Annotated in this window: 50 protein-coding genes and 1 riboswitch (2 of these 51 only partly in view); of the genes, 33 read left to right on the top strand and 17 right to left on the bottom strand. The window is 66.3% G+C overall.

The features are described 5' to 3' along the window. Nucleotides 1-76: the 5' end (the start) of a DNA-3-methyladenine glycosylase gene (locus AUL30_RS13560; protein WP_062228426.1), read on the bottom strand. Its footprint begins 491 nt before the window's first position; only the first 76 of its 567 coding nucleotides appear in the window; it begins with the start codon at nt 74-76; its stop codon lies off the left edge, out of view. Nucleotides 77-178: 102 nt separating this feature from the next. Here AUL30_RS13560 and aroQ point away from each other — a divergent pair, with 102 nt between their 5' ends. The 8 genes from aroQ (at nt 179) to AUL30_RS13520 (ending at nt 9,426) form a co-directional block, all read left to right on the top strand. Next, nucleotides 179-628, top strand: a complete 450-nt coding sequence (aroQ, locus tag AUL30_RS13555) for a type II 3-dehydroquinate dehydratase (protein ID WP_062228425.1) — start codon at nt 179-181, stop codon at nt 626-628. A gap of 78 nt (nt 629-706) precedes the next feature. Beyond that, nucleotides 707-1,525 carry a universal stress protein gene (locus AUL30_RS13550; RefSeq protein WP_062228424.1) on the top strand — a complete coding sequence of 273 codons (819 nt, stop codon included), beginning with the start codon at nt 707-709 and terminating at the stop codon, nt 1,523-1,525. A 97-nt stretch (nt 1,526-1,622) separates the two neighbouring features. Beyond that, entirely contained in the window at nt 1,623-3,218 is a 1,596-nt protein-coding gene (locus tag AUL30_RS13545) for an ABC transporter substrate-binding protein (protein WP_062228423.1), read from the top strand. Between the two features lie 263 nt (nt 3,219-3,481). Next, the gene (locus tag AUL30_RS13540; RefSeq protein ID WP_062228422.1) at nt 3,482-4,489 is read left to right on the top strand and encodes an ABC transporter permease subunit; all 1,008 of its coding nucleotides are present in this window, start codon (nt 3,482-3,484) and stop codon (nt 4,487-4,489) included. A 14-nt stretch (nt 4,490-4,503) separates the two neighbouring features. Continuing rightward, nucleotides 4,504-5,445, top strand: a complete 942-nt coding sequence (locus tag AUL30_RS13535; protein WP_062228421.1) for an ABC transporter permease subunit — start codon at nt 4,504-4,506, stop codon at nt 5,443-5,445. A 4-nt stretch (nt 5,446-5,449) separates the two neighbouring features. Then, a complete protein-coding gene (locus AUL30_RS13530; RefSeq protein WP_062228420.1) occupies nt 5,450-6,289 on the top strand; it encodes an ABC transporter ATP-binding protein in 840 nt (279 codons plus the stop codon). Beyond that, on the top strand, nt 6,286-7,134 hold the full coding sequence (locus tag AUL30_RS13525; RefSeq protein ID WP_062228419.1) for a dipeptide ABC transporter ATP-binding protein: 849 nt from the start codon (nt 6,286-6,288) through the stop codon (nt 7,132-7,134). The genes AUL30_RS13530 and AUL30_RS13525 overlap by 4 nt, the downstream gene beginning before the upstream one ends. Nucleotides 7,135-7,281: 147 nt before the next feature. Then, entirely contained in the window at nt 7,282-9,426 is a 2,145-nt protein-coding gene (locus AUL30_RS13520; protein WP_062228418.1) for a putative bifunctional diguanylate cyclase/phosphodiesterase, read from the top strand. A 129-nt stretch (nt 9,427-9,555) separates the two neighbouring features. On the opposite strand, the gene AUL30_RS13515 is transcribed toward AUL30_RS13520, so the two are convergent. The 7 genes from AUL30_RS13515 to AUL30_RS13485 all read right to left on the bottom strand — a co-directional run bounded on the left by AUL30_RS13515 (nt 9,556) and on the right by AUL30_RS13485 (nt 17,761). Continuing rightward, nucleotides 9,556-10,563 carry an aldo/keto reductase gene (locus AUL30_RS13515; RefSeq protein WP_062228417.1) on the bottom strand — a complete coding sequence of 336 codons (1,008 nt, stop codon included), beginning with the start codon at nt 10,561-10,563 and terminating at the stop codon, nt 9,556-9,558. Nucleotides 10,564-10,640: 77 nt separating this feature from the next. Further along, nucleotides 10,641-11,585, bottom strand: a complete 945-nt coding sequence (locus AUL30_RS13510) for an ABC transporter substrate-binding protein (RefSeq protein ID WP_062228416.1) — start codon at nt 11,583-11,585, stop codon at nt 10,641-10,643. A 32-nt stretch (nt 11,586-11,617) separates the two neighbouring features. After that, the gene (locus AUL30_RS13505) at nt 11,618-12,604 is read right to left on the bottom strand and encodes an ABC transporter permease (RefSeq protein ID WP_062228415.1); all 987 of its coding nucleotides are present in this window, start codon (nt 12,602-12,604) and stop codon (nt 11,618-11,620) included. After that, nucleotides 12,601-14,148: a sugar ABC transporter ATP-binding protein gene (locus AUL30_RS13500; RefSeq protein WP_062228414.1), complete on the bottom strand. Its 1,548-nt coding sequence runs from the start codon at nt 14,146-14,148 to the stop codon at nt 12,601-12,603. Before AUL30_RS13500 ends, AUL30_RS13505 begins: the two co-directional genes overlap by 4 nt. A 164-nt stretch (nt 14,149-14,312) precedes the next feature. After that, nucleotides 14,313-15,347 carry a polysaccharide pyruvyl transferase family protein gene (locus tag AUL30_RS13495; RefSeq protein WP_244490823.1) on the bottom strand — a complete coding sequence of 345 codons (1,035 nt, stop codon included), beginning with the start codon at nt 15,345-15,347 and terminating at the stop codon, nt 14,313-14,315. Next, the gene (locus AUL30_RS13490; protein ID WP_062228412.1) at nt 15,344-16,843 is read right to left on the bottom strand and encodes a lipopolysaccharide biosynthesis protein; all 1,500 of its coding nucleotides are present in this window, start codon (nt 16,841-16,843) and stop codon (nt 15,344-15,346) included. The genes AUL30_RS13495 and AUL30_RS13490 overlap by 4 nt, the downstream gene beginning before the upstream one ends. Before the next feature lie 6 nt (nt 16,844-16,849). Further along, the gene (locus tag AUL30_RS13485; protein WP_062228411.1) at nt 16,850-17,761 is read right to left on the bottom strand and encodes a glycosyltransferase family 2 protein; all 912 of its coding nucleotides are present in this window, start codon (nt 17,759-17,761) and stop codon (nt 16,850-16,852) included. 241 nt (nt 17,762-18,002) lie between these two features. Between AUL30_RS13485 and choX the strand changes: the two genes are divergently transcribed. The 11 genes from choX to AUL30_RS13430 all read left to right on the top strand — a co-directional run bounded on the left by choX (nt 18,003) and on the right by AUL30_RS13430 (nt 30,190). Then, the gene (gene choX, locus AUL30_RS13480) at nt 18,003-18,935 is read left to right on the top strand and encodes a choline ABC transporter substrate-binding protein (protein WP_062228410.1); all 933 of its coding nucleotides are present in this window, start codon (nt 18,003-18,005) and stop codon (nt 18,933-18,935) included. Nucleotides 18,936-19,009: 74 nt separating this feature from the next. Then, nucleotides 19,010-20,521 carry a choline-sulfatase gene (gene betC, locus AUL30_RS13475; protein ID WP_062228409.1) on the top strand — a complete coding sequence of 504 codons (1,512 nt, stop codon included), beginning with the start codon at nt 19,010-19,012 and terminating at the stop codon, nt 20,519-20,521. A 144-nt stretch (nt 20,522-20,665) separates the two neighbouring features. Continuing rightward, nucleotides 20,666-21,985 (top strand): sn-glycerol-3-phosphate ABC transporter substrate-binding protein UgpB, encoded by a 1,320-nt coding sequence (ugpB, locus tag AUL30_RS13470; RefSeq protein ID WP_062228408.1) that lies wholly within the window; start codon nt 20,666-20,668, stop codon nt 21,983-21,985. Between the two features lie 89 nt (nt 21,986-22,074). Continuing rightward, on the top strand, nt 22,075-22,959 hold the full coding sequence (ugpA, locus tag AUL30_RS13465) for a sn-glycerol-3-phosphate ABC transporter permease UgpA (protein WP_062228407.1): 885 nt from the start codon (nt 22,075-22,077) through the stop codon (nt 22,957-22,959). Nucleotides 22,960-22,984: 25 nt separating this feature from the next. Then, the gene (gene ugpE, locus AUL30_RS13460) at nt 22,985-23,833 is read left to right on the top strand and encodes a sn-glycerol-3-phosphate ABC transporter permease UgpE (RefSeq protein ID WP_062228406.1); all 849 of its coding nucleotides are present in this window, start codon (nt 22,985-22,987) and stop codon (nt 23,831-23,833) included. Nucleotides 23,834-23,837: 4 nt separating this feature from the next. Beyond that, on the top strand, nt 23,838-24,884 hold the full coding sequence (locus AUL30_RS13455; protein ID WP_062228405.1) for a sn-glycerol-3-phosphate import ATP-binding protein UgpC: 1,047 nt from the start codon (nt 23,838-23,840) through the stop codon (nt 24,882-24,884). Nucleotides 24,885-24,971: 87 nt separating this feature from the next. Then, a riboswitch (glycine riboswitch) is annotated at nt 24,972-25,063 on the top strand. A 145-nt stretch (nt 25,064-25,208) separates the two neighbouring features. Next, nucleotides 25,209-26,504, top strand: coding sequence for a D-amino acid dehydrogenase (locus tag AUL30_RS13450; protein WP_062228404.1), 1,296 nt, complete (start codon nt 25,209-25,211; stop codon nt 26,502-26,504). A gap of 63 nt (nt 26,505-26,567) precedes the next feature. Continuing rightward, nucleotides 26,568-27,305, top strand: a complete 738-nt coding sequence (gene otsB, locus AUL30_RS13445; protein ID WP_062228403.1) for a trehalose-phosphatase — start codon at nt 26,568-26,570, stop codon at nt 27,303-27,305. Continuing rightward, nucleotides 27,302-28,726, top strand: a complete 1,425-nt coding sequence (locus AUL30_RS13440; protein WP_062228402.1) for an alpha,alpha-trehalose-phosphate synthase (UDP-forming) — start codon at nt 27,302-27,304, stop codon at nt 28,724-28,726. Before otsB ends, AUL30_RS13440 begins: the two co-directional genes overlap by 4 nt. Before the next feature lie 119 nt (nt 28,727-28,845). Continuing rightward, nucleotides 28,846-29,484, top strand: a complete 639-nt coding sequence (locus AUL30_RS13435) for a 2-dehydro-3-deoxy-phosphogluconate aldolase (protein ID WP_062228535.1) — start codon at nt 28,846-28,848, stop codon at nt 29,482-29,484. 7 nt (nt 29,485-29,491) lie between these two features. Further along, on the top strand, nt 29,492-30,190 hold the full coding sequence (locus AUL30_RS13430) for a GNAT family N-acetyltransferase (RefSeq protein ID WP_062228401.1): 699 nt from the start codon (nt 29,492-29,494) through the stop codon (nt 30,188-30,190). Nucleotides 30,191-30,281: 91 nt separating this feature from the next. Here the strand turns inward: AUL30_RS13430 and AUL30_RS13425 are convergent, their stop codons facing one another. The 3 genes from AUL30_RS13425 to AUL30_RS13415 form a co-directional block, all read right to left on the bottom strand. Continuing rightward, nucleotides 30,282-30,725: a hypothetical protein gene (locus AUL30_RS13425; protein WP_062228400.1), complete on the bottom strand. Its 444-nt coding sequence runs from the start codon at nt 30,723-30,725 to the stop codon at nt 30,282-30,284. 61 nt (nt 30,726-30,786) lie between these two features. Continuing rightward, entirely contained in the window at nt 30,787-31,767 is a 981-nt protein-coding gene (locus AUL30_RS13420; RefSeq protein ID WP_062228399.1) for a 2-hydroxyacid dehydrogenase, read from the bottom strand. Nucleotides 31,768-31,787: 20 nt separating this feature from the next. After that, entirely contained in the window at nt 31,788-32,807 is a 1,020-nt protein-coding gene (locus AUL30_RS13415) for a LacI family DNA-binding transcriptional regulator (RefSeq protein WP_062228398.1), read from the bottom strand. Between the two features lie 445 nt (nt 32,808-33,252). On the opposite strand from AUL30_RS13415, the gene AUL30_RS13410 reads away from it, so the two are divergent. From AUL30_RS13410 to AUL30_RS13400, 3 genes are all read left to right on the top strand, one after another. Continuing rightward, a complete protein-coding gene (locus AUL30_RS13410; protein WP_062228397.1) occupies nt 33,253-34,059 on the top strand; it encodes a creatininase family protein in 807 nt (268 codons plus the stop codon). 75 nt (nt 34,060-34,134) lie between these two features. Continuing rightward, nucleotides 34,135-35,289: a CobW family GTP-binding protein gene (locus AUL30_RS13405; RefSeq protein WP_062228396.1), complete on the top strand. Its 1,155-nt coding sequence runs from the start codon at nt 34,135-34,137 to the stop codon at nt 35,287-35,289. Then, nucleotides 35,289-36,266, top strand: coding sequence for a WD40 repeat domain-containing protein (locus AUL30_RS13400; RefSeq protein ID WP_062228395.1), 978 nt, complete (start codon nt 35,289-35,291; stop codon nt 36,264-36,266). Before AUL30_RS13405 ends, AUL30_RS13400 begins: the two co-directional genes overlap by 1 nt. A gap of 7 nt (nt 36,267-36,273) precedes the next feature. On the opposite strand, the gene AUL30_RS13395 is transcribed toward AUL30_RS13400, so the two are convergent. Continuing rightward, nucleotides 36,274-38,652, bottom strand: a complete 2,379-nt coding sequence (locus AUL30_RS13395; RefSeq protein ID WP_062228394.1) for a PAS domain S-box protein — start codon at nt 38,650-38,652, stop codon at nt 36,274-36,276. Between the two features lie 132 nt (nt 38,653-38,784). Continuing rightward, entirely contained in the window at nt 38,785-39,726 is a 942-nt protein-coding gene (locus AUL30_RS13390) for a hydrogen peroxide-inducible genes activator (RefSeq protein WP_062228393.1), read from the bottom strand. A 114-nt stretch (nt 39,727-39,840) separates the two neighbouring features. Between AUL30_RS13390 and katA the strand changes: the two genes are divergently transcribed. The 4 genes from katA to guaA all read left to right on the top strand — a co-directional run bounded on the left by katA (nt 39,841) and on the right by guaA (nt 45,089). Beyond that, nucleotides 39,841-41,343 carry a catalase KatA gene (katA, locus tag AUL30_RS13385; RefSeq protein ID WP_062228534.1) on the top strand — a complete coding sequence of 501 codons (1,503 nt, stop codon included), beginning with the start codon at nt 39,841-39,843 and terminating at the stop codon, nt 41,341-41,343. Between the two features lie 180 nt (nt 41,344-41,523). Continuing rightward, the gene (locus AUL30_RS13380) at nt 41,524-42,828 is read left to right on the top strand and encodes an RsmB/NOP family class I SAM-dependent RNA methyltransferase (protein ID WP_062228533.1); all 1,305 of its coding nucleotides are present in this window, start codon (nt 41,524-41,526) and stop codon (nt 42,826-42,828) included. Beyond that, nucleotides 42,825-43,469 carry a 5'-methylthioadenosine/S-adenosylhomocysteine nucleosidase gene (locus AUL30_RS13375; RefSeq protein ID WP_280137395.1) on the top strand — a complete coding sequence of 215 codons (645 nt, stop codon included), beginning with the start codon at nt 42,825-42,827 and terminating at the stop codon, nt 43,467-43,469. The genes AUL30_RS13380 and AUL30_RS13375 overlap by 4 nt, the downstream gene beginning before the upstream one ends. 63 nt (nt 43,470-43,532) lie before the next feature. Further along, nucleotides 43,533-45,089, top strand: a complete 1,557-nt coding sequence (guaA, locus tag AUL30_RS13370; protein WP_062228392.1) for a glutamine-hydrolyzing GMP synthase — start codon at nt 43,533-43,535, stop codon at nt 45,087-45,089. A gap of 204 nt (nt 45,090-45,293) precedes the next feature. Here the strand turns inward: guaA and AUL30_RS19765 are convergent, their stop codons facing one another. Beyond that, complete coding sequence (locus tag AUL30_RS19765) at nt 45,294-46,655, bottom strand: hypothetical protein (RefSeq protein WP_157070145.1); 1,362 nt, start codon at nt 46,653-46,655, stop codon at nt 45,294-45,296. A gap of 145 nt (nt 46,656-46,800) precedes the next feature. On the opposite strand from AUL30_RS19765, the gene AUL30_RS13360 reads away from it, so the two are divergent. Then, nucleotides 46,801-47,331, top strand: a complete 531-nt coding sequence (locus AUL30_RS13360) for a GNAT family N-acetyltransferase (protein ID WP_062228390.1) — start codon at nt 46,801-46,803, stop codon at nt 47,329-47,331. A 176-nt stretch (nt 47,332-47,507) separates the two neighbouring features. On the opposite strand, the gene AUL30_RS13355 is transcribed toward AUL30_RS13360, so the two are convergent. Together AUL30_RS13355 and AUL30_RS13350 are read right to left on the bottom strand one after the other, a co-directional pair. Next, nucleotides 47,508-48,497 (bottom strand): Bug family tripartite tricarboxylate transporter substrate binding protein, encoded by a 990-nt coding sequence (locus AUL30_RS13355; protein ID WP_062228531.1) that lies wholly within the window; start codon nt 48,495-48,497, stop codon nt 47,508-47,510. A gap of 66 nt (nt 48,498-48,563) precedes the next feature. After that, the gene (locus AUL30_RS13350; protein ID WP_062228389.1) at nt 48,564-49,979 is read right to left on the bottom strand and encodes a hypothetical protein; all 1,416 of its coding nucleotides are present in this window, start codon (nt 49,977-49,979) and stop codon (nt 48,564-48,566) included. Between the two features lie 223 nt (nt 49,980-50,202). On the opposite strand from AUL30_RS13350, the gene AUL30_RS13345 reads away from it, so the two are divergent. Then, nucleotides 50,203-50,952, top strand: coding sequence for a GntR family transcriptional regulator (locus AUL30_RS13345; RefSeq protein WP_062228388.1), 750 nt, complete (start codon nt 50,203-50,205; stop codon nt 50,950-50,952). A gap of 8 nt (nt 50,953-50,960) precedes the next feature. Here the strand turns inward: AUL30_RS13345 and AUL30_RS13340 are convergent, their stop codons facing one another. After that, nucleotides 50,961-51,650 carry a GntR family transcriptional regulator gene (locus tag AUL30_RS13340; RefSeq protein WP_062228387.1) on the bottom strand — a complete coding sequence of 230 codons (690 nt, stop codon included), beginning with the start codon at nt 51,648-51,650 and terminating at the stop codon, nt 50,961-50,963. Between the two features lie 192 nt (nt 51,651-51,842). Here AUL30_RS13340 and AUL30_RS13335 point away from each other — a divergent pair, with 192 nt between their 5' ends. From AUL30_RS13335 to AUL30_RS13315, 5 genes are all read left to right on the top strand, one after another. Beyond that, complete coding sequence (locus AUL30_RS13335; protein ID WP_062228386.1) at nt 51,843-52,880, top strand: 4-hydroxythreonine-4-phosphate dehydrogenase PdxA; 1,038 nt, start codon at nt 51,843-51,845, stop codon at nt 52,878-52,880. 95 nt (nt 52,881-52,975) lie between these two features. Continuing rightward, complete coding sequence (locus AUL30_RS13330; RefSeq protein ID WP_062228385.1) at nt 52,976-53,947, top strand: sugar phosphate isomerase/epimerase family protein; 972 nt, start codon at nt 52,976-52,978, stop codon at nt 53,945-53,947. Beyond that, the gene (locus AUL30_RS13325; protein WP_062228384.1) at nt 53,944-55,671 is read left to right on the top strand and encodes a dihydroxyacetone kinase family protein; all 1,728 of its coding nucleotides are present in this window, start codon (nt 53,944-53,946) and stop codon (nt 55,669-55,671) included. The genes AUL30_RS13330 and AUL30_RS13325 overlap by 4 nt, the downstream gene beginning before the upstream one ends. A 63-nt stretch (nt 55,672-55,734) precedes the next feature. Next, nucleotides 55,735-56,727 carry a tripartite tricarboxylate transporter substrate binding protein gene (locus tag AUL30_RS13320; RefSeq protein ID WP_062228383.1) on the top strand — a complete coding sequence of 331 codons (993 nt, stop codon included), beginning with the start codon at nt 55,735-55,737 and terminating at the stop codon, nt 56,725-56,727. Between the two features lie 90 nt (nt 56,728-56,817). Then, nucleotides 56,818-57,298 carry the 5' portion of a tripartite tricarboxylate transporter TctB family protein gene (locus AUL30_RS13315; protein WP_062228382.1) on the top strand. The gene runs 62 nt beyond the window's last position, so 481 of the gene's 543 nt are visible here — the first part of the coding sequence; it begins with the start codon at nt 56,818-56,820; its stop codon lies beyond the right edge, outside the window.

Genomic DNA, 57,298 nt, shown 5'->3' with positions numbered 1-57,298 from the left:
CGAGGTAGGCCCCGATCAGGCCGCGCGCCACCACCGGCGCCGGTTCGCTGAAGAAATCCAGAAGGTCCTTGCGCATAGCCTTAGCTCCTGCGGCCTCGCCCGTTTGTTCCGGCAGACAAATACACTATCGAAGACAAACGGGGCTGCCGCCCCCGCCAGTCACAGGAGGAACGTGCTCATGCCCTTTCAGCGCATCGTCGTCATCAACGGCCCCAACCTCAACATGCTGGGAAAGCGTGAGCCCGGCATCTACGGCGCGCGGACGCTGGCCGATATCGAGGCGGCGCTGCGGGCCCAGGCCGCGGACCGCGTTGCGCTGACCTTCCGCCAGTCCAACAGCGAGGGCGAGCTCGTCACCTGGCTGCAGGAGGCAGGCCTGGCGGGCGATGGCGTCATCCTCAATGCCGGGGCCTACACGCATACGTCCATTGCCCTGGCCGATGCGATCAAGGCCGGCGGCGCCCGGGTGGTGGAGGTACATCTGTCCAACGTGCACGCGCGCGAGGCGTTTCGTCATCATTCCTACCTGTCGCCCGTTGCGGTCGGCGTCATCGCCGGCTTCGGCGATCGATCCTATCACCTGGCGCTCGAGGCGCTCCTGACCCTGCCGGAAAACCCGAAATCCTGACCAGACGCACCGTTCAATTCTGCTTCGCCGCTCCGCGGAGGGCGTGTATCCTGTCCGCGTAAGGTTCGGAGGGGTCTGATGCTGAAGGATATCGCGGTTCACCTGGACGGGACGGAGCGGGACGCCACCCGCCTCGATCACGCGGCCATGCTGGCCGACTGGTTCGAGGCCGAGCTGACGGTCCTCTTCACCAATCTGATCGAGATCGGCTACATCGCCGCCGATCCGGTCGGCGCTTCGGTGGAGATCGTCGCCGACGCCATCGACGAGGCGCGGAGCGCCGGCGATGCGGCCGAGGCCAGGATCCGCGAGCGCATCGAGGCCCTGAACCGACCCTGCCAGCTCATCCGCCACGACGGAACCGATGGCGAACTGCGCGAACATGCGGCCCGCCTGGCGCGGCTGACGGACCTGTTCCTGGCCGGCCGACCCCTCGGCCCGGAAGACAATGGCTGGCCGAGCCTGTTCCAGAGCACGCTCTTTTCCGGCGGGCGCAGCGTCTACATGGTCCCGCCGGACCGCGCGCCGCAGCCGCCGCGCACCATCCTCGTCGGATGGCGTGACGGGCGGGAGACGACGCGGGCGCTGACCGAAGCCCTGCCTTTCCTGCGCAAGGCCGACCGCGTGATCCTGGCTTCGGTCGGCATCGGCGCGGAGGATGCGGGTGCGCCGGAGATCGTCCGCCATCTGGAGCGGCATGGCGTGGCAGCGCAGTTTCGCAGCTTGCCGACCGGCGGCCGCGTTTCCGAAACGCTGCTGGCGGAATGCGCGGCGGAAAAGGTGGACCTCCTCGTGATCGGCGCCTTCGGCCATTCCCGCTTCTGGGAGTGGGTGCTGGGCGGAACGACGCGCAACATCCTGACCGTCTCGGCGATCCCCGTTCTCCTGGCCCACTGAACGATCGTTCGGTTTCGGGGTTGCGCGAGCATTCAACTTAGGGTGGAATATCCGGCGGATGGCGCGTGCGCCGCAATCACACGGAGACATTCCCTCTATGAAACGGATGAAGACGCTTTTGGCCGCAACCGCAATGGCGCTTGCGCTCGGCTCTGCTGCCCAGGCCAAAACCCTTGTCTACTGCTCCGAAGGCTCCCCCGAGGGCTTCGATCCGGCGCTTTACACGTCCGGCACCACCTTCGACGCATCCGGCCATCCGATCTACAATCGCCTGGCGGAGTTCAAGAAGGGCACGACCGAGACCGAGCCCGGCCTGGCGGAAAGCTGGGAGGTGTCGCCGGACGGTCTTGAATACACGTTCAAGCTGCGTCCCGGCGTGAAATTCCACTCAAATGCGGACTTCACGCCGACCCGCGATCTCAATGCCGACGACGTGATCTTCTCGTTCCAGCGGCAGGGCGATACGGCCAACCCCTATCACCAGTATGTGGGCGGCGCGTCGTGGGAGTATTACAACTCCATGTCGATGCCGGAATTCGTGAAGTCGATCGAGAAGGTCGACGACCTGACGGTCAAGTTTACGCTGACCCAGCCCTATGCGCCGTTCATCGCCAACGTCGCCATGCCCTTCGCCTCGATCCTGTCCAAGGAATATGCCGACAAGCTCGCCGAGGCCGGCAACCAGGCCCAGCTCAACCAGGCGCCGATCGGCACGGGGCCGTTCCAGTTCGTCGCCTACCAGCCCGACGCGGTCATCCGCTACCAGGCTTTTGCGGACTACTGGGGCGGCAAGCAGCCGATCGACGATCTGGTCTTTGCTATTACGACTGACGCCTCGGTGCGCCAGCAGCGCCTGCTCGCCGGCGAATGCCATGTCATGGCCTTCCCCAACCCGTCGGATATCGAAAGCCTGAAAGGCAATCCGGATCTGAAGGTGCTGGAGCAGGAAGGGCTGAACATCGGCTACTTCGCCTACAACACCCAGCAGGAGCCGTTCAACCGTCCGGAAGTGCGGCGCGCCCTGAACAAGGCGATCAACAAGCAGGCCATCATCGACGCCGTGTATCAGGGCGCCGGCGAAGTCGCCAAGAACCCGATCCCGCCGACCATGTGGTCCTATGACGAGGCGACGGTGGACGATCCCTACGATCCAGAGGCTGCCAAGGCCGAACTTGCGGCGGCGGGCGTGTCGAACCTGTCCATGAAAATCTGGGCCATGCCCGTTTCGCGGCCCTACAACCCCAATGCCCGGCGCATGGCGGAACTGATCCAGTCCGACCTGTCGGCCGTTGGCGTCAATTCGGAAATCGTCTCCTACGAATGGGGCGAGTATCTGCAGCGCACGGCTGAGGTCGACCGCGACGGCGCGATCCTGATGGGCTGGACGGGCGACAACGGCGATCCGGACAACTTCCTGGCCGTCCTGCTCGGCTGCGACGCGGTGGGCGGCGCCAACCGCGCGCAATGGTGCAATGACGAGTTCAACGCCATCGTGCAGGAGGCCAAGACCAAGTCCACGCAGGAAGAGCGCGCCGCCCTGTACAAGCAGGCGCAGGAAATCTTCAAGCGCGAGGCGCCCTGGGCGACGATTGCCCATTCGGTGGTCTACGTGCCGACCCGGGCCAATGTGCAGAACTTCGTCCAGAGCCCGCTCGGCGACATGACTTTCGACGGGGTCGACATCACCGAGTAAGGGTTGCCGATTGCGACCTTGAGGAAGGGGGGCGGCGTCTTGTCGCCCCCCTTCCGGCTTGATTGAAACCCGGCGTGGCCTCTATGCCCCGCGACCGGGCAGGCCAGAGCGGCAACGGCGCGCATCGGCGTGCATGGGGCAGTCGCCCGGGCGCGGCAGGCGCTTCTCAAGTGCTCCCATGATCGGCAGCTTCCGGCTCGACAACGAGCCTTGGAGGACACGGCCGGCCCCGAACCTTAAGACAACCTCGCAGAACGAGCCCCATGTTCCGATTTTTCATCTCACGCATCGGCGTGCTCATTCCGACATTCGTCGGGGTCGCCATCGTGGCCTTCTCCTTCATCCGGCTGCTGCCGGGCGATCCGGTGCTCTTGATGGCCGGCGAACGCGGCATGTCGCCGGAGCGCCATGCGCAGCTTTCGGCCCAGCTCGGCTTCGACCAACCGCTGCCCATCCAGTTCTGGCATTACCTGACCGGGCTGTTCCAGGGTGATTTCGGCCAATCCATCGTGACGCGCCGGCCCGTTCTGGACGAGTTTCTCAACCTCTTCCCCGCAACGGTAGAGCTGGCGACGGTCGCCATTCTCTTGGCGGTGATCATCGGGGTTCCGGCCGGTGTCTTCGCTGCGGTCAAGCGCGGATCCTGGTTCGACCAGACCATCATGGGAACGGCGCTGGTCGGCTATTCCATGCCGATCTTCTGGTGGGGCCTGCTCCTGATCATCCTGTTTTCCGGCACGCTTGGATGGACGCCGGTCTCGGGCCGCATTTCGCTCCTGTACTTCTTCCAGCCGGTCACCGGCTTCATGCTGATCGACAGCCTCCTGGTCGGGCCGGCGGGGTCCTTCAAATCGGCCATCAGCCACCTGATCCTGCCCGGCATCGTGCTGGCGACCATTCCGCTGGCGGTGATCGCCCGGCAGACGCGTTCGGCCATGCTGGAGGTGCTGAGCGAGGATTATGTCCGCACGGCCCGGGCCAAGGGCCTGTCGGGCTTCCGGGTGGTCGGGGTGCATGCGCTGCGCAACGCGCTCATTCCGGTGGTCACGACGATCGGGCTGCAGGTCGGTGTTCTCCTGGCCGGCGCCATCCTGACGGAAACCATCTTTTCCTGGCCGGGCATCGGCAAGTGGATGGTGGATTCGGTGTTCCGCCGCGACTACCCCGTCGTGCAGGGCGGACTCCTCCTGATCGCCATCGTCATCATGGTCGTGAACCTACTGGTGGATCTCACCTACGGTCTGATCAATCCGCGCGTGCGGACACGGTAAGCGGGGAACGCATCATGAGCCATATCCAAGCCCAGGAAGCGGAAGAGGGCGTCGGCAGCCTCATCCCGCAGCGTCCGCCCGAGAGCGGCATCCGCCGCCAGATGCTCCGCGAATTCTGGTACTATTTCGCCGAAAACAAAGGCGCCGTGCTCGGGCTGATCGTCTTTTCGATCGTCGTCTTCGTCGCCGTCTTCGCGCCCTTCATCGCCCCGCACGATCCGGCGGCGCAAAACCGATCCGCGCTTCTGATCCCGCCGGTCTTCATGGAGGGCGGGCAATGGGCCTTCCCCCTGGGGACCGACGCGGTCGGGCGGGACATCTTCTCGCGCCTCGTCTACGGCGCGCGCTACTCGCTCTTTATCGGGCTCTTCGTGGTCACCCTGTCGGTTTCCACCGGCATCGTCATCGGCATGATCGCTGGCTATGTGCGCGGCTTCGTCGACACGGTCATCATGCGGCTGATGGACATCATCCTGGCCTTCCCGTCGCTCCTCCTGGCCCTGGTGCTGGTGGCGGTGCTCGGCCCCGGTTTGATGAACGCCATGATCGCCATTGCGCTCGTGCTGCAACCGCATTTCGTGCGGCTGACCCGGGCCTCCGTCATGGCCGAGAAGGAGCGCGAATACGTGACCGCGGCGCGCGTGGCAGGGGCCGGCCCGCTGCGTCTGATGTTCCGCACCATCCTGCCCAACTGCCTGGGGCCGTTGATCGTGCAGGCGACACTGTCCTTCTCCAACGCCATTCTGGACGCCGCGGCGCTCGGCTTCCTGGGCATGGGCGCCCAGCCGCCGACGCCCGAATGGGGCACCATGCTGGCCGAGGCGCAGGAATTCGTCCTGCGCGCCTGGTGGGTCGTCACCTTCCCCGGCCTCGCCATCCTGATCACGGTGCTGGCCATCAACCTCATTGGCGACGGCCTGCGCGACGCCATCGATCCCAAGATGCGGAAGGGCTGACCCCATGGCGCTTCTCGAAATACGCAACCTCACGGTCGAGTTCGAAACCGTCACCGGCCTGTTCCGCGCCGTGGACGGCGTCGACATTGCCGTCGACCGCGGCGAAGTCCTGGCCATCGTGGGCGAATCCGGATCGGGCAAATCGGTCGGCATGCTCGCGGTCATGGGAATCCTGCCCCGGACGGCGCGCGTGTCGGCGGACCTCATGCAGTTCGACGGGCGGGATCTTCGGACCCTTGGCCGCCGCGAGCGGCGCACCATCGTGGGCCGGGACATGTCGATGATCTTCCAGGAACCCGGGTCGAGCCTCAACCCGTGCTTCACGGTCGGCACGCAGATCACCGAGGTCCTGAAAGTCCACACCGACCTGTCGGCCCGCCAGCGCCGCGACCGGGCCGTCGAGCTTCTGGAAGCGGTCGGCATCCGCGACGCGGCGGAGCGGCTCGGCAGCTATCCGCACCAGATGTCCGGCGGCCAGGCGCAGCGCGTCATGATTGCAATGGCGATCGCCTGCAACCCCAAGCTGCTCATTGCCGACGAGCCCACCACGGCGCTGGACGTGACCATCCAGAAGCAGATCCTGGACCTTTTGATGGGGTTGCAGGCGCAGCATGGCATGGGGCTGATCATGATTACCCACGATATGGGCGTGGTGGCCGAAACGGCCGACCGGGTCGTCGTCCAGTATAAGGGACGCAAGATGGAAGAGGCCGACGTTTTGACCCTGTTCGAAAATCCGAGCTCCCCCTATACGCGGGCGCTCCTGTCGGCCCTGCCGGAAAACGCCACGGGCGACCGGCTGCCCACCGTGGCCGACTTCATGGCAGGCGAGGGCCGGGCATGAGCGCCGCCGTCCTGGAAGCGCGCGACATCACGCGCGACTATCATGTGGCAAAGGGCATCTTCGGCCGGACGCGCACCGTCCATGCCGTGCGCGGCATCAGCTTTTCGCTGGCCAAGGGGCGCACCCTCGCCGTGGTAGGGGAATCGGGATCGGGCAAGTCCACGCTCGCCCGCATTCTGACCCTGATCGACGCGCCGACCAGCGGCACATTGAGCATCGGCGGGGAGGTGATGGACATCGCCCGCAGCGGCGTGACGCGCGATATGCGCCGCAAGGTGCAGATGGTGTTCCAGAACCCCTATGGCTCGCTCAATCCGCGCCAGAAGGTCGGCGACGTCCTGTGCGAGCCGCTCCTTCTGAACACGGACAGGAGCGCAGCCGAGCGGCGGGCGCTTGCGCAGGAAATGCTGGTGAAGGTCGGCCTCCTGCCGGAGCATTACAACCGCTATCCGCACATGTTCTCCGGCGGCCAGCGGCAGCGCATCGCCATTGCCCGTGCGCTGATGCTGTCGCCCCAGATCCTGGTTCTGGACGAGCCCGTCTCCGCGCTCGACCTGTCGGTCCAGGCGCAGATCCTGAACCTTCTGGCCGATCTGCAGGACGAGTTCGACCTGACCTACGTCTTCGTCAGCCACGATCTGTCGGTCGTGCGCTACATCGCCGACGAGGTCATGGTCATGTATCTCGGGCAGGCGGTGGAACATACCTCGCGCGATGCGATCTTTTCCGATCCGCAGCACGATTACACCCGCAAGCTCTTCGCCGCGACGCCGCGTGCCGACGTGGAGAGCATCCGCCAGCGCGTGGCCGAGCGGGCGGCCCGCGCGGTGGGCTCCGCCGCCTGACAGCGGTGCTGCGCGCGGCTCGGTCGTTCCATTGGGCCCATCCGCGCGCATGCGTTTTCGCAGCCGCAGCGAAAAAGCCGTTCGCGGAGCATTCGCATTTGTTCTAGCGTCGCAGGGCATCATGACCCGGGGAGCCCTCCAACGCGCATGAAGTCCATCCGCCGCTTCTTTCCGCGTCGTTATGTGCTGCCGCTTGCCATGCTGTCGGTCACGTCCTTCGTCGCGCTTCTGGTGCTGCTCTGGTATCTGACCGCGATCCAGAACCGGCAGGATGTGGAGCGTGACAGGATCGCCATTGCCAGCGCGCTGGACGGGATATTGGATTTCGCCGTCCACGATCTGCAGGACTATTCGATATGGGACGACGCCGCCCGTCACCTTCTGGGGGGCTTCGACCGCCAGTGGGCGGACGACAATATCAGCGTCTATCTTGGCGCGCGCCAAGGCTACCAGCATGTCTTCGTGGTCGAGGACGACCGCAAGACCATCTATTCCTACGAAAACGGGCAATCGGCCGATGTCCCGCTGGACGCCGTGACGGCGATCGGGCCCGCCATCCTGTACGGCATCACCGATGCGAACCGCCCGGGCATACGCGGCCAGGAGGCGATCGGCGGCTTTTCCCACAGCACTGCCGGGATCTTCGCTTACGCCGCCTCCGCGCTCACGGCGTTGACGCCTTCGCCCGACCTGTCCCCCGGGCCGCCGCGCACGCTGATCATCGCGATGCTGCTGGATGAACAGGCGCTGGCGCAAATGGCGTCGCGCTATCGGCTTGGCACGCTGCGGATCGTCGGGCCGGAGGGGGTGCTCGATACGGAGGAGGCCGTGGTGCTGACCAGCCGGGACGGCACCTCCGTCGGGCAACTCGCCTGGATGCCCGAGCGCCCGGGAACCGTTCTCTTGTACCGGATCCTGCCGGGCCTGTTCATCATCGGCGCCATCGCCACCACGGCGGCGGCCACAGTGCTCAACCGCGCACGCCGGGCCGATGAGGAACTGACCTCCAGCCGCGTGAATATCCAGCACCTCGCCTATCACGACGCGCTGACGGGCCTTGCCAATCGCCGCAGGTTCCAGGATGTCCTGCGCGAGGGGGGTGCGGGGCCCAACATGCAGATCCTTTACATGGATCTGGACGGCTTCAAGGAAGCGAACGACGTCTATGGCCATGCGATGGGCGACGCGCTCCTGATCGAGGCGGCGCGGCGCATCGGCGCGGCGGCGTCGGAGGATGCGCTGGTCGCCCGCACCGGTGGTGACGAGTTCGCCATCCTCATGCCCGGCCGGGAGGGGGAGCCGCGCCGCACCTGCGATGGTGTCCTGCGCGCCTTCGATCCCGCCTTCGAGGTGCGCGGCTACAGCGTCAATATCGGCGTGACCGTGGGCGCCGCTTCCGGCGCGGAAGGGTTGGAGGGCGAGGAGCTCATGCGCCGGGCGGACGTGGCCATGTATGCTGCCAAGTCGCGGGGCAAACGCGGCTGGCTCGCCTATAACACGGAGCTGGACGCCGCCAATCAGGTCCGTCACGTCATGGAGGGGGCCCTGCGTGAGGCGCTCGACAACGACCTCGTGCGGGTCGTGTTCCAGCCCATCGTCAGCGCCGGCACGGGCCGCATCGAGATGGTCGAGGCACTGGCGCGCTGGAACCACCCGCAGCTTGGGGAAGTGCCGCCGGACCAGTTCATCCGGGTGGCCGAGCAGAGCGGCCTGATCAACGCCTTGGGGCGGCGGGTCCTCGCCCATGCCTGCGCCGCGGCGAAAGCCTGGCCCATCCGCATATCGGTGAACCTGTCGCCGGTCGAGTTCTGGGATCGGGATCTCGTCGGCTCCATCCACCGGGTGCTCGATCAGGCCGGGTTTCCGAGCTCACGGCTGGACCTCGAAATTACCGAACGCCATCTCCTGCGCCGGCCGGACGAGGCTGCGGCCATCCTGTCCGAATTCCGCATGCGGGGTATCCGCATATCGCTGGACGATTTCGGAACCGGCTATTCCAGCATCGGCTATCTGCAACGACTGTCGATTGACCGGATCAAGATGGATCGCTCCTTCGTGCAGGCGGCCGAGCGCGGCGGCAAGGGGCTGCGCATGGCCGCCGCCGTGGTGAAGCTCGGCCAGGCGCTCGACCTGCCGGTGACGGCCGAAGGTGTCGAGACGCCTGCGCAGGCGGCGCTGATGCGGGAGATCGGGTGCAGCCACCTGCAAGGCTGGCTCTTCGGCCACGGCATGTGCGCCGAGGAGATCACCGCGGCGCTCGAACGGCAGAACGGTGAGGTCCCGAGGCGATAGACGCCAGCAAGGGCGGTTACAGGTCTACAGGTTCGACGTTGCGGCAGATGACCTTAAAACTCGGGCATCGGCCAGGCGCTCCTGCGAACGGCCATGCGTCAGACATGCGGGTGCGCATCGATCCGCATGTCAGGATGCCGGCACCGGAACGTCGTCGCCGATCAGGCCACGCTCCTTCAGTGCGGTCCAGAACGCGGCGGGGATGGGGGTTTCGAACCAGTCGACGCTGGTCCGCACCTGGTCCACACGGTGCGCTCCGGTGTTGACCGCTACCACGGCCGGATGCGCCAGCGGGAACTGGATCGCCGCCGCCGGCAGCGGCACGTCGAACTCCCGCGCTACGGCGGCAAGCCGGTCGGCGCGGTCGATGACGGCCTGGGGCGCGTCCTCGTAATTGAACTTGCGATTGCCGACCAGCAGGCCGGAATTGAAGGGCGCGGCCGCAACGATGGCGTGGCCCGCTTTGGCGGCACGGTCCAGCATGCGCAGACTGTCCTGCTCGAGCAGCGTGTAGCGACCCGCCAGCATGGTGCAGTCGAGGTCCATCTCGTCCATCGCCGCCTCGACGATCTGATGCTCGTTGACGCCGAGCCCGACGCCGCGGACCTCTCCGGCGCTGCGCAGTTCCTCCAGCGCGCGGAAACCGCCACCGCGCGTCAGCTGCTCGAAATAGCCGGCATTGTCGGCGCCATGGGTCGCCGTTCCGATGTCGTGGACGAAGAGCATATCCACGCGGGTCAGGCCGAGCCGCTGCAGACTGTCCTCGTACGAGCGCAGAATGCCGTCATAGCTGTAGTCGTAATGCGGTCGGAAGGGCATGGGCTCGGCATAGCCCTGTTCGAAGGCGCCGACGCTGTCATCCGGGCGCATCAACCGGCCGACCTTCGTCGACAGGACGTAGCTGTCTCGCGGGCGGGGCTCGAGCGCATGGCCGACGCGGCGTTCCGACCGCGTGAAGCCGTAGAAGGGGGCGGTGTCGAAGTAGCGGATGCCGGCCGCATAGGCGGCGTCCACGATCTCGGCCGCCGCTTCGTCGGTCATCGTGCGGTAGAGGCCGCCGAGCTGCGCGCCACCGATGCCGAGCACCGTGAGTTCCAGTCCGGTGCGCGCCAATGCGCGACGATCGCTGACCTTCATGTCATGCCTGCCTTTCGGGATGCGAAATGTTCGTTCCGGGCCTGGCATGGCCAGGCCCGGACTTCTCCGAGCGCGGATCAGTAGAGGACGTTCTTGGCCTCGGGCGTGTCGATGTTTTCCTTCGTCACCAGGACCACGCCGGTATCCTGCGTCTTGGCGACCTTCTCGCCGCCGATGACCTTGACGACCGTCTGAATGCCGAGTTCGCCCATCTGGAAGGAGCCCTGGACCGCGATGGCCGCCAGCGTGCCGTCCTTGACGAAGCCCTGCAGATCCTCGTTGCCGTCGAAGCCGATCCCGACGACCTGGCCGGCGCGGCCGGACTGGGCGAGGGCACGGCCCATGCCGATGGCCGTAGGCTCGTTGGCGCCGAAGATACCCTTCAGGTCCGGATTGGATGCCAGGACGTCGGTGGTCTGGTTCAGAGCCGTCGCCATCTGCGACTGGGAATAGAAGGGGCCGACGATCTCCAGCTTGGAGTTTGCCTTCAGATAGTCGGTGAAGCCACCCACGCGGCCGATCTCGGACCCGGCGCCGGCGACATAGGACATCACGGCAACCTTGCCCTCGGTGCCGATCCGCTCGATCATCGCCTTGGCGGCGAGCTCGCCTGCGGCGCGGTTATCGGTCGCCAGGAAGGACTGGTAATAGTCCGCGCCGGCGTCGGAGACGGCGGAGTCGATCAGCACCACGGGAATGCGCGCTTCCCAGGCCTTTTGGATCGACGGCAGCAGCGCCTCCGCGTCGGACGGCGCCAGGACGATGCCGGCCACGCTGCGGTTGACGGCATTGTCCACCATGTTGACCTGGTCGGCGATGGCCGCTTCCGAGGCCGGGCCCTGGAAGGTCATCGTGTAGCCGCTGGTGCCCTTCATGGCGCTGTCCGCGCCCTTCTGGACATTCTGCCAGAAGGTGGAGTTCGCCGTCTTGACGATGACGGCGATTTCCTTGTCCTGGGCAAGGGCCGATCCGGCGGTCAAGAGGGCGGCGGAAGCCGCAAGTGCCGCGACGAGTTTCTTCATTTAGTGGTTCCTCCCTGGAGTGTACGGCGGCGTCAGCGCCGGTTGCGGATCTGGTCGAGCCAGACCGTCACCAGGATGACGACGCCGATGATGATCTGCTGGGTGAAGGCCGACACGCCGTTCATGTTCAGCCCGTTCCGCAGAATGCCGATGACGAAGGCGCCGATGATGGTGCCCGATATGGTGCCGACGCCGCCCATCAGCGACGTGCCGCCGATGACCGCGCTGGCGATGGCGTCGAGTTCGTACATCACGCCTTCGTTCGGCTGCGCGGTGACGAGGCGCGACATCAGGATACAGCCGGTCAGGCCGGCCATCGTGCCCGACAGGACATAAGTGAAGAGCGTGACGCCGCGCACGTTGACGCCCGACAGGCGTGCCGCTTCGGCGTTGGAGCCGACGGCATAGATATGCCGGCCGAGGGTCGTGCGGGTGAGCATGATGGAGATGATGATGGCCAGCACCACCATCACGATCACCGGATAGGGGATGCCCGGAAAGACCACGGTCGGAAACCCGTCCGACCCCACATTGACGACCCGGAAGAGCGCACCGTTGCCGAGCACGCCGAAGCTCTGCCCCAGGCCCGAGACGGGCCGGGCGCCGGTGATCTGGAGCGCGACGCCACGGGCGATCAGCATCATGCCGAGCGTGGCGATGAAGGGCGGCAGGTGCAGCCGCGTGACCGCGATGCCGTTGATCAAGCCGCACAGGGCGCCGACGATCACGCCGCCCAGCATGCCGACCGGTACCGGCACCCCGGCCTTGACGAGAAGCGCCGCCGCGACGCCGGCCAGCGCCAGCACCGAGCCGACCGACAGGTCGATCCCGCCGGTGATGATCACGCAGGTCGCGCCGAAGCCCAGAATGGCGATGGAGGTGACCTGCAGCGCGATCGTCATGCCGTTGCTGACGGTGAAGAAGGCGTTGCTCGTGACCGAAAAGGCGATGGTCAGGAGGAAAAGGCTGCCCAGGGCGGCGAATTTCTGCAAAAGGTCCTTGCGGCGCTCGCTCGTCATGCGGTTGCCCCGCTGCCGTGCTGGCCACCCGCAAGGCCGTAGCCCGATGCGTAGTGCATGATCTCTTCCTGGCTGGTGTGCGGTGTGTCGAGCGTGGCCATGATGCGGCCCTCGTGGAACACTGCGATCCGGTCCGTGACGCCGAGAATCTCCGGCAGTTCGGACGAAATGAGGATGACGCCGATCCCTTCGGCGGCGAGCGCATCCAGAAGCGTGTAGATGGCGAATTTGGCACCCACGTCGATGCCGCGCGTCGGCTCGTCGAAGATCATCACGCGCGATCCACGATACAGCCACTTGCCGATAACGATCTTCTGCTGGTTGCCGCCGGACAGGAGGCGCGTCACCTGGCGGGCCGACGGCGTCTTGATGGCGAGCTTGTCGATATAGTCGCGCGCGACAGCCTGTTCACGGCCGAAACGGATGAAGCCGAGCGGCCCGGACACCTTGTCCATGCTGGGCATGGTCATGTTTTCGGCCACCGTCATCTTGATGGCGAGCCCGTTGCCCTTGCGATCCTCCGACAGGTAGGCGAGCCCCTCGCGGATGGCGTCGCGCGGGTCGGCGATGGACAGGCTGCGGCCGTCGAACTCGATCCGGCCGGCATCCAGCGCATCGGCGCCGAAGATGGCGCGGGCGACTTCCGTCCGCCCGGCCCCCATCAGCCCCGCAAAGCCGAGGATCTCCCCACGGCGCAGTTCGAAGGAGATGTCTTCGAAGACGCCGCGCCGCGCCAGGCCGGTGGCCCGGAACAGGACCTCCTGCGTGGGGCGTGAGGTGCGGGGCGGGAACTTCTCTTCCAAAGAGCGCCCGACCATGTCGGAGACGATCTGGTCGACACTCGTATCGGCGAAGGCTCGGGTGGACACATAGGTGCCGTCGCGCAGCACGGTGACCCTGTCCACAATGGCGGCCATCTCGTCCAGCCGGTGCGAAATGTACAGGATGCCGACGCCGGCACGCTTGAGATCGTGGATGATGCGGAAGAGGACGCTCGTCTCGGACTCGGTCAGGGACGAGGTCGGCTCGTCCATGATCAGGACGCGCGCATTGAGCGACAGCGCCTTGGCGATCTCGACCATCTGGCACTGGGCGATGGACAGCCGCCGGACTTCGGCCGTGGGAGCGATATCGACGTCCAGGCGGCGCAGCAGCGCTTGCGCCTCGCCGTTCAGGCGCCGCCAGTCGACAAAGGGGCCACGCCGCGGCTCGCGCGCCAGGAAGATGTTCTCGGCCACCGAAAGATGCGGCACCAGGTTCAATTCCTGGTGGATGATGGCAATGCCGGCGGCTTCCGATTCGCGCGTGGAGACGAAGTGGCATTCCTGCCCGTCCAGGAGGATGCGGCCCTCATCCGCCTGATACAGGCCGCTGATCACCTTCATCAGGGTGGACTTGCCGGCACCGTTTTCACCGCAGACGGCATGGACCTCGCCGGCATGGAGATCGAGCGACACGCCGTTCAACGCCTTCACGCCCGGAAAGGTCTTGACGATCCCTTCCAGCGCCAGGACAGCGCGCGACGGTTCCACTCCCTTGTCCATGCGGCGCCCAACCCTCCCGTTGCTCGGCAACCTGTCCCGGGCGCCTCCTCGCGTCCAGGTCTTGGAGGCTTAATGCGACTTCCTCAACTGGTCAATCCAATTTCGTGATCTCGTGATGGTAAATGCCGCATACGGGCGTGGTCCAGCGCTATGATTGGAATTGGTCAGGCCAAACTAGCTTCGCGCTGAGTGGACCCACGTTGCAGATCGAGGGTATGCAGCGCGTCCTCCATGGACGACGCCAGATGGGCGCGGTCGCTGTTCGTGGTCTGCCATGCCGCAATCAGACCGCTCGTCTTGCCGTAGCTGTTATCCAGCACGCAGTGGGGGATGTCCGCAAGAACGCACATGATATGCCCGTGCATGCGGTCGGTGATCACCTGCCTGGCGGAGCCGAGAAGCGCGATCCCGCGGTCAAACCTGCGCGATGCGCGTTCCCGGTAGGCCAGTTCCGTCATGCGTGCGCGGCCGCCGAGCTGTCCCTTCAGGAGCCCGCGCAGGATCGCGGCATGTTTCGTGCGGCGCTGGAAATCCGCTTCCTCCTTCGGCCAGTCGCTCTGGACCGTTCCGGAACGGGCCAGCGCAGCGCTCGTATCGTGCTGGTCCCCCGCCTCGTGATCGTCGCGCAGGTTCAGGAGAAGGGCGTGGCGCGGCTCCGGCCGGCGCACCGGGCCGATGCAGAAGGCCATATCCGGCACAAGGCGCGTTTCACACTCGAACCAGCGCCGTGCGAATTCCAGGCTGCGCTGATCGCGCACAAGCAAGGTGAAGTTTCCGTGCTGCTCGATGGCGCGGGCCGTCGAATCTACGTTTTCCTGGGCGTTGAACTTGATCGTCTGCGGCAACTGAACGATGGGCCGACCTTTGAACCGGCTCAGGACCGCTTCGCGAAACGGACGGAACTTCGGCCAGACATCACCGAAGTTTCCGCCGCCGCTCAGGTAGATGGGTCCGTTGCCGACGGCATCTTCCATCCGGTCGCCGTCGAAGGTCCCAATCTCGCTGACATAGGACGCCGTCATGCCGTGGCGGTCGAAGTAGGCGAGTTCCCCCATCCAGATCGCGCTGTCCCCGATATTGTCGTAGTTGGGGAAATCCAGCAGCGCGAACTTGCGCGAAGGGTCGACGAGGTCGCGCAGCGAGTCTTCGATCTTCGCGTCGAGGCGCGCGACGATGGCGGCGTTGGTTTCCTGCATCATGCGTCTCCTGTGGCGGGGCGCCGGCGGCGCGCCAGCATGGCCGCGGCCATGTCCGTATAGGGTTTGAGGGTGCGACGGCCGAAGACCGCCAGGAATGCGGCATAGACGACGCCGCCCAGGGCGACGTTCAGTGCCAGCGCCACGAAGGGCGAGGTGACGAGGGACGCGATCTCCGCCTTGCTCAGCCAGACCGTCGCGGCCATCAGGACCGAGCCGGCCAGCGGCAGGGCGACCGCGCGGATCGTGCCCATGGGGGCAATGCCGACATGGCGGGACAGGAGGTACTGCTGATAGGGCATGGTGAGCCACGCCCGCAGCGTGTAGCCGGCCGCCACCCAGACCACGCCATAGGGCACGAGGAGCCAGGTCAGGAGGAGCGTTGCGGCCAGCTGCAGCGCGGCGACGGACATGATCGTGTGAGCCTTGTCCACGGCGGCGAGCGCCGGCGCGGCAAAGACGTTCATCACGAAGGGCACGGCCATCAGCACCAGCACCGAGGCGATGGGGCCGGTATCCTGCCACTGGCTGCCGAAGAGTAGGTGGATTGTCTCTTCCGACAGGGCGCCGAAGCCCAGGAGCAGCGGAAAGGTGCCGAGCGCCGCCGCGCCGACGATCCGGTTATAGGCGTTGCGCAATGCCTGCGGGTCGTTCTGCAGGCGTGACAGGGTGACGAGCGATACGCTGCCGATGGGCGCCAGGACCGCCTGGCCGATCAGTTCGATCAGGCGCCAGGCCACCCGGTAGCGCCCGACCTCCGCCGCGCCGTACCAGCGCGAGATGAAGATGTCCTGCACCCGTGTGAGCAGCATCCAGAGAAGCTGGCTCACCATCAGGCTCAGGCTGAAGCCGAGGACGCCGCGGAACCGGGCCATGTCGAAGCGCAGCCGTGGCATCCAGGGAAAGAAAATCCAGCCGAGCGCCACCGTCACGACCGCCTGGACGCCCGCCTGCACCACGAGCGCATAGACGCCGAAGCCCGACAGGGCCGCCGCGATGGCCGCCCCGCCCGACAGGAGGCTGGCCGCCATGCTCTGCGCCGCCAGGTTGCGGTGGCGGAAATCACGGGCAAGCCGGGCATTGTGGATGACGGCGAGCGAGCCGAGCGGAATCAGGAAAGCAAGCCATTTGAGGATCGGCTCGACCGCCGGATCGCGCACCGCACCGGCATAGAAGGGCGCGGCGGCATAGATGCCGATCCCCATGGCGATGCTGAAGACGACCAGTGCCCAGAAGGCGGTGTCGGCCAGTTCCTCGTCCAGCGCATACTGGCGCGTCACGGCATCGCCGAAGCCCCCGAAGGCGATGATCCGGCCGACTTCGGTGAACAGGCTGGCCAGTGCGAAGGTGCCGAACTCCGCCGGGCCGAGAACCCGGGCCAGCACCAGGAAGATGACGAAGGTCGCAACCGTGCTGAAAGCCACGCGCAGCACGGACCAGAGGACGGAGAAGACGGTCTTGTGCTTGAGGTCCGTCGTGGCCGCGGCCGTATCGCTCATGCGCGCTCAGCCTGCCTGCGGGCGGTTCAGCCAGTAGCTCATCATGCCGGACAGGCTGTCGCGCACGGTGGCGCGCCAGGTCAGGCCGAGGCCGGGGCTCAGGGTCTGCCCCGTGAACAGTTCGCGCGCGGCCATGCGCAGGTCCCAGCGGAGCATGCCGCGCATGTTGGAACCACGGTCGAACATGTATTTGGCGTAGAGCGCGCCGTTGCCGAAGGCATAGCCGGCATGCAGGCGGTGGACATCCTCCGGCCGCCGCCGCCCATGGAAATGGTGAACCAGCATGGCGGGTTCGTAGGCGACACCCATCCCGGCCTTGAAGACGCGGTGGATGTAGTCCGTATCCTCGCCAGAGCGGAACCGCGCCCCGGCGCCGAACCGCTCGTCGAAACCGCCGATCCGCTCGGGGATGGTGCGTGGAAAGGCCATGTTGCAGCCGTGCACGAAGCCGCCCGGATGCAGCGTACGGTCGAGGCGCGCCGGCTCGGCGTCGGTCTTGATCGTCACGGGGAGGTCACGCGCATCGCCGAGCTCCACCCGGCCACCGCGCAGGATCGGCTCGGCATCGTTGCGGAAAGCCGCCGCCACGCGGGTGAAATATTCAGGCGCCAGCGCGCAGTCGTCGTCGGTGAAGGCGAGGAGGTTTCCGCGCGCTGCGGCCAGACCCGTGTTGCGCGCCACCGACAGGCCCGGGCGCGGCTCGCGCAGAAGGCGCACCGAGAGGGGCGCCGTCGCGGCGAAGGCCTCCACAATCTGCGGTGTCGCATCGGTGGAGCCGTTGTCCACGAAGACGAGTTCCAGATCCAGCCCGTCAGCCCGCTGCGCGGCCTGCGCAACGGCGTCCAGGCAGACAGACAGCCCATCCGCACGGTTGCGGGACGATACGACCAGGCTGATCGACATATCTCCCGAAGGCATAGGCACTCCATCAACTTTCGGTCGAGACGGCACAGTAACCGTCATCTGGCACTGCGGCAAGAAATTTGTGCTCTGCAACATAGCCGTGTGTTGCTTATCAAACCTGTAAAAGGGGCGTGAGAAGGGCAAGCACTTCGTGACCGCAATCTAGGGTTGCTCATTCAACGAAAAGAGTGTCGATTCGCCAAGAGATTGAAGGCGCGTTCAACGCAGGGCGCGCCGCTCTATGGATGGAGCTGACATGACCCGTTACGCCCTTGCCCTGGCTGCGACGATCGGCCTTGCCGGCGCCGCCCACGCACAGGATCCGCAGACCTGTTCGACCGTCCGCCTGTCCGATCCGGGCTGGAGCGACATCACCTCCACCAATGCGCTCGCGTCCGAAGTGCTGGCGGGGCTCGGCTACACGCCCGACGTCAAGACCTTGTCGGTCCCGATCGGCTACCAGGCGCTCGGCAACAAGGAGATCGACGTCTTCCTGGGCAACTGGATGCCGGCACAGACCGCCTTCCGCAAGGAACTCGATTCGCGCGGGGCGGCAGAGGAACTCACCCGCAACCTGACCGGCGCCAAGTTCACGCTCGCCGTTCCGTCCTATGTGGCGCAGGAAGGTGTGCGCGACGTCAAGGACCTGTCCTCCAATGCCCAGCGCTTCAACTCGCGCATCTATGGCATCGAGGCCGGGGCCCCCGCCAACGAGAACATCGAGAAGATGATCGCCGATCCCGCCTTCGGCCTGTCGGGCTGGCAACTGACCGCATCGTCCGAACAGGGCATGCTGGCGCAGGTGCAGCGGGCTGAGCGGCGCAAGGAATGGGTGGCCTTCCTGGCCTGGGCGCCGCATCCGATGAACACGCAGTTCGATATTACCTACCTGTCCGGTGCCGACGACTATTTCGGGCCCGATTATGGTGGCGCAGAGGTCTTTACCTTGGCCCGGACGGGCTATGGCCAGGAATGCCCGAATGCGGCCAAGCTCTTCAGCCAACTGGTCTTTTCCGTCGACATGGAGAACCAGATGATGGAGGCGCTGGCCGCCGGGACCGAGCCGCGCGCCGCTGCCAAGGCCTGGCTGGCGGCCAATCCGACGGTCCTGGACGGCTGGCTCGACGGTGTTGAGACCCTGGCCGGCGAACCCGGCCTTCCCGCCGTCAAGGCTTCCATCGGCGGTTGAGCAGCAGCCCTGAACGAACGTCCGGCCGGCCCTTCGAGGGCCGGTCTTTGTTTCCCGCAGCGAGCGATATGTCCATGGCCACCCGCCGTCCCAATATCCTGATCGTCATGGTCGATCAGCTCAATGGCACCTTCTTTCCCGATGGGCCGGCCGAGTTCCTGAAAGTGCCGCATCTGCGCCGGCTGGCCGAACGCTCCATGCGCTTTGCCAACGCCTATACGGCAAGCCCGCTCTGCGCCCCGGCCCGGGCCTCCTTCATGAGCGGGCAGCTTCCCTCGGCCACCCGCGTCTACGACAATGCGGCGGAGTTCTCCTCGGAGATCCCGACCTTCGCCCATTATCTGCGGCTGGCCGGCTATCGGACCATCCTGTCCGGCAAGATGCACTTCGTCGGCCCCGACCAGCTCCACGGTTTCGAGGAGCGGCTGACCACGGATGTCTACCCGGCCGATTTCGGCTGGACGCCGGACTATGCGCGCCCGGGCGAGCGTATCGACTGGTGGTACCACAATCTCGGCTCCGTCACCGGGGCGGGCGTGGCGGAGATCACCAACCAGCTCGAATATGACGACGAGGTCGCCTACCATGCCGGCGCGCGGCTCTATGACCTTGCCCGCCGTCAGGACGACCGACCCTTCTGCCTGACGGTCTCCTTCACCCACCCGCACGACCCCTATGTGGCGCGCCGCCGCTTCTTCGACCTGTATGAAGACTGCCCCGCTTTGCAGCCGCAGCTTGCCCGGCAGGCGGAGCCCGATCCGCACACGCTGCGGCTCATGGCAGCCTGCCAGGACGAGGAATATGCGATCACGCCGGATATGGTGGCACGGGCGCGGCAGGCCTATTTCGCCAATATCTCCTATATCGACGAGAAGATCGGCGAGCTGATCGACATATTGGAGCGGACCCGCATGGCCGAGAATACGGCCATTCTCTTCCTGTCCGACCATGGCGACATGCTGGGCGAGCGCGGCCTGTGGTTCAAGATGAACTTTTTCGAGGGATCGGCCCGGGTGCCTTTGATGCTCGCCGCACCCGGCCTCGAGCCGGGCCGCTGCGATACGCCCGTCTCGACGATGGATATCGTGCCGACGCTGTCGGCCCTGGCCGGGCAGGCGCCCGGCGCGGCCGCGCAATGGCTGGACGGCGTATCGCTCCTCGACACGCTTCATACCGGGGACAGGCCGCCGGTGCGCATGGAATATGCCGCCGAGGGCAGCGTCGCGCCCATGGTGTCGCTGCGGCGGGGGCGCTTCAAGTTCAACCGCTGCGCGGCCGATCCCGACCAGCTCTTCGACCTTTCCGCCGACCCGCTGGAGCGCCGGAACCTCGCCGGCCAGGCCGAGCACGAAAAGGTCTGCGCCGCGCTGGCCGCGGAGGTCGACAGGCTGTGGGACCTCGACGCCTTGGACAAGGCGGTGCGGGAAAGCCAGGCGCGGCGGCACGTCACCTATGCGGCCCTGCGCAATGGCGCCTATTATCCGTGGGACCACCAGCCGCTGCAACGCGCCTCGGAGCGTTACATGCGCAACCACATGGACCTGAACATACTGGAGGAAGCCCAGCGCTATCCGCGCGGGGAATGACGAGATCGCCAACTGGCTAAAACTTTTAGGGGCAATTATCGTGTAAGCAAACTATCACGGGTTTGTCGCGGACCTGTCGGGCGGGATGGCTAGGAGGGGCCTACCGGCATGGCTATGACAGCTCTGCAAAGGGAGAGAGATCGCATGAGAACACTCGGCTTGTCCGCGACCGCACTCGTCGCGCTTTTCATCAGCGGCACTGCCGCCAGCGCACAGACGGAAATCCAGTGGTGGCATTCCATGGCCGGCGAACTCGGCCAGAAACTGGAAGCGCTGGCCACCGGCTTCAACGAAACGCAATCGGACTACCGCGTCGTCCCGCTCTATCGCGGCACCTATCCCGAATCCATGACGGCGGCCATCGCAGCCTTCCGCGCCAATGAGCAGCCGCACCTCCTGCAGGTGTTCGAAGTCGGCACCGGCACCTTCATGGCCGCTGGCGAGGCGATCTACCCCGTCCAGGAACTGATGGGCGATACGGGCAAGACCTTCGATCCCGAAAGCTACCTTCCTGCCGTGACCGGCTACTACCAGACGGGCGAGGGCACGCTCCTGTCCTTCCCCTTCAACTCGTCGAGCGTCATCCTCTATTACAACAAGGATGCCTTCGAGGCGGCCGGGCTCGATGCGGACAACCCGCCCAAGACCTGGGACGCGCTGGCCGATGCCGCCCGCAAGATCACCCAGTCCGGGACCAAGGCCTGCGGCCTCACGACCACCTGGCCGGCCTGGGTGAACCTGGAAAACCTGTCCGCCTGGCACAACAAGCCGATCGCCACGCAGCAGAACGGCATGGCGGGCCTCGATGCCGAGTTCGTCTTTGACGATGCCGGGCTGGTCGCCCGACACTGGGCCAACCTTGCCGAATGGCAGAAGGACGGGCTCTACCAGTATCGCGGACGCACCAACACGGCCGGACCGTCCTTCAATTCGGGCGAATGCGCGATGCTGCTCGAATCCTCGGCCGGCCGCGCCTCCATCACCGCCAATGCCGATTTCGATGTCGGCTATGCGATGATGCCCTATTACGACGATGTCGAGGGCGCGCCGCAGAATTCGATCATCGGCGGCGCCTCGCTCTGGGTCCTGCGCGGCAAGGACGAGGCGAGCTACAATGGGGTCGCCGACTTCCTGGCCTATCTGTCGCAGCCCGACATTCAGAGCCAGTGGCACCAGACGACCGGCTACCTGCCGATCACCAAAGCCGCCTTCGAGGCGACGGAGGCTTCCGGCTTCTACGAAAAGAACCCGGGCGCCGACACCGCGATCCGCGAGATCAACCTGAACCCGCCGACGGAGAACTCCCGGGGCCTGCGGTTCGGCAACTACGTGCAGATCCGCACCATGTTCGAGGAAGAGCTGGAGGCGGCGCTCGGCGGACAGAAGACGCCGGAAGCCGCCGTTGCCGATGCCCAGCGGCGCGGCAACGAAATGCTGCGTGAGTTCGAGGCGCAGCAGCAATAGCCCCGACCGCCTAAAAACGCACGGGTGCGGCCCGTCCGCACCCGTGCGTCCATCGCCTTTCCACGACCTGACCGGGAGCTCGACGGCCCATGGCTGAGAAGCGCGTCACCTTCGGCGGGACGGCTCTGCCGATCCTTCTTCTGGCCCCGCAGCTCGCGATCACGGCCATCTTCTTCTTCTGGCCGGCGATCCAGGCGGTCCGGCAATCGCTGTACCGTTCCGACGCCTTCGGCTTCGGCGAACGCTTCGTGGGGGGCGCCAATTTCAGCCAGCTCTTCGCGTCCAGCCGGTACTGGGAGTCGGTCCAGGTCACCTTCCTCTTCGCCGCGGCGGTCTGCGCCATCACCCTGTGCGTGGCGCTGGCCTTCGCCGCCGCCGTGGATCGGCTGATCCGCTCCCGCACGACCTACTCGACACTCCTGATCTGGCCCTACGCCGTGGCGCCCGCAGTGGCCGGCATTCTCTGGTGGTTCCTGTTCAACCCGTCGATCGGCATCCTGGCCTATGGACTGCGGGGCCTTGGCGTGAACTGGAACCATTTCACCGATGGCGGGCAGGCGCTGCTCCTGACCATCGTGGCGGCAAGCTGGGCGCAGGTTTCCTACAATTTCATCTTCTTCCTGGCGGGACTTCAGTCCATCCCGCGCTCGCTCATCGAGGCGGCGGCCATCGACGGCGCCTCGCCGGCCAAGCGCTTCTTCACCATCACCCTGCCGCTCCTGTCGCCGACCATCTTCTTCCTGTCTGTGGTCAACATGGTCTACGCCTTCTTCGACACGTTCGGCATCATCGACACCACGACCGAGGGTGGCCCCGGCCGGCAGACGACGACGCTCGTCTACCAGGCCTATACGGACGGCTTCCTGGGGCAGAACTTCGGGTCTTCCGCCGCGCAATCGGTCATCCTGACCATGGTCGTCATCCTTCTGACCGTCATCCAGTTCCGCTTCGTCGAGCGGCGCGTCCACTACTGAGAAGGCTAAGGGGGGAGAAGGGTCCATGGTTGAAAACCGCCCGCTCTATACGTTCCTGACGCATCTCGTCCTGATCCTGGGCGTGGCGCTGGTGCTGTTTCCCGTATGGGTCGCCTTCGTCGCCTCCACCCATACGAGTTTTCGCCTGAACAGCGGCCTTGCGCCGCTGTGGCCGGGCGATGCGCTGTGGGCCAATTACGCCGCCGTCCTGTCGGACGGGGCGAGCAGCAACGGCCTGCCGCCGGTCCTTCCCATGATGCTGAACTCGCTCGTCATGGCGCTTGGCATCGCGCTCGGCAAGATCGTCATCTGCATCCTGTCGGCCTTTGCGATCGTCTATTTCCGGTTCCGCTTCCGCATGATCGCCTTCTGGCTGATCTTCATGACGCTGATGCTGCCGGTGGAGGTGCGCATCGTGCCCACGTTCCAAGTGGTCGCGGGGCTCGGCATGCTCAACTCCTATGGCGGGCTGATCATCCCCCTGATCGCCAGCGCCACGGCCACCTTCCTGTACCGGCAGGTGTTCCTGTCCGTCCCCGACGAAATGCTGGAAGCGGCGCGGATCGACGGGGCGGGGCCGCTGAAGTTCCTGTGGGACATCCTCATCCCGCTGACCCGGACCTCCACCGCCGCGCTCTTCGTGATCCTGTTCGTCTATGGCTGGAACCAGTATCTCTGGCCGCTGCTCGTCACCACCCAGCCCGATCACTACACCGTCGTCATGGGCATCCAGCGCATCGCGCGGGCGGTCGATTCAGAGCCCGTCTGGAACATCGTCATGGCCGTCGCCGTGCTGGCCATGCTGCCGCCGGTCATCGTCGTCGTCGCCATGCAGAAGCTGTTCGTGCGCGGCCTTACCGAAACGGAGAAGTGAGGACATGGCGTCCATCGTCTTGAGCAATGTCCGCAAGGTCTATCCCGGCGGACAGGAGGCCGTGAAAGGCATTTCACTCGACATTGCGGATGGGGAGTTCGTGGTGCTGGTGGGGCCGTCCGGCTGCGGCAAGTCCACCCTCCTGCGCATGGTGGCCGGGCTGGAAACCATCACCGAAGGCGAATGCCGGATCGGCGACAGGGTGGTCAACACGGTCGAGCCGGCCGAGCGGGATATCGCCATGGTGTTCCAGAACTATGCGCTCTACCCGCATATGAGCGTGCGGCAGAACCTGGCCTATGGCTTGCGCAACCGGGGCACGCACAAGGACGAGATCGCCCGGCGTATTGCGCAAACCGCGAAAGTGCTGGAGATCGAGCCCTTCCTCGATCGCAAGCCGCGCCAGCTTTCGGGCGGGCAGCGCCAGCGCGTGGCCATGGGACGGGCCATCGTGCGCGAGCCGGCCGCCTTCCTGTTCGACGAGCCCCTGTCCAACCTCGATGCCAAGCTGCGCGTCCAGATGCGCGCGGAGATCCGCTCGCTTCAACATCGCCTGCGCACCACGAGCCTGTACGTGACCCACGATCAGCTCGAGGCCATGACCCTGGCCGACCGCCTCGTCGTCATGAATGGCGGTGCCGTGGAGCAGGTGGGCACGCCGCTGGACGTGTATAAGCGCCCCCGCACCCTCTTCGTGGCCGGTTTCATCGGCTCGCCTGCCATGAACCTCGTGCCGCTGGACGGCCAGGCCATCGCGTCCGGTCTGCCCGGAGCGCTTGTCGGTACAGGCGGAACGCTTGGCATCCGCCCCGAGGATATGCGCATGGGTGCCCCGCGAAACGAAGGCGAGATCGGGCTCGACCTCACCATCGCCGCCGTCGAGATGGTGGGTGCCGAAACCTATGTCTATGGCACGCGGGACGGGCTTGCCGCGCCGGTCGCCATCCGCATGCCGGGCTATCAGCGGCACGAGATCGGCGAGCGCTTCGGCGTCAGCGCCCCGGTCGATCGACTCCATATCTTCGGCACGGACGGGGTCCGGCGCGACTGACGGAACCCTTGTCTTCCGGCCGGCGTTGGAAAGGTGATGAAATAATAACCTTGCTGCGCGGTGCGGCAAAGTGTAGAAGCAACGCATATGCCGCTTGCGGGAGAGACTGGCCTTCAAAGGCCGGCGCCGAAGGAGCAACCGCCCCGGAATCTCTCAGGCAAAAGGACCGCGCGGCAGGTCAACATCCGGAGAGTGGTGGCAACCAGCCCACCCGCCGAAGGAGAAAGCGCTGCCGGGATCTCCCGGCTGACGTGAAGCTCTCAGGCCAATGACGGATGGGGCACGCAGGACACCGCGCTTCAGGTGCGGTCGAAAGGACGTGTCATGACCTCGATAGCAGTTATCGGAGCCGGGATCACCGGCATCACCACAGCCTACAAGCTGATGAAACAGGGCCTGGACGTGACGGTCTTCGACCGCAACGGCTATGCCGCGATGGAAACCTCCTTCGCCAATGGCGGGCAGCTGTCCGCGTCCAATGCGGAGGTCTGGAACTCGCCGGCCACCTTCATCAAGGGCCTCAAATGGATGCTGCGCAAGGATGCGCCGCTGCTCGTCCATCCGGCGCCGACCTGGCACAAACTTTCCTGGATGGCCGAATTCGTCCTGGCCGCCCGCAATTACGAAGCCAACACGATCGCCACCGTCAAGCTGGCCATCGCGGCGCGCCAGCACCTCATCGACATGGCCGAGGCCGAAGGATTCGACTTCGACCTGGAAAAGCGCGGCATCCTGCATGTCTATGAATCCAAGGCGGAGTTCGAGCATGCGGAGCGTGTCAGCGCCCTCTATCGCAAGGGTGGCCTGGAACGCCGTTCGCTGACCAATGCGGAAATTCACGCCATTGAGCCGGCCCTGGCGGGTGATTTCTACGGCGGCTTCTTCACGGAAAGCGATTTTACCGGCGATATTCACCGCTACACGCGGGGCCTGGCCGAAGCCTGCGCGCGGCAGGGCGTCACCTTCCGCTACGACACCGCCATTACCGGCCTGTCACGCGGGGCCGACGGCGTGACCGTCGCCTTCGGAGGCGCTGACGGCCTGGCCGCGCAGGCGGCGCGCTTCGACGCCGTCGTCATCTGCGCCGGTGTCGAAAGCCGGCGCTTCGCCGCCATGCTGGGCGACCGGCTGAACATCTATCCGGTCAAGGGCTATTCCATCACCGTCCAGCTTCACGACGCGGCGAGCCGCCAGGGCGCGCCCTGGGTCAGCCTGCTCGACGACAAGGCCAAGATCGTGACCAGCCGGCTCGGCGAGGACCGCCTGCGCATTGCCGGGACCGCCGAGTTCGCGGGCTACAACCGCGATATCCGAATGGATCGGATCCGTCCCCTGGTGGATTGGTGCCGCATGCGCTTTCCGGGCGTGTCCACGGCCGCTTCCGTGCCTTGGGCGGGCCTGCGCCCGATGATGCCGGACATGCTGCCCCGCGTCGGTCGGGGCAAGGCGAAGGGCGTTTATTACAATACCGGCCACGGCCATCTTGGCTGGACGCTGAGCGCCATCACCGCCGATACGATCGCCGCCGAGGTGGCGGGAGATTACCGCGCGAAGGCCGTGTCCGGCGCGCTGCCTTCTGTCGATGCCATCCGGGCCGAAGCCGAGCGCAAGGCCGCCTGAGGCACGCTTATCCAACGGGAAGGGGGTGGCGGTGGCGTCATCCCCCTCTATCTTGTCTGCGACATGCAGGCTCATGACACCATAGATTTTCGCAAACAGGCGCTGTTCCTCGATTTCGACGGAACGCTCGTCGATTTTGCCGACGACCCGATGGCCGTCGCCATCCGGCCGGCCACCTTCGCCAGCCTGCGCATCCTGCAGGACAGGCTGGACGGCGCGCTGGCCATCGTCAGCGGCCGGCGCATCGCCGATCTGGACCATTTCCTGGCGCCCTGGACCTTCAGCGCCGCAGGCGTGCATGGGCTCGAGCTGCGGCAGGCGCCGGGATCACAGGTCCGGCGCGTGGCGCGGCCTGAGGACCTGGAGCCGGTGCGCATCGCGCTGGCCGCAGGCGTTGCCACGGAAGGGCGCCTTCGCCTGGAAGACAAGGGTACAGCGCTCGTCCTTCACTATCGCGGTGCGCCGGAGCTGGCCGGCTCTGCCAGCCGGCTGATGGAGGACGCCGTGGCGGGCCTCGACGGGCTGAAGGTCATGGCCGGCAACAATATCGTGGAAGTGCACCCCGCGGGGATGGACAAGGGGGAGGCGCTGGCGGCCCTCATGGCATCGGCCCCCTTTGCCGGCCGTGTTCCCATCTATGCCGGCGACGATACGACGGACGAATTCGCATTCCGTGCGCTGGCGCGCTGGAACGGCATCGGCATCAAGGTGGGCGAGGGACAGACGGCCGCCACGCGCCGCCTTCGAGATGTCGCGGCAGTCGAGCGTTGGTTGAACGAGGAGGCCGCAAGGCAGGCATGACGGATCGGCAAAAGCGACTGGTCGTGGTTTCCAATCGGGTCGGCCCGCTCAGCGACGAGGGGAAGGCCGGCGGCCTGGCCGTGGGCCTGGCCGATGCGCTGCGGCGGCGCGGAGGCCTGTGGTTCGGTTGGAGCGGTGAGGTCTCTACGCAAGGAACCTTCAGCGAGCTGAAGACCGAGATCGTCGGATCGACCGCCATGGTGACGATCGATCTGAACGAGGAGGAACTGCAAGGCTTCTATTTCGGCTATGCGAACAAATCGCTGTGGCCACTCCTACACTATCGCCTGGACATTGCCCAGTTCGACCGCCAGTCCGACCGCATCTACCGCTCCGTCAACCAGCGCTTCGCGGCCCGGCTCTCTCCGCAGATCGATGGCAACGATATCGTCTGGGTCCATGATTACCATTTCTTCTACCTGGGGTCGGAGCTCCGGCAGTGCGGCTTTGGCGGCCGCCTCGGCTTCTTCCTGCACATTCCCTTCTGCCCGCCGGAAATCCTGACGGCCCTGCCGTCGAGCCACGATCTCGTCCGGGCCATGCTCGCCTATGACGTGATCGGCTTCCAGACGGAGGTGGACCGCCGCAACTTCGTGGCCTTCTGCGTGCAGGAACTGGGCGGCGAAGATTTCGGCGACGGGCGGATTCGTGTGCGCGGCCGCACGGTGCGCGTCAGCGCCTTCCCCATCGGCATCGATGCCGAAGGCTTTGCAGACTTTGCCCTGACGCCCGAGGCCGTCGAACACGAGGATATGGTGCGCGACATCGCCCATGGCCGCCACCAGATCGTGGGCGTCGACCGGCTGGACTATTCCAAGGGCATCATCGAGCGCCTGCGCGGCTTCGAGCAGCTTCTGGAGGACTATCCCGAAAACCGCGGCGCATCGCAGTTCCTCCAGGTGGCGCCGCTGTCGCGCTCGGAGCTGGACGCCTATGCCGAGCTGCGCAACGAGGTCGAGCAGCTGGCGGGCAACATCAACGGACGCTTCGCCACGCTGGACTGGACGCCGGTGCAGATCATGACGCGGGGCTTCACGCGGCGGGCCCTGGCCGGCATCTACCGCGCGGCGCGGGTCTGCATGGTGACACCGCTGCGCGACGGCATGAACCTCGTGGCCAAGGAATATATCGCTGCACAGGATGTTCGCGACCCCGGGGTACTCGTGCTGTCGCGCTTTGCCGGCGCGCGCGAGGAGCTGGCCGAGGCGCTGATCGTCAATCCCTATTCCTCGGAAGATGTGGCGCGCGCCATGCAGCGCGCGCTCACCATGTCGCTGGCCGAGCGGCTGGAACGGCACGCGGCACTGCGCAAGACGGTCTTCGGCAACACGGCCGCTCACTGGTGCGCGGCCTTCCTCAACGCGCTCGAGGACGAGGCGCCGGGTGCGAGCTCGGAAGGCGATCCCGTCATCGCGCCGTAAGGTGCTCGAGGCAACGGGTAGCGTCTGGTCAGCCGGCCCGGTCCTCATGTAGAAGCAAAGCCCTGGAAGCAGTCGATCATTCGTGCGTCGCCGACCGGCACGCCGGAAAGAGGATGAGCATGTCGCAGAAAATCGAGGCACTGAAGTCCGTCCTGTCCGGGCAGCCCGTCATTCCCGTCGTGGCCGTCGAAAGCGCGGCATCGGCCGTCGATCTGGCGCGTGCCCTGGCCGCGGGCGGCCTGCCTGCCATCGAGATCACCCTTCGCACCCCGGCCGCGCTGGATGCGATCCGCGCCGTCAGCGCCGAGGTGCCGGAGGCGATCGTCGGCGCCGGAACCATCCTGACCCCGGAACAATACGACGCCGCCGAAGAGGCCGGAGCCCGCTTCATCGTATCGCCCGGTGCGACCATGGAAGTGCTGGACGCGGCGGGCGCAGGCGAAGCGCCGCTCCTGCCCGGCGCCGCAACGCCGAGCGAACTCATGGCGATGATCGAGGAAGGCTACGAGCTCTTAAAGTTCTTTCCGGCCGAGCAGCTCGGCGGCATCGCCTATCTGAAGGCGCTCGCGCCCGTCTTCCAATCCATCACCTTCTGCCCGACGGGCGGCGTGTCGCCCGCCAATGTCCGCGATTACCTGGCCCTGCCCAATGTGATCTGCGTCGGCGGTTCCTGGGTCGCGCCCAAGGACAAGCTGGCCGCGGGCGACTTTGCCGCCATCACGGCCCTGGCTGCGGAAGCGGCCGCCCTGCGCGGGTGACACGGCCATGAGCGCGCCCGCACCGGACGACCTGTCGGCCTATGCGCCGCGGCAGCACCCTGGCGCGGCACGGCTGGAAGGCCGTCTCGTGCGGCTGGAGCGCGTCGTGCCGGCCCATCTGCCGGCGCTCTATGCCGCCTTCAGCGCGCCGGGGGCAGAGGGGAACTGGACCTATCTGCCCTACGGCCCCTTTGCCGACGCGGCCGCCTTCGAGGCGTTCGCCGAGCGCACCTATTTCGGGGACGATCCCTGTTTTTTCACCGTCCTGTCGCGTGAGACGGGCGCACCGCTTGGCGTCCTCTCCTTGATGCGGATCGATACGGCCAACGGGGTGATCGAAGTCGGCCATATCTGCTTCTCGCCGGCGCTGCAGCGCCGGCCGGAGGCGACCGAAGCGCAGTATCTCTTGATGAAGCATGTCTTCGATACGCTCGGCTACCGGCGCTACGAGTGGAAGTGCCACAACGACAATGCGCCGTCCCACGCGGCCGCGCTGCGTCTGGGCTTCCGCTTCGAGGGTCTGTTCCGCCAGCACATGATCGTAAGGGGGCGCAACCGCGACACCGCCTGGTACGCCATTCTGGATCATGAATGGCCGGCTTTGCGCTCCGCCTTCGAAACCTGGCTCAGCGCCGAAAATTTCGACGCCGAGGGCCGGCAGCGGCGGCGTCTTCAGGACTGCCGCCCGGCCATGGCCACGCATTGAGGGCAATCCGCGATTGAAGGTCGGCAGGATTTGAAGCCTGGCAGGATTTGAAGGTTGGCAGGGGCGCCGGCATGCGGTGCCCCCGCTCGTGTCAGCTCTTGGCCGGCACGACCGTGATCAGCGCGGAGGCCGGATAGACGCTCTCATAGAGCACGCCATCGCCCGGAGAGAACTCCAGAACGGTGCGCCCCTCTTCGTCGGCCATCACCAGCGTGCCGTTGATCCCCTTGCGCCACCAGCTCGCCTTGGCAAGATCGGCCGAGGCCAGGCAGCCGGGGCCCATCGGAATCCGGCCCCAGTCGCCGTTGGCCTGGGCCGGTGCGCCCACCTTGCAGGTCGTGCCGTTGCGCAGGTCGATGAAGCGCAGCGCGCTGCGATCCTCTCCTGTGGGAGCGGGCACGGAATGGGTGATCTCGTCCGCGGGCGACAGGGTCGCCAGCAGCGTTTCATGCGCGGCAACAGTGGAGCCTTGCATGTTCGATACGGCGATCACGCCCGCCAGACCGATGGAAAGAACCATCACGGCGTAATTCATGGCGATCCCTCCTTTCGGGTTGCGGAACGGAGAGTATAGCTTTCTTAAGCTTACCAGAAGGTTAAGCGTGCAGCGGAACGCCCGCTTTCGCGCATTCGGGAACCGGCGTCAGCACGTCGCGCCCGGAGAAGAAGGCCGTGACATTGTCCACCACCAGCTGGCCCATGGCCGCGCGCGTGTGCAGCGATGCTGAGCCGACATGCGGCAGGAGCACCGCGTTCGGCAGGTCGATCAGGGCCTGCGGAACGTGCGGTTCCTTTTCGAAGACGTCGAGCCCGGCCGTCTTGATCGTCCCGGCCGCAAGGGCCGCGATCAGGGCCGGCTCGTCGACGGTGGTGCCGCGGCCGATATTGATGAGGATGCCATCGGGGCCGAGTGCTTCGAGCACGCGCGCATCGACCGCCTTGTCGGTGGACGCGCCGCCCGGCGCGGCGATGATCAGCGTATCGACCGCGCCCGCCAGACCTTCCAGCGTGTCGTGATATTCATAGGCGACATCGTCGCGGCGGCGGCGGTTATAGTAGGCGATGCCGACGCCAAAGGCTTCCAGCCGCCGGGCAATGGCCATGCCGATCCGCCCAAGGCCCATGATGCCGGCCGTGCGGCCGCGCAGCGTGCCCGTGGTGAGCGGGTAGGGGCCCTTGGCTTCCCAAAGGCCGGCGCGCAGGTGCCGTTCGGCCTGCGGCAGCTCACGCACCGTCATCAGGAGAAGGCCCAGCGCCGTATCGGCCACTTCTTCCGTCAGGACGTCCGGCGTGTTGGTGACCATGATGCCCTTGGCGGCGGCATGGGCGGCATCGACGCTGTCATAGCCGACCCCGAAGCTGCCGATGATCTGCAGCCCGGGCAGGGCGTCCATCATGGCCGCCGATACGTTGCCGAAGGATGCGATGGCCCGAATTTCCTGCCGCTCGGCCGGGCTCAGGCCGTCCAGTCCGGTTTCCGTGAGGTCGCGAACGTCGAAGCGCTCCTGAAGCGCTGCGCGGGCGGCCGCATGGAAACCGACGGGAACGAGAACGGGAACGCTTTTGAGGTCTGCCATGTCGTGTCGTTTCCTCTTCTTTACGCGCGGTCAATGCCGCTGCTGGATTGCCGGATCTTGAGCTGCGGGGTGATCAGGACGACCGATTCCTCCGGCGGAGCGCCGTTCAGGCGGGCCAGGAGCGAGGCCGCGGCCCGCTGGCCGACCTCGCTCTGGCCGTTGGCCACCGTCGTCAGCGACGGCATGGCGATGGCCGCCTCGTCGATATCGTCATATCCCGTGACGGCAATGTCGATTCCGGGACGGATCCCTTCGCGCGCCAGCCCGTACATGAAGCCGAGCGCCACGAGATCGGAGAAGCAGACCACGGCCTGCGGCCGGTCGGCGAGCCGCAGAAAGCCGGACACCGCGTCGAACCCCGAATGGCGGCTGCGCGGTCCGGGAATGCGCCAGTCCGCGCGGAAGGCGATCCCGGCCTCTTCGAGCGCCTGCCGGTAGCCGCGCTCGCGCTCGCGCCCGGTGGAGGTCAGGTCGGTGCCCCCGATCATGGCGATGCGGCGGTGGCCCTGTTCGATCAGGTGGTTGACGGCAAGGCGCATGCCGTAGCTGTCATCGCCCCGGAAGGAGGCGACGCCGCAACCTTCCACCGTCCGCGCGATGAGCGTGACGGGCAGGTCGTTCTCTTCCGCAAGGTGGATGTCGGGCGCCGGCGTGCCGATGGCCGGCGACATGATCAGCCCGTCGGCGCCGAGCTGCAGCATCGTATCGACGAAGGCGCGCTGCTTGGCGAGCTGGTCGTAATGATTGCACAGGACGAAGGTCTGGCGGTGGCGGTCGAGCTCGTTCTCGATGGCTTTCAGGATTTCGCCGAAGAACGGGTTCATGATGTCGCTGACGCAGACGCCGATGATGCCGGATTTGGACGTGCGCAGGCTGGCCGCACGGCGGTTGTAGATATAGCCGGAGGCGCGCGCCTGCTCCTTGATGCGCTCACGCGTCGCTTCCGCAACCAGCGGGCTATCCCGCAGGGCCAGGGACACGGTCGCGGTGGACAGGCCGAGGGCTTCCGCGATCGTCGATAATTTGACCTTCTGAGCCACCGATCTCCCGAAAGCTGGGCCCGGCGCCGCGACCGGACAGGCTGAGTTGCACGCATGCGCGCTTCCAGGAAATGCTGTAAGCGATGGACGGCGTGTCATGCAACAGACCAGTTGCACGCCGACGGGTTTCAAACCCGCCTTGCAAGCACGGCAGCGGGCCGCTGCGTTACGCAAGGGAAGGTCGGTGAAGGGTGCGCCACCGGGCATGATCGGCAGGGCGCGCCTTTCCTGCACGGCGTGAAAAGGGCGGGTCAGCCGCCTGCCCGCCCAGCCCATGCCTTAAGGTTGGCGGTCGGCACCCCAGCAAAGACATCTAAAGGATAGGCTATTTCGACTGTGCACTTCAAGGGGTTTCACTCGATGATTAGCCGCTTCCCCGCCTTGCAGCCTGCCGCGCAGCCGGGCCATAAGCAGAAGGGACCTGCGGGCGCGAGGGGCAAGGGCGATGATCGAGCGCTTCTACCAGGATATGGACAGCGCGACGCTCGCCGCCGCGCAGGGGCTCGAGGCGGCGCTCGCCATCCTGCCCATCGCGGCGATCGAGGCGCATGGCCCGCATCTGCCGCTCGGGACCGACAGCATCATCGCCGAACACATGCTGGCCCGCGCGGCAGCGACCCTGCCGGCGGACTGGCCGGTGACCATTCTGCCCTGCCTGCCGGTCGGGCTGTCGCCCGAGCACGCGGCCTTTGCCGGCACGCTGAGCCTGTCGGCAGAGACGGCGCTGGCGCTCCTGTCCGGCCTGTCGCAGGATCTGCGGCGGTCCGGTTTCCGGCGCCTTCTCTTCCTGTCGTCGCATGGCGGGAACATGCCCGTCCTGGACCTTGCCGCCATGGCGGCCCGGCAGGAGGGCATGCTGGCCACTGTTGCCAACTGGCAGCGCTTCGGCCTGCCGGCCGGGCTCGTGCCGGCGTCGGAAAGCGCCTATGGCATCCATGGCGGCGCGGTCGAAACGGCCTTGATGCTGGCCTTCCGTCCCGATCTGGTGCGGCGCGCGGCCATTGCGCATTTCCCCTCGCTGCAAACGACGCTGGAGGGGGAAGCAGAGCTCCTGCGCGCGCATGGGCGGCTCGGCTTCGCCTGGGCGGCCCAGGATCTCCACCCGGAGGGGGTCGTCGGCGATGCCCGGCTGGCCGATGCGGCGATGGGCGAGGCCATCGCCGCACACCAGGTGGCCGGCCTGACGGCACTGGCCGGGGACCTCCTGGCCTTCGATCTGGCGCGGCTGCGGGCGGGGCCGCCGCGCCCCTGAAATCAGCCCGTGCAATCGCCGCTGGGCCATCCTATATCGGGGCCTGACAGTTCCCGTGAAGGAGCAAGGCACGCCATGTCGCGTACAGAGACCGCCGCCGACCAGATTCCCGTCACCGTCCTGACCGGATATCTCGGGTCCGGCAAAACCACCTTGCTGAACCGCATCCTGACCGAAGACCATGGCAATCGCTATGCCGTCGTGGTCAACGAGTTCGGCGAGATCGGCATCGACAACGACCTCATCGTCGAGACCGACGAAGAAATCTACGAAATGAACAATGGCTGCATCTGCTGCACCGTGCGGGGCGATCTCGTCCGGGTGGTGGAAGGGCTGGTACGCCGCAAGGGCCGCTTCGACGCCATCATCGTCGAGACGACGGGCCTGGCCGATCCCGTGCCCGTGGCGCAGACCTTCTTCATGGACGATGATGTGCGCGCCCGCACGCGGCTCGACGCCGTCGTGGCGTTGGTCGATGCACGCCACCTTCCGCTGCGCCTGAAGGACTCGCGCGAGGCGGAGGATCAGATCGCCTTCGCCGACGTCGTCGTGATCAACAAGACCGATCTCGTCACGCCCGAAGAGCTCGAGAAGATCGAGGCCACGGTGCGCGCCATCAACCCGCATGCGCGCATCCACCGTGCGGAGCGCGCCCGGATCGCGCTCGACCGCGTGCTCGACCAGGGCGCCTTCGACCTGACGCGCGTCCTGGACGAGGATCCGGACTTCCTGGAGCAGGCCGCCCATGCGCATGACGATCACGTCTGCGGCCCCGACTGCGACCACGATCACCACCACCATCATGACCATGGCCACGATGATCACCACGACCATGGCCATGATCACGACCATCACGGCCATGCGCACCACCACGATCATGACCATCACGCCCATGGCGCGGTGTCCGACATTCACGACGTGACGATCACCTCCGTCTCGCTGCGCGGCGGCGCGCTGGACGAGAAGAAGTTCTTCCCCTGGATCCAGGCGCTGACCCAGACCGAGGGGCCGAACATCCTGCGCCTGAAGGGTATCCTCGCCTTTGCCGGCGATGATGATCGCTATGTGGTCCAGGGCGTCCACATGATCATCGAAGGGGATCACCAGCGCCCCTGGCGCGATGGCGAGCCGCGTGAAAGCCGCCTCGTCTTCATCGGCCGCGAGCTCGATCGCGCACGGCTGGAGGCCGGCTTCCAGGCCTGCCATGCGGATGTGAAGACGCCCGCCTGATGCCGCAGCTCGTTCCCTATGCGTTCGACGGTTTCGTCGAACAGGCCGTGTTCCTGGCCGACAAACCCTTCTTCGCCCTGGCCGACGGCACTGTCCGGCGCATGGATGGCGGCGAGACGGTCGCGGAGGCGTTGCCGGCAGGCCTCGTCTGCGCACGGGCCGATCCGTACGCGCCTCGTCTCCTGTGCGGCGGCGAGGACGGCCGCATCGTGGCCGTCGATGCCGCGTGCGAGGCGCAGGAACTCGTGTCCATCGGCCGCCGCTGGATCGCCGACGTGGCGGCCGGCCCCGACGGGGCCCTTGGCTTTGCCGCCGGCCGTTCGGCCTATGTCCGCCTGAAAAATGGGCAGCTTCGCGAGCATGTCCATGGCCGCAGCGTGGAGGGGATCGCCTTCGCGCCCAAGGGCCTGCGGCTCGCCTTCGCCCGTTATGACGGCGCCAGCCTGTGGTTCCCCGCGATGGACACGCCACCGGTAGGCATGGAGTGGAAGGGCGCGCATATGGCGGTCGGCTTCAGCCCGGATGGCCGCTTCCTCGTGACGACCATGCAGGAAAACGCCCTGCATGGCTGGCGCATGGAGGATGGCAAACACATGCGGATGACCGGCTACCCCGCCAAGGTGAAGTCCTGGTCCTGGTCCGCCAAGGGCCGGTTCCTGGCCACGTCCGGCGCGCCGGCAGCCATTCTCTGGCCGTTCTCCGGCAAGGACGGGCCGATGGGCAAGGCGCCGCTGGAGCTGGGGACGCGCGGCGACACCATGGTCACGAGCGTTGCCTGCCATCCGGGAGACGATATCGTCGCCGTGGGTTATTCCGACGGCATGATCCTGGCGGTCCGCTTCGCCGATGCGCGCGAAGCGCTGCTGCGGCGCGGCGGCAACGGGCCGGTGACCACCATGAACTGGGACAGGGCCGGACGACGAATCGCCTTCGGCACCGAGACCGGAGAAGCCGGCATCATCGATATCGCGGGCTGAAAAGCCTTCAGTCCGGATCGTCCTCTGGCGCCATGATCGGCGCCTCGATCTCCAGCATCGCGCCCTCGGGCGGGAAGACGAGCCGGACCTTGCCCCCGATCTCGATCGGCAGCGATTGCCGCAGGAGCTTCAGCCCCAGCCCGAAGCGCGTCGGCGGCTCGATGGGCGCGCCCCCCGCTTCACGCCAGGTGAAGCGGACATGGGGTCCGTCCGCCTGCAGCAGCATCTCCCAGGCGATGTCGACATGACCCTCCGCACCCCGCAGCGCCCCGTGCCGGACCGCGTTGGAGGCCAACTCGTGCAGTGCCAGCGACAAGGCGAAGCTCTGGCGCGCCGACAGGCGGATGTCGGGCCCGTGCCAGCCGATCCGGCCGGCCTGCACCACGGGCATGCCGCCGACCGAGCGTTCCACGATCCCTTGTATCGGTGCGCTGGTCCAGCTCGTCTGCGTCAGCACCTCATGCGCCTGCTTCAGCGCCGCAAGGCGGGTCTGAAAGGCTTCCAGCCCCTCTTCGGCAGAGGCAGCGCGGCGCAGCGTCAGGCGTGCCAGGGCGTCCACCATGCCGAGCGTGTTGTTGACGCGGTGGCGCAGTTCCCGCGTCAGCTGCGCCTGCCGTTCCTCGGCCGTCTTAACGTCGGTCACGTCGCGGACGGCCCCGACCATCCGCACGATACGGCCCCCCGTTGCCACCGTCTGCGCCTCCAGCCGCACATGCCGGACGCCGCCGTCACGTTGGGCAAGGATACGGAACTGCAGGTCGAGCTCGGTTTCCTCGGCCGCCTCCAGGGCCGTGCCGATGCTTGTGGCCAGGGCGTCCCGATCCTCGGGCAGGACATAGTCCAGGAAGCCTTCGACGGGTGTGGGCGCATCGGGGTCCAGGTCGAAGATCGAGCGAGCCCGGGCGTCGAGGTCCAGCCGCCGCACGTCCGGAACATAATCCAGCGTGCCGATATCGGCCGCCTCCTGCGAAAGGCGCAGCCGCGTTTCGGCTTCGATCAGGCGCTTTTCGGCCAGGCGGCGTCCGCTATAAGCCCAGCCGCGGTTCAGGATGTCGCGCACGAAACCGAGCTCCTCCTCCTCCCACTGCCGGGACAGCGGGCTGAAGAGGAACAGGAGCATGCGGACTTCCCCATCCTCCACGACCGCCATCACGCACATGGCGGAGATGCGCAGCCCCGACCAGATGTCGGCATGCTCGCGCGTGGCCGGATGCAGGGCGATATCCTCCACCACCAGCAGCCTCTCCTTGCGCAGCCGTTCGAGGATGCGCTGCTCGATCCAGCCCAGCCGGCCCTGAGCGGGCAGCGCGTCGCAACCGGGGCCGGTCCATTGCGCGGTGATCCGGTAGCTCTTGCGGTCGGGGGAGATCACGGAATAGCCGGCATAGCCGAGCTCCAGGGTCTCGCCGATCATGGCAAGCGTGCGGGCCGGATAATCGACCTCGTCGCCGACTTCGCGCAGATCCTCGTCACCCAGGCGCAACAGGGCGGCCTGGCGCGCCTCCCGCCGCTTCTCGCGCGAGATGTCGATGACGGCGCCGGCAAGTCGGATCGGGTTGCCGAGCACGTCGTTGAAGCAGCCGCCCTGGGCAGAGACCCAGTGGGTTCGCCCGGCGCCGTCGATGATGCGATATTCGAGTGACAAGGGCGTACCGCTCCGCACCGATGCCTGGATCCGTGCCCAGATCTGCTCCCGGTCCTCCGGATGGATCGGTGCGATAAAGCGCTCGATGGGCAGGGGGCCCGAAATGGCGACGGTCGGCAGGCCGAAGAAGGCCCGGAACTTGTCGTCCGTATAGACGAGGTCGTTGACGACGTCCCAATCATAGGTGCCCACGAGGGACGAGGTGCTCAAGGCATATTCCAGCCGCTCGCGACTGGCCTCCAGCTCATGCTGGATACGACGCTCCTCCGTCCGGTCCCGCAGGATATGGAGAAAGCCGGCCAGAGCGTCGTGCTCGTTGCGCAAAAGCATGGCCTCGCCGGAGGCGAAGAAATGCAACCCGTCGGCCCGGCGATGCCACCGTTCCTGGCGCGATGCGTTCCGTCCCATGGCATCGCGCATCACGCGGCGGGGCACGTTGGAAAGGACGTCCGCCTCGGTGAAGATCTCCTCGATCGAACGGCCGAGCATGCGGCTTTCAGGCCAGCCGAACAGCGTCGCGGCCGACTCGGTCCATAGCGTGATCTGTCCATCCAGATCGGTCGCGATGATGGCATAGTCGACGATGCTGTCGATGATCAGCTTGTAGCGCGACCGGCTCTCCGCCAGTGCCCGGCGCGCGCCGTTCAGCTCTTCCGACAGCCGCGCGGCATCTGCCTGCGCCTCGGCGAGGCGTCGGGCAAGATCCTCGGTACGCAGCGGCGTCTTGTCTTTCGCGGGCATCGCCTACCGGTGGCTGTGGCAAGACAGGTCAGAACCATGAATGGCGACAGCTAAACCGGCGCACGTAAGTTTAGCAAAAGCTTTCTCCCGGCGGCACGCTTTCTCGGTCGATTTGCTTAATGGCGAATCGCCTTATGGTTGAGGCACCAGGGCACCGCCGCGCACCGCCCGATCCCCCAGCGCCTGTTCGGCGCTCAAGACGGCGGACAGCTCGGCGCATAGGGCTGCAAAGCCCGCCTGGCGCCCCGACGAGGCCCGATAGGCGAGGGCAAGGCGCCGCATCGGGCAGGGTTCCTGGAACGGCAGGAAGGCGATACCGGCATCACGCGATTCCGTCGCCAGCGCCAGCCGCGGCGCCAGGGTAACGCCGAGACCGCCCGATACCATGCGCAGGAGGGTGCCGAGCGATGTCGCCCCCAGCGTCGACAGGTCCCGCGCTTCGACGATCTGGCACACGCTGAGCGCCTGGTCGCGCAGGCAATGACCTTCTTCTAGAAGGATCAGCCGCTCGGAGCGCAGCGCCTGCGGCCGCACCGGCGCGGCGATGCGCTCGGCCTCGCATGCCGGCACGGCCAGGAAGAACGGATCCTCAACCAGATCGATCAGATGGAGCGCAGGGTCGGACACCGGCAGCGCGACGACTGCGCAATCGAGATCGCCTGCCAGAAGATCGGCAAGCAGGCGGTCGGTGACGCTTTCCCGCAGTACCGGCTCAACATCGGGAAACCGCGCCTGGATCCGCCCGAGAATGCGGGGCAGGACATAGGGGGCAACCGAGGCGATCAGCCCCAGCCGGAGGGGACCCGAGAGCTGATCGCGCTGCTGCCCGAAGGCTTCCAGGTCACGGATCTCTCCCATGATACGGCGGATCCGGCTGCGGATCGCCGCGCCGTCCGGTGTCAGGACGACGCCGGACGGCCGGCGCTCGAACAGAAGCAGGCCGAACGCCGCCTCCATCTGGGCGATCTGCGCGCTCAAGGCGGGCTGCGTGATGTTCAGCCGGCGGGCCGCACGCCCGAAATGGAGCGTGTCGGCCACGGCCTCGAAGTAGCGCATCTGTCGAACGGTCAGCATGGCGATAAGATAAAGCTATCGCGCGCTCATGGAAATACGATTGGAATTTATAAGCTGGCTATGTTGGAAGAGTTCCAGCTTTCTCCGGCCAACGGCCGGTATACGGAGTATGAGATGACCGATCGCAAGACGTTGACCACAACCGCCGGTTCTCCGGTGCCGGACAACCAGAACAGCTGGACGGCTGGTTCGCGCGGGCCCGTCCTCCTGCAGGATTACCAGCTCATCGAGAAGCTGGCGCACCAGAACCGCGAGCGCATTCCCGAGCGCGTCGTGCATGCCAAGGGCTGGGGCGCCCATGGCACGCTGACCATCACCGGTGACATTTCCCGCTACACCAAGGCCAAGGCCCTGCAGCCGGGCGCCGTGACGCCGATGCTGGCCCGCTTCTCCACCGTGGCGGGCGAGATGGGCGCGGCGGATGCGGAGCGCGACGTGCGCGGCTTCGCACTCAAATTCTACACCGAGGACGGCAACTGGGATCTGGTCGGCAACAACACGCCGGTCTTCTTCGTGCGCGATCCCTACAAGTTCCCGGACTTCATCCACACGCAGAAGCGCCATCCCAAGACCAACATGCGCTCGCCGACCGCCATGTGGGATTTCTGGTCGCTTTCGCCCGAAAGCCTGCACCAGGTCACGATCCTGATGTCGGATCGCGGCCTGCCAGTGTCGCCGCAGCACATGAACGGCTACGGCTCGCACACCTTCTCCTTCTGGAACGATGCGGGCGAGCGCTACTGGGTCAAGTTCCACTTCAAGACCCAGCAGGGCCACAAGCACTTCACCAATGAAGAGGCCGACAAGGTCATCGGCAAGACGCGTGAGAGCTATCAAGAAGCTCTGTATGGCGGCATCGACCGGGGCGAGTTCCCCCGCTGGACGGTTCAGGTCCAGATCATGCCGGAGCTGGATGCGGAGAAGACGTCCTACAACCCGTTCGACCTGACCAAGGTGTGGCCGCATTCGGAATATCCGCCGATCGACATCGGCGTGATGGAGCTGAACCGCAACCCCGAGAACTACTTCGCGGAAATCGAGAACGCGGCCTTCTCGCCGTCCAACATCGTCCCGGGGATCGGCTACTCGCCCGACAAGATGCTGCAGGCCCGCGTCTTTTCCTATGCCGATGCGCACCGCCACCGGCTCGGCACGCATTACGAGACGATCCCGGTCAACCAGCCGCGATGCCCGGTCCATCATTACCACCGCGACGGTCAGATGAACGTCTTCGGCGGCATCAAGACCGGCAATCCGGACGCCTATTACGAGCCGAACTCCGTCAATGGCCCGTTCGAGGACAAGTCCGCCAAGGAGCCGCCGCTCAAGATCTCGGGCGATGCGGACCGCTACGATCACCGTGTCGGCAACGATGATTTCAGCCAGCCGCGCGCTCTGTTCAACCTGTTCGACGATACGCAGAAGGCGCGCCTCTTCGCCAATATCGCGGCGGCGATGAGCGGCATCCCGCAGGAGATCGCCGAGCGCCAGCTCAAGCTGTTCGACCAGATCCATCCCGATTACGGAATGGGCGTGCGGGCGGCGCGCGAGGTTGCCGATGGGCGCGAGCCCGCCATTTCGGTGACGCCTGGCACGCCGCAGCAGGCAGCCGAGTAAGCCTGCGCCGCGCTTTCGGCGGGGCTCTACACCCGCCTCCTTGAAGGGCCGTCCGCAAGGGCGGCCTTTTTCTGTTCGGGGCTGCCCGGTCCTGGCGTGGCTTGTTCGGGGCTGCCGCGCTCTTGCCGTATCTGCCGCGTTTCAATAGGACGGCAAGAACACATGCCGGATCGGAATGACATGCGCCTTGGTGGTAGAATTGCAGCCGCAATCGACGTGATCGAGGATATGGATGCCCGCCGACGGCCGGTGGCCGATGCCCTGAAGGACTGGGGCCTGTCGCATCGCTTCGCCGGCTCCGGCGATCGGGCCGCCATCGGCAACATCGTCTATGACGTGCTGCGCCGCCGCCGCTCGCTGGCCTGGCGCGCCGGCGACGACGCCGTCTCCGCCCTTGCCTTCGGGGCGGTCCTGGATGCCGGCCTCGACCCTGCGGCGCTCGGCGCGGCCCTGTCCGAGGATCGCTTCGCACCCACCATGCCCTCGCCCGATCGCATTGCGCGCCTGATGGATGGCTCGCGGCTCGACGGCGCGCCCGATGCGGTGGTGGCGGACGTGCCGGACTGGCTCGCCATTCCGCTGGCCCGATCGCTCGGCCCGGATTGGGTGGCCGAATGCCGGGCCATGTCCGAACGGCCGCCCCTCGACATGCGGGTCAATCGCCTCAAGGCCGAGCGGACCGAGGTTCAGGCCGCGCTCGCGCCCTTCGGCGCCGAGCCGACACGCCTTGCGCCCGATGGCCTGCGGATCGCCGCCATCATGGGCGACGGCCGGCACCCGAACGTCCAGGTCGAGGAGGCGTTCCAGACCGGGCGCTTCGAGATCCAGGACGAGGGGTCGCAGCTGGCCGCGCAGCTTTGCGGCGCTGCGCAGGGGCAGAGCGTCCTCGACTATTGTGCCGGTGCGGGTGGCAAGACGCTGGCCCTCGCCGCACTGATGGGCGATCCGTCGACGCTCCACGCTCATGATGCCGACCGCCAGCGCCTCGCCCCCATCTTCGAGCGCCTGCGGCGCGCCGGTGCCGACAGCGTGAAGGTGCACGGCCCGCGCGACGATATGAGCGCGCTCACCGGCGCCATGGACCTCGTCGTCGTGGACGCGCCCTGCACGGGAACCGGGACCTGGCGCCGCCGCCCCGACGCCAAGTGGCGGCTCAGCGAGCAGCAGCTCCATCGCCGCATGGCAGAGCAGGACAAGGTCCTTGCCGCCGCCGCCGCCTATGTGCGGCCGGGCGGGCGGCTGGTCTACATCACCTGCTCGCTCTTGGCAGAGGAGAACGCCGCGCGCATCCGGCATTTCGTGGATGCCGATCCGCGCTTCTCGGTCGAGGATGCCCGCCTGATCTGGGCCGCCCAACTTCCCGACGCGGCGCCGGATGTTGCCGAAAGCCTGATCGCCGGCGGCGCGGGCCTGACCTTCACGCCGCGCCGGACCGGAACGGACGGCTTCTTCTTCGTGCGGCTCCGCCATCGGGGCGCCGCGTGACATCGCTCCCGGCCCTCGCGCGGCCGGGCGGCACGCGTGTCCTGTGCATCATGGCGGCCAGCCCGGAATACGGGCCGGCACTGCGTGCCCGGATCGCCCCGCTCATGGTCGGGGTGGGCCCGGTGGAGGCCGCGCTCGAAACCGGGATCGCGCTGCAGCGCCTTGCCGATGCCAGGGAGCTGCCCGACCTCGTCGTCTGCCTCGGCTCGGCCGGCTCCCGGCATCTGGCGCAGGGTGGGGTCTACCAGGCATCCTCCGTGTCCTGGCGGGACATGGACGCCTCGCCCCTCGGCTTTGCGCCGGGGCTGACGCCCTTCAGCGACCATCTCGTCGAGACACCGCTGCCGACCCCGCTCGACACCGTTCCAAGCGCCAGACTGTCCACCGGCGCCGATATCGTGACGGGAAACGCCTACCTTTCCGTCGATGCGGACATGGTGGACATGGAAACCTTCGCGATCCTGCGGGCCTGCCAGCGCTTCGGCGTTCCGCTGGTGGCCCTGCGCGGCATATCGGACGGCGCCGCGGAGCTGCGCGTCTATGATGACTGGACGCGGCTTCTGGGCGTCCTGGATGTGCGGCTGGCAGAGGCGCTCGACGCCCTGTGGCGCAAGCTCGAGGATGGCTGGCGCATGGCCTGAGGGCACGCTGCCCTCCAGCGCCCGAATCATTCCCCAAAGCCGCAAAATGCTTTATGAGCGGCCATGACCCAGCACCCCGACACCATCCTGATCGTCGACTTCGGCTCGCAGGTGACGCAGCTCATTGCGCGTCGCGTGCGGGAAGCCGGTGTCTATTCCGAAATCGTCCCGTTCCAGTCGGCCGCCGAGGGCTTCGCCCGGCTGGCGCCGAAGGGCGTGATCCTGTCCGGATCGCCCGCCTCAACGACCGAGGAGAACGCGCCCGCGGCCCCGCAGGCGATCTTCGATTCGGGCGTTCCGGTGCTGGGAATCTGCTACGGCCAGCAGACCATGTGCGCCCAGCTCGGCGGGCGGATCGAGGGTGGTCTCCACCGCGAGTTCGGCCGCGCCTTCGTCGAGGTCCAGAAGGGCTCGCCCCTCTTCGAGGGCGTCTGGGCGGAGGGCACCCGGCATCAGGTCTGGATGAGCCACGGTGACCGCGTCACGGCCCTGCCGGACGGTTTCGAGATCGTCGCCACCTCGCCCGGCGCCCCCTTTGCCGCCATCGCCGACGAGGCGCGGCGCTTCTATGGCGTCCAGTTCCATCCGGAAGTCGTCCACACGCCGGACGGCGCGAAGCTCATTTCCAATTTCGTCCATCGCATCGTCGGCCTGGCGGGCGACTGGACAATGGCCGCCTTCCGTGAGCAGGCCGTGGCCGAGATCCGCGCCAAGGTGGGTTCGGGCCGTGTCATCTGCGGCCTGTCGGGTGGCGTGGACTCTTCCGTCGCGGCGATCCTGATCCACGAGGCGATCGGCGACCAGCTCACCTGCATCTTCGTGGATCATGGCTTGATGCGCTTGAACGAGGCGGACGAAGTCGTCTCCATGTTCCGCGATCACTACAACATCCCGCTCGTCCACGTCGAAGCGCAGGACCTGTTCCTGAATGCGCTGGAGGGCGAGATCGACCCGGAGGTCAAGCGCAAGACCATCGGCCGGCTCTTCATCGAAACCTTCGAGGAAGAGGCCCGCAAGCTCGGCGGCGCCGAGTTCCTGGCGCAGGGCACGCTCTATCCCGACGTCATCGAGAGCGTTTCCTTCACCGGCGGACCATCGGTCACGATCAAGTCGCACCACAATGTGGGCGGCCTGCCGGAACGCATGAACATGAAGCTGGTGGAGCCCCTGCGTGAGCTCTTCAAGGACGAGGTCCGCGCGCTCGGCCGCGAACTCGGCCTGCCGGAACGCTTCGTCGGCCGCCATCCCTTCCCCGGCCCGGGCCTCGCCATCCGCTGCCCCGGCGGCATCACCCGCGAAAAGCTCGACATCCTGCGCCAGGCCGACGCCATCTACCTGGACGAAATCCGCAAGGCCGGCCTCTACGACGCCATCTGGCAGGCCTTCGCGGTGCTGCTCCCTGTACAGACCGTCGGCGTGATGGGCGACGGCCGCACCTACGAATTCGTCTGCGCCCTGCGTGCGGTGACCTCGGTGGATGGCATGACCGCCGATTTCTACCCCTACGACATGGAATTCCTCGGCAACACCGCCACCCGCATCATCAACGAAGTCCGCGGCATCAACCGCGTCGTGTATGATGTGACGTCGAAGCCGCCGGGGACGATTGAGTGGGAGTGATCGGTGCTTATAACCTATTGATTGCGGCTGATAATCCGTGAAGGATCTATCACTTATCCTGCATCCTCAACGGCATGTTTCGTAGTGCCGCAATGGTATGCGATCGAAACAGTCGCCGATACCATGATGCGGAGTCTGGCTCGATCATGGTACTGAGTGATGGAACCGAAAGGGGCATGACCGCTCATAGTAGTCCCTACTGCCTCATCTCGTGAGGGCAAGTGGGTCGTCACTGGTAGGATTGCTGACCACCCAGTCCAGACACTTTATAAGGCACAGCCGCGCAAACTGCTCTGCAACCGCGCGGGTTGATGACCAGTCATCGCCGATCTTGTCGTTAGTACCATGGATCGTGCGGCTTCGGCCCAAGCCGTAGATTTCTTGTACAGCGCTGTGCATGGTTGGGCCATCTTTGCGGATTAGCTTGTCGTCCTGCATGCCCAGCCGGGCGCGGATTAGGCTTCTAATTCCGGTTGACTTGCCGCCACTGGCAAGAGCGTCGAGGCATGCCGAGAACTTCACCACTGCCATCAGATCGACCTCATCGCGGCACCCCTCATGGAACCACAAAAGCGCTTGTGCTAAGGTATTCATGAGCTTCGGACGAACGACCTTCCCATCAGGCGAGAGGTAATAAGCGATTGCCTCACCCACCACGTCAAAGACATTGCGGTGCTCAGTCAGTTCGTTCGCCCAGTTCGCAGGACTGACGGTCGGACCATGCGGCAGGCCCCTAAGGTTGCCGCCAGACAGCGTTTTGACATTCGGTTTGAACACCAGAGAGCGCTGGCGGCGAACTGACGGATCAACGAGCAGCCGAAATCCATCTAGCGCTTTGGAGGATACGGCCCAACGCAGGGCAATACCTGTCATTGCAAGGCGTGCAGCGGTCTGCGCTTTGAGGCGCCCGGATTCGGAGGCGAGCCCATCGGTGCGAACGCTGCACACGTAAGGACACCTGCCGACTGCATCTAGAATATCCCTCTCTCGTATGGAATCGACCGATGTCTTGCGCTTACGCAATTTGTTACCAGACCAGACGTGCGTGACACGCCGTGCGGTGATCTTGGTGACATCGCATTCGGAAAGCTTGCGCGAGAGCCAAGCTGAACGCGGCTCAAACTGCACTGGACCTATCCAAAACGGTGCGACCTGAAAGTTTCCAAAGAGGGTGCAGCCGAACACATGCTCAGCAGGACCGTATGTCTTGGCAGGTTCGCCGACGGCCGCGCGGATGGCAGCTATAACAATGCGGGCATTCTCCTGCCGATCATCATCGAGATCGATCAGCATTAGTGCTGGGCCAAAGGCACCCCGTACCATCCAATTCCATTCTTTATCGGTATGAGTGCGGCTTAGGACTGGATCACTGCGCTTGAGTTCTCGGGAAGAAAGCTCGATCAGCCGCTCCATCTCTTGCGTCGTCATAATGAAGCGGTCATTGCCGACGGCAATCTGCCCCGGCAGCGAGAATCCTTCCTCATCCGGATCCGGTATCGATCCGGGTGCTTGCACGCGGATCAGTTCCGCGATCAATGCATCTACATATGATTCCAGTGTCGCCATGGACAAACCCCTTCGACGTAAGTCTAGCACTGTTGCAGTCGAAGGAAACGCACCGCTAATGGCAGCTGCAATCAGTTGCTGTTCGGCAGGCAATCTGCGAATTAAGTCGGCTACCCGCCAGCTCATCGATGACGCAGCGGCGATCATGGCAGAAATAGGCGACAAGCCGGATCATCGCGAACTGTGCCTATCTACCCCCGTTCCTCTAACGGCGGAGCACGATCTTTCGGCCTTCGACTGCGGCGAGCTTGCGTTGAACGACTGGCTGCGCGATCGGGCCTTGAAGAATGACAGCCAATTCTCGCGTATCTTGGTCGTATGCGCTGACAATCGGGTCGTCGGCTATTCCTGCATCTCTGCGGGGTCGGTGGAACTGAGCGCGGCTCCTGGTAAGGTGCGACGCAACGCGCCCGAGCTAATTGCGGTTTCGATCATCGGCCGGCTGGCGGTCAGCATGAACCATGCCGGCTTGGGCCTCGGCGCGGACCTGTTGTCGGACGCACTGCGGCGGATCGCATTGGCCTCGCAAAGCATCGGCATCGGGGCCGTGATGGTCCAGGCGAAGGGTGAAGCGGCCAAAAGCTTTTATCTGCGCTGTGCGGAATTCCTCGAATATCCGGAAGACAGCCGGACTCTGTTCCTGCCGATCGAAACCGTCGTGGCAGGTTTCGACTAGACCGTGGAGCGGTCGCTGCTGTCTTACCGTGATGAGTATGCCGGAGCTGTGTGCGCTTGCGGTCATCTGGGTAAGCTTGGGGCTCCTGACAGGATGCGCATAATGTCTGCCGCTGCCGCTGCCGCTGCCACCCTGCCGGAGGCCGGGGCGCAGTGCGCCCCGGCCGTTGACGGGTCTTAGTTGCTGACCAACCAGCCTTCGCGCTCGAAGAGCTGACGGGCGTTGGCTTTTTCCGTTTCCACGAGCTTGGTGAAGTCCTCGCCCGTCAGGAAGCTGTCGGTCTGGGAGGTGCGGGTCAGCCATTCCTTCCACTCAGGCGCTTCGCGGACCTTGGACAGGACGTCGGCATAGTAGGCCACGGCTTCCGCTGGCACTTCTGCGTTCATCCAGATGGTGCGCGGCATTTTGTAATCCTCGACGGCGATCCCTTCCTCCTTGCAGGTCGGGATGTCGTTCCAGGACATCGTGTCCGTCACCTTTTCCTTATAATCCATGCGCTCGGGCGAGAAGACGCAGAGCGGGCGGACCATGCCGCCGCGCCACTGGGCGACGTTTTCCTGCGGGTTGTTGAAGTTCGCCTCCAGATGGCCGCCGGCCAGCTGTGTGGCTGCTTCGCCGCCGGACTTGAAAGGGATGTAGGTGAACTTGGTGCCGGTCGCATGTTCCAGGTGCTTGGACAGGATCTGGTCCGTATCCTTCGACTGGGAACCGCCGACCTTCAGGTTGCCCTCCTTGGCCTTGGCCACGAAGTCGGCCGCGTTCTCGTAAGGCGCATCGGTATGCGTCCACAGGAGGAACTCGTCCATCGCCATCGCCGCCACGGGCTGCAGGTCGCCCGGCGCATAGGCGGCCTTGGTCACCATGGGGAGCAGCCATTCATTGTTGGTGCCGAAGACCAGCTTGTGCGGATCGTCCCCGGCCAGCTTGCCGTCGACGAAGGCTTCGGTTCCCGCGCCGCCGCCCTTGTTGGTCACGACGATCGAAACCGGCATCAGATCGTTCTTCTGGATGATGGACTGGATGATGCGGGCGAACTGGTCGGTGCCGCCGCCGGCGCCGGAGGCGACGACGAACTCCACCGGCTTGCGCGGCTGAAACTCCTGCGCCAGGGCCGGCGTCGCCAGCATGCTTGCCGTGGCGAGCGCCAGGCCGAGAAGGCGGTTGATGGATGCCATTTCGTGTTTTCCTCCGTTATGATTCTTGTGTGTGGGGTTGCCCGTCGTTGGGACGGGTCAAACCGTTTGACGCGCCGGGGCGCGAGCCTCGGCTGCGAAGAAGTGCGCGTCCTGGCGGCGGCGCAGCGCCAGAAGCGGTGCGGTTTCGTCCAGCGTCACGTCCGCCATGGTCACGGCCGCACCGGCGGGAATGTCCCGCGTCAGCCGCCGACCCGACAGAAGGTAGTAGGGAAGGGGCCGATCGGCTGCGAGGGGTTTGGCCTCCACCAGTTCGGGGCCGACGCCGTCGATCGTGTGATGGTGGCCTTCGGCCTCCAGCAGCGTACCGGCCTTGAGCGCGCGCTGCGTGCGGCCCACCAGATCCACCACCGGTTGCGGCGCGCCGGCCACCGAAACGCCGTTGACCACCGCGTCGAGCAGGCTGATCGGTGCTTCCAGCCCCAGGAGATGGCGGGGCAGCCACAGCATGGCCGCCTTGCCGTTGCGGCTGACCGTATGGCCCTTCTGCGCCAGAACGGACCAGGTTTCGGCATCCTCGCACCGCACGGTGATGAAGACGCCGCCGGCAAAGGAGATGTCCTGCGGCTCCCGCAGGCAATTGAAGACGTCGATCCGGCGCTCGCCCGACAGGAGGCCGCCCATCGCCGCCGTGTCGAAAAGGCTCGGCACCTCGGCAATCCGGGCGATGGGTGCATGGAAGGCCGGGCGGTCCGGCATCAGCCCGGTCGCATTGGCGACGACAGCAAGTTCGCACAGGTCCGGGACCGCAAGCTGCGGCAGCGCGTGCGCCAAGGCGGCGCGCCGCGCCACGAGCTCGGCCGAGGACCCGTCGCCGAGCGCCATGGCATCGACAAAACCGGGCGCGGCCATGGCGCGGCTTTCGCTGGACAGGGTTCCTGTGGCGGCGTCGAAGACGAAATCGTACTCGCTCGACTTGCCGGCGGACAGGATCGGCAGGCCGAGCGTTTCCGCCCAGGTGACGAGCGCGATCAGCAAGGCCGGCTGGTCGCCATCCACCGGCGTGCAGACAAGGCCGAGCTCACGCGCATGCCAGGCAAGGTAAGGGCCGACGACCGAGTCCGTCTCCTTCGTCACCAGGCCCACATGCTTGCCGGCATCCAAACTGGCCAGGGCATGCGCCGCGCCGGCTTCGGCGTGGCCGCTTGCTTCCACGACGATGTCGACCGGCAGGCCGAGCACATCCGCAAGCCGGCCGGCCGCGACACAGTGACCGGCGGTCCAGGCGGCCTGCGCCGCCGCGGGGCTGTCACAGACGGCGATCTGCGCGTCGTCCCAGCCCACGGCCCGGAAGGCGTCGGCCGCGCGCTCGGCCGTCACGTCCACCGCCACACGCACATTCATCAAGGCCATGCGACGGCCCTGGCCGAGCAGCGAACGGCCGAAGGCGCCGGCACCCACCAGGGCAACCTCGATCGGGCGGGACGCGCGGGAAAATCGGCTGTGAGCGTTCACGGCAGGCCTCGTTGTCAAAACGTCGCAACAGCGTTGCGGCCGGATGGCCGCACGGTGAAGACGAAAACTTATGGGGTGCGGAGCCTCCCCGCATGGCCGGCTTATCCAGCTCTTCATTTGGTATACCAAACTGCTGACTGTGCACGCGCTAGTCAATAGAAATTTTTTGGAATTGCGCATCAGCGGGCTTCGTGGGATCGTTTCGATCACGCAACGGAGAGCGATGTTGGAATACCAGAACGCCGATGATTCCCTTCATGACCTGGTTGCGGATGGCGGGAAGAGCCCGGCCTGGCACGCTGCACGGCCGCCCGCCGCGGAGGATGCGCCCGCACCTGAGACCCTGGCCGAACGTCTGGCGGACCGCCTGCGCGATATGATCGTGACGGAGGAGTTCGCCGTCGGGAGTCGGCTGCGCGAGCGGCAGCTGGCCGAACGCCTCGGCGCATCGCGCACGCCGCTGCGCGATGCCTTGAAGATTCTGGCGGCGGAAGAACTCGTCCTCCTGTCGCCGGGGCGGGGGGCGACCATCGCGCCCTTTTCGCCGGCATCCATTTCCGAGAAGCTCGATCTTCTGTCCGTGCTGGAGGGCTTTGCCGGGGAACTTGCGGCAAGCCGGGCGAGCGAGGCCGACATCGCGGAGATCCGCGCCCTGCATCACGAGCTTCTTGCCGCCTATGAGCGCCGCGACCGGTTGACCTATTTCCGGCTGAACCAGGCGATTCACCGCGCCATCGTCGATGCGGCGCGCAACGGAGCCCTGGCGCGGTGCCATGCGCAGCTCAACCGCCAGGTCTATGCCTATCGCTGGCGGGGCAGTGCCGATGCCTCGCTGTGGAGCCGCGCCATTGCCGAACATGGCGATATCGTCGAGCGCCTCACGCGGCGCGACGGTGCGGGACTGTCCGCGGCGCTGCGCGCCCATGTCGGCAGCACCTGGCGCCAGCTTCGGGCCAGCGCCGACGCGTCGTGACGCGGGGGTCAGACCGCGTCCTTGACGCGCTCCCAGGCATTGGCGAGGTGGCGGCCGAGCGTTTCTGCCAGGGCGTCGCCGTCGCGGCGTTCCAGCGCGGCGATCATCTCCTCGTGCTCGGCAATGGCCGCCGCCCAACGTTCCTGGCCCTCATGGCCGATGAAGCGCACCCGCTTCAGCCGCATCTGCAGCGTTGCATGGACATGCGCCAGCGCCTCGTTGCCGCCCGAGCGTACGATCAGGCTGTGGATCTCCTGATTGAGCTTATAATAGGCAAGCCGGTCACGCACCGCATAAAGCCGCATCATCTCGTCATGCGCGGCGCGAATGGTGGCGATCTGCGCATCCGACGCGTTGCGGCAGCACAGGCGGCCGGCCAGCTCCTCAAGATTGCCGATCACCACGAGCATGTCGTGGACGTCCTTGGCATCGAAGCGCTTCACGACCGCGCCGCGGCTCTGGACAAGCTCCACCAGCCCCTCGCTGGCCAGGTACTTGATCGCCTCCCGCAAGGGTGTGCGCGAGACGCCGAGCTCTTCGCCGAGCTGCCCCTCATGCAGCCGGGAGCCGGGCGGCAACTGCCCCTCGATGATCATGTCGCGCAGATGTCCGACAAGCGTGTCGTGAAGCGACTGGCGGGAAATGCGGCGCGTGGCGCCGTCCGCTGTCCCGTGCTCGCTCACTTGCGTTTCAACCATCTCAGCCCTCGGATCCGCCGGCCATGCGTGCGTCGCGCGGTGTCGATGCGTGCGCCGATGCCATGGGCCTGTTCCATCACGCCAGCCCCGCAGCGTCAAACGAAAATGCTGTATGCAGCATACAAAACGCTTGATGCGTGCATTTTCCTTCGTTACAAGAACCGGCGATGAACGCTCCGGGGAGGAACCGCCATGTCCGTCAAAACCGCAGATACGCGCCCAGTCATCGCTCTTGCGATGGGCGATCCGGCTGGCATCAGCCCTGAACTGACGGCCATGCTGCTGGCCGACCCCGAAACGCGCGAGAACGCCCGGATCGTGGTGTTCGGCGACCGCCGCATCCTCGACAAGGGCGCGCAGGAAGCCGGCGTCGAGCTGGATCTCGAGATGCTGGCAAGCGCCGGGGCCCCGACGGGCCAGCGCCATGCCATGGTCGATCTTGCGCATCTTGCGCCGGACGAGGTCGAGCGTGGCGAAGCCACGCTGAAGGGCGGCACCTTCGCCACCACCAATTTCCGCAAGGCGCTGGAAATGGCCGATGCGGGGCGCGCCGAAGCGGTGATGTTCACGCCCTTCAACAAGAAGGCGATGCGCTACGCCTATCCCGGCTATGACGACGAGATCCGCTTCGTGGTCGACGTGACGGGCTTCAACGGCAAGGTGCGTGAGTTCAACGTCCTCGAGAAGGTCTGGAATGCGCGGGTCACCTCCCACATTCCGCTCAAGGACGTCTCCGCACATCTGAGCGTCGAATCCATCCTGGCCGAGGTGGACCTGACCGTCCGCTGCCTCAAGCAGTCCGGCATCGAAAAGCCGCGCGTGGCGGTGGCCGGGCTGAACCCGCATGCCGGCGATGGCGGCTCCTTCGGCATGGAAGAGATCGACGTGATCGAGCCGGCGGTGAAGGCCGCGCAGGAGCGCGGCTACGACGTCGAAGGCCCGTTCCCGGCCGATACGGTCTTCCTTCGGGCGCTGAAGGACGAGTTCCACGCCGTCCTGACCATGTATCACGACCAGGGCCAGATCGCGATGAAGATGATGGGCTTCGACAAGGGCGTGACCATGATGGGCGGCCTGCCGTTCCCGCTCTGCACCCCCGCCCATGGCACGGCTTACGACATTGCCGGCAAGGGCATCGCCGATCTGGGCGCGACGCGTGAGGCCTTCCGGCTGGCCGTTCGCATGGCCCGGCAGCGCCGCGCCGGTACGCCGGCGCCTGCGGCGGCCTGACGGGCCGCGCGCCGCGGGCACGGGAGCCGCGGCGAGTCTGGTTTTTCGGCCGGTCACGCGTTTCGGCCGGTCGCGCTTTTCGGGGAGGACAGGGCATGGGAATGCCAGCATTCGGCGCCAACGCACGGCAACGCTACGATCGGACGAACTGGCCGATCGCCGCGGCCATGATCCAGTACACGAACCTGTTGCCTGACGGGCGCAGCGTGCAGGACCAGAGCGCGGAGGAATGGGCCGCCACCCTGTCCGAGATCGCCGATGCCGGCTTCACCGAGCTCGATCCGACCGATTGCTGGCTGCGCGTGGGCGATCTGTCGCCGCAGCGCCGCCAGGAGTTCCGTGATGTCGCGGCGAGCCTCGGCCTCAGCATTCCGGCCGTATCGACGGCGCGCAAGAACCTCATCGACGACGATCCGGCGGTGGGCGAGGCGAACCTGCATTATGGCCATCGGGTGATCGACGCCGCTGCCGAAATCGGCGCCTCCGCCGTTTCCTTCGGCTTCTTCGGCCCGCTGACCGAGCGGCAGAGAAAAGTCCTCTGGTTCTGGACGGAGGATGGCGTACGCAATCCCGACGATCCGGCCATGTGGCGCCTGGCCGTGGAGCGTATCCGCGAACTCGGGCGCCATGCCGCCGAGCTCGACATGGAAGTGTCGCTCGAAATGTACGAGGACACCTATCTCGGCACCGCCGAAAGCGCCGCCCGCTTCGTGACCGAGGTCGACCTGCCCAATGTCGGCGTCAATGCCGATATCGGCAACCTGATCCGCCTGCACCGCCCGGTGGAAAAGTGGGCGGACATGATGGCAAAGCTCGCGCCGCTGTGCCGCTACTGGCACGTCAAGAACTACATCCGCGACGAGAGCGCGGACGGGCGTGTCGTGACGCATCCCGCGCCGCTGGAATCGGGGATCATCAATTACCGCGCCGCCTTGTCCATGGCGCTGGCGCACGGTTTCAACTCGGCGCTGCTGCTCGAACATTACGGTGGCGACGGCCTCAGCGTCTGCGCCAGCAACCGGGACTATCTGCGCCGGATCCTTCCCCGTCCGGAGGCACGCCCATGACCACGATCTTCGACGAACCGGAACGTTTCGCCGCCCGCGCGCTGGACGGCTTCTGCGACATTTATGCCCGCATCGTGGCCCCCGTGCGCGGCGGTGTCCTGCGCGCGACGCAGACGCCGCAGGACAAGGTCGCTCTGGTGATCGGCGGCGGCTCCGGCCACTACCCGGCCTTTGCCGGCTATGTCGGCGTCGGCTTTGCCGATGCGGCCGTCGCGGGCGATGTCTTTGCCTCGCCGTCGACCGAAAGCGTGGCGCGCATCTGCCGCCAGGCGCACATGGGCGCCGGCATCGTGCTTGGTTTCGGCAATTATGCGGGCGATGTCCTGAATTTCGGCGCGGCGGCCACCCGCCTGCGCGCCGAAGGCATCGATGTTCGTGTGCTGGCCGTCACCGACGATATCGCGAGCGCGGACCGTTCGGAGCGCGAGAAGCGCCGCGGGGTCGCGGGCGACGTGCCGGTGTTCAAGATCGCCGGCGCCGCGGCCGAAGCCGGAATGGACCTCGATACGGTGGAAGCTTTGGCGCGCCGCGCCAACGACAGGACGGTTTCCTTCGGCATCGCCTTTTCCGGCTGCACGCTGCCGGGCGCGGACGGGCCGCTCTTTACCGTCGCGCCGGGCACGGTGGCGGTCGGGCTCGGCATCCATGGCGAACCCGGGATCCGCGACGAGCCGGCCATGAGCGCGCAGGCGCTGGCCGCGCTTCTGGTCGAGCCGCTGCTGGCCGAGCGGCCGGAGGGCGCCAACGGGCGCGTCGCGGCGCTCCTGAACGGGCTCGGCTCCACCAAATACGAGGAACTCTTCGTCCTGTGGACGCATGTGGCGGCGCGGCTGCGCGACGCCGGGCTGGACATCGTGGAGCCGGAAGTCGGCGAATACGTCACCAGCCTCGACATGGCCGGCTGCTCGCTGACGCTGACCTATCTCGATTCGGAACTCGAGCCGCTCTGGCTCGCGGCAGCAGACACGGCCGCCTTCCGGCGTGGCACGGTGGCGCCCCGCGCTCCGGCCGACAGGGTTCAGGACGAGGCGGCCGGCCCGGTCGTGTATCCGCAGGCGAGCGCAGCCTCGCAGGCCGAGGGCGCCTGCGTGGCCGCCATCATCGAAGCGGTATCGGCTGCGCTGGCGAAGGCCGAAGACGAGCTCGGCCGCATCGACGCCGTGGCGGGCGATGGCGATCATGGCCAGGGCATGGCGCGCGGCTCGGCCTCGGCCGCACAGGCAGCACGTGCCGCGGCAGCGGCCGGCGCCGGGGCGGGGACCGTCGTTGCCGTTGCGGGCGACGCCTGGGCCGATACGGCCGGCGGCACCTCCGGCGCCATCTGGGGCCTGATCCTGCGCGGCTTCGGCACGGCCATCGGCGATGCGGCACGCATCGACGCGCCGGCGGCGGCAGCCGCCATGCAGGCGGCGCTGTCGGATGTCACGCAGCTCGGCCGCGCGCGGGTGGGCGACAAGACGCTGGTCGATGCCCTGGTTCCCTTCGTCGACACGCTGGCGGCCGAAGCCGAAGCCGGCCAGGCGCTGCCGAAAGCCTGGCGCACGGCCGCGATGCGCGCCACCGAGGCCGCGGACAAGACGCGCGATCTGTCGCCGCGGCTTGGCCGCGCACGGCCCCTGGCGGCGCGCAGCATCGGGCATCCGGATGCGGGCGCCATCTCTCTGGCGCTCGTCGCCCGGACCGTCGCGGACTTTCTCGACGCTCGGGGCGGCGCGCACGCCTGACGCTTCACGCCCGCCCGGCGACCGTGCCGGGCGCGCCCATCACCATTTCCGGGAGGAATTGCCATGAAGACGATCCTGTCCAGCCTTATCGCCATCGGCGCCGCTCTTGCTGCCGGGCCCGCGCTCGCGCAATGGGCGCCGTCCAAGCCCGTCGAGTTCATCGCGGCAGGCGGCGCGGGCGGCGGCACGGATCAGTTCGCCCGGCAGCTTCAGGCGGCCATCGCCAAGGAGAAGCTTGCCGAACAGAACGTCGTCGTCTCCAACAAGGGTGGCGGCTCGGGCGCCGAAGCCTTTATCTACGGCGTCGGATCGGCGGGCGACGATCACAAGCTGATCTTCGGGACGTCCAACGAGTGGCAACTGCCGCTGGTCACGCGGCTCGGCTACAAGGCCGAGGACCTGACGCCGGTGGCGACGCTGGCGGTGGACGAGTTCATCGTCTGGGTTCAGGCCGACAGCCCCTACCAGACGATCACCGACCTTGTGGCCGCCGGCAAGGAGAACCCGGGCAAGCTGCGCTTCGGCGGCTCGCAGTCCAAGGATGTGGACCAGACGCTGCTGCGCCAGATCGAGGACGTGTCCGGCGCCAAGTTCCTGTACATTCCCTTCAAGTCCGGCTCCGAGGCGGCGGTGCAGCTTGCGGGCAACCATATCGATGCCAACACCAACAATCCGGCCGAGAATGTCGGCCAGTGGCGCGCCGGGCAGGCCAAGCCGCTCTGCGTCATGGCGCCGGAGCGCATGGCCTATACCGACAAGGTGACCGAGACGATGTCGTGGAACGACATCCCCACCTGCAAGGAGCAGGGCCTGGCCATCGAAAGCTACCAGATGCCGCGCACCGTCTTCGCACCGGCCGACGTGCCGGCAGAGGCCATCGCCTACTACACCGAGCTCCTGCGCAAGGCATCGCAAACGCCCGAGTTCCAGAACTACCTGAAGACCACGTCCCAGACCGCCCGCTTCATGGCCGGAGAGGAGTTCAAGGGCTTCATCGCCGCCGATGTCGAAAAGTCGCGCGCGCAGTTCGAAGCCGACGGCTGGCTCGTCCAGTAACACGATCCTTGCGGCGGGGCGGGTGGAGGAGCCTCCGCCCCGCACTTGGCTTTTCGCCTACGGGCGCCCTAAGAGCGGGAGGAACGCGCGATGTTGACGCGCCGCCATGTCGAAGTCATCACCGGCCTGTGCGTCGCCCTTCTGGGCGCCGTGACGGCCTATGGCAGCCTGGAGAACGGCATTGGCTGGACCGATTTCGGGCCGGCCTCGGGCTATTTTCCCTTCCGGATCGGAATCCTGATCCTGGTCCTGGGGCTCGCCATCGCGGCCCGTTATGCCTTCAGCCACCGCCGTCGGGCACCGGCCCAGGCGGCGCCCGAGGTCACGGGGCCGGCAGCCCTGCATGATGATACGGGGCTGGACGAGCGCTTCATGCCGGATGGCGCGGTGGGCCGGATCGGCTCGATCCTCGTCCCGACGACGATCTGCGCGGCCTTGATCCCCTGGCTCGGCATCTACCTGTCGGGCGCGCTCTTCCTGATCTTCTCCATTCTCACCCTCGGCAAGACGAGCCTTCTCAAGGCGCTGGTCATCTCGACCGGCGTCATGGCGGCCTTCTTCTTTATGTTCG

Source organism: Aureimonas frigidaquae (genome assembly GCF_001463905.1).
Lineage (GTDB): Bacteria > Pseudomonadota > Alphaproteobacteria > Rhizobiales > Rhizobiaceae > Aureimonas > Aureimonas frigidaquae.
This window is presented reverse-complemented; position numbering and strand designations above follow the sequence as displayed.

Bases quoted from the DNA above. Each gene is read 5' to 3' on its own strand.
- aroQ (WP_062228425.1), top strand. From the start codon at position 179: ATGCCCTTTCAGCGCATCGTCGTCATCAACGGCCCCAACCTCAACATG.
- AUL30_RS13550 (WP_062228424.1), top strand. From the start codon at position 707: ATGCTGAAGGATATCGCGGTTCACCTGGACGGGACGGAGCGGGACGCC.
- AUL30_RS13545 (WP_062228423.1), top strand. From the start codon at position 1,623: ATGAAACGGATGAAGACGCTTTTGGCCGCAACCGCAATGGCGCTTGCG.
- AUL30_RS13540 (WP_062228422.1), top strand. From the start codon at position 3,482: ATGTTCCGATTTTTCATCTCACGCATCGGCGTGCTCATTCCGACATTC.
- AUL30_RS13535 (WP_062228421.1), top strand. From the start codon at position 4,504: ATGAGCCATATCCAAGCCCAGGAAGCGGAAGAGGGCGTCGGCAGCCTC.
- AUL30_RS13530 (WP_062228420.1), top strand. From the start codon at position 5,450: ATGGCGCTTCTCGAAATACGCAACCTCACGGTCGAGTTCGAAACCGTC.
- AUL30_RS13525 (WP_062228419.1), top strand. From the start codon at position 6,286: ATGAGCGCCGCCGTCCTGGAAGCGCGCGACATCACGCGCGACTATCAT.
- AUL30_RS13520 (WP_062228418.1), top strand. From the start codon at position 7,282: ATGAAGTCCATCCGCCGCTTCTTTCCGCGTCGTTATGTGCTGCCGCTT.
- AUL30_RS13515 (WP_062228417.1), bottom strand. From the start codon at position 10,563: ATGAAGGTCAGCGATCGTCGCGCATTGGCGCGCACCGGACTGGAACTC.
- AUL30_RS13510 (WP_062228416.1), bottom strand. From the start codon at position 11,585: ATGAAGAAACTCGTCGCGGCACTTGCGGCTTCCGCCGCCCTCTTGACC.
- AUL30_RS13505 (WP_062228415.1), bottom strand. From the start codon at position 12,604: ATGACGAGCGAGCGCCGCAAGGACCTTTTGCAGAAATTCGCCGCCCTG.
- AUL30_RS13500 (WP_062228414.1), bottom strand. From the start codon at position 14,148: ATGGACAAGGGAGTGGAACCGTCGCGCGCTGTCCTGGCGCTGGAAGGG.
- AUL30_RS13495 (WP_244490823.1), bottom strand. From the start codon at position 15,347: ATGATGCAGGAAACCAACGCCGCCATCGTCGCGCGCCTCGACGCGAAG.
- AUL30_RS13490 (WP_062228412.1), bottom strand. From the start codon at position 16,843: ATGAGCGATACGGCCGCGGCCACGACGGACCTCAAGCACAAGACCGTC.
- AUL30_RS13485 (WP_062228411.1), bottom strand. From the start codon at position 17,761: ATGCCTTCGGGAGATATGTCGATCAGCCTGGTCGTATCGTCCCGCAAC.
- choX (WP_062228410.1), top strand. From the start codon at position 18,003: ATGACCCGTTACGCCCTTGCCCTGGCTGCGACGATCGGCCTTGCCGGC.
- betC (WP_062228409.1), top strand. From the start codon at position 19,010: ATGGCCACCCGCCGTCCCAATATCCTGATCGTCATGGTCGATCAGCTC.
- ugpB (WP_062228408.1), top strand. From the start codon at position 20,666: ATGAGAACACTCGGCTTGTCCGCGACCGCACTCGTCGCGCTTTTCATC.
- ugpA (WP_062228407.1), top strand. From the start codon at position 22,075: ATGGCTGAGAAGCGCGTCACCTTCGGCGGGACGGCTCTGCCGATCCTT.
- ugpE (WP_062228406.1), top strand. From the start codon at position 22,985: ATGGTTGAAAACCGCCCGCTCTATACGTTCCTGACGCATCTCGTCCTG.
- AUL30_RS13455 (WP_062228405.1), top strand. From the start codon at position 23,838: ATGGCGTCCATCGTCTTGAGCAATGTCCGCAAGGTCTATCCCGGCGGA.
- AUL30_RS13450 (WP_062228404.1), top strand. From the start codon at position 25,209: ATGACCTCGATAGCAGTTATCGGAGCCGGGATCACCGGCATCACCACA.
- otsB (WP_062228403.1), top strand. From the start codon at position 26,568: ATGCAGGCTCATGACACCATAGATTTTCGCAAACAGGCGCTGTTCCTC.
- AUL30_RS13440 (WP_062228402.1), top strand. From the start codon at position 27,302: ATGACGGATCGGCAAAAGCGACTGGTCGTGGTTTCCAATCGGGTCGGC.
- AUL30_RS13435 (WP_062228535.1), top strand. From the start codon at position 28,846: ATGTCGCAGAAAATCGAGGCACTGAAGTCCGTCCTGTCCGGGCAGCCC.
- AUL30_RS13430 (WP_062228401.1), top strand. From the start codon at position 29,492: ATGAGCGCGCCCGCACCGGACGACCTGTCGGCCTATGCGCCGCGGCAG.
- AUL30_RS13425 (WP_062228400.1), bottom strand. From the start codon at position 30,725: ATGAATTACGCCGTGATGGTTCTTTCCATCGGTCTGGCGGGCGTGATC.
- AUL30_RS13420 (WP_062228399.1), bottom strand. From the start codon at position 31,767: ATGGCAGACCTCAAAAGCGTTCCCGTTCTCGTTCCCGTCGGTTTCCAT.
- AUL30_RS13410 (WP_062228397.1), top strand. From the start codon at position 33,253: ATGATCGAGCGCTTCTACCAGGATATGGACAGCGCGACGCTCGCCGCC.
- AUL30_RS13405 (WP_062228396.1), top strand. From the start codon at position 34,135: ATGTCGCGTACAGAGACCGCCGCCGACCAGATTCCCGTCACCGTCCTG.
- AUL30_RS13400 (WP_062228395.1), top strand. From the start codon at position 35,289: ATGCCGCAGCTCGTTCCCTATGCGTTCGACGGTTTCGTCGAACAGGCC.
- AUL30_RS13395 (WP_062228394.1), bottom strand. From the start codon at position 38,652: ATGCCCGCGAAAGACAAGACGCCGCTGCGTACCGAGGATCTTGCCCGA.
- AUL30_RS13390 (WP_062228393.1), bottom strand. From the start codon at position 39,726: ATGCTGACCGTTCGACAGATGCGCTACTTCGAGGCCGTGGCCGACACG.
- katA (WP_062228534.1), top strand. From the start codon at position 39,841: ATGACCGATCGCAAGACGTTGACCACAACCGCCGGTTCTCCGGTGCCG.
- AUL30_RS13380 (WP_062228533.1), top strand. From the start codon at position 41,524: ATGCGCCTTGGTGGTAGAATTGCAGCCGCAATCGACGTGATCGAGGAT.
- guaA (WP_062228392.1), top strand. From the start codon at position 43,533: ATGACCCAGCACCCCGACACCATCCTGATCGTCGACTTCGGCTCGCAG.
- AUL30_RS19765 (WP_157070145.1), bottom strand. From the start codon at position 46,655: ATGGCGACACTGGAATCATATGTAGATGCATTGATCGCGGAACTGATC.
- AUL30_RS13360 (WP_062228390.1), top strand. From the start codon at position 46,801: ATGGCAGAAATAGGCGACAAGCCGGATCATCGCGAACTGTGCCTATCT.
- AUL30_RS13345 (WP_062228388.1), top strand. From the start codon at position 50,203: ATGTTGGAATACCAGAACGCCGATGATTCCCTTCATGACCTGGTTGCG.
- AUL30_RS13340 (WP_062228387.1), bottom strand. From the start codon at position 51,650: ATGGTTGAAACGCAAGTGAGCGAGCACGGGACAGCGGACGGCGCCACG.
- AUL30_RS13335 (WP_062228386.1), top strand. From the start codon at position 51,843: ATGTCCGTCAAAACCGCAGATACGCGCCCAGTCATCGCTCTTGCGATG.
- AUL30_RS13330 (WP_062228385.1), top strand. From the start codon at position 52,976: ATGGGAATGCCAGCATTCGGCGCCAACGCACGGCAACGCTACGATCGG.
- AUL30_RS13325 (WP_062228384.1), top strand. From the start codon at position 53,944: ATGACCACGATCTTCGACGAACCGGAACGTTTCGCCGCCCGCGCGCTG.
- AUL30_RS13320 (WP_062228383.1), top strand. From the start codon at position 55,735: ATGAAGACGATCCTGTCCAGCCTTATCGCCATCGGCGCCGCTCTTGCT.